General features: G+C 42.4%; 50 protein-coding genes, 1 tRNA gene and 1 pseudogene. 32 read left to right on the forward strand and 20 right to left on the reverse strand.

Annotation, left to right across the window (positions count from 1 at the left end; all coding sequences use genetic code 11):
• Positions 1–69 (reverse strand): annotated as a pseudogene (locus BP896_RS09910) (hypothetical protein); the annotation flags it as partial.
• 257 nt (positions 70–326) lie between these two features.
• Between BP896_RS09910 and BP896_RS04240 the strand changes: the two are divergent.
• The 10 genes from BP896_RS04240 to BP896_RS04285 all read left to right on the forward strand — a co-directional run bounded on the left by BP896_RS04240 (position 327) and on the right by BP896_RS04285 (position 13,080).
• Positions 327–539 (forward strand): DUF3311 domain-containing protein, encoded by a 213-nt coding sequence (locus BP896_RS04240; RefSeq protein WP_291766002.1) that lies wholly within the window; start codon positions 327–329, stop codon positions 537–539.
• A complete protein-coding gene (locus BP896_RS04245; protein WP_291766004.1) occupies positions 536–2,098 on the forward strand; it encodes a sodium:solute symporter family protein in 1,563 nt (520 codons plus the stop codon). Before BP896_RS04240 ends, BP896_RS04245 begins: the two co-directional genes overlap by 4 nt.
• Positions 2,099–2,325: 227 nt before the next feature.
• Positions 2,326–3,747 carry a Fe-S cluster assembly protein SufB gene (gene sufB / locus BP896_RS04250; protein WP_291766155.1) on the forward strand — a complete coding sequence of 474 codons (1,422 nt, stop codon included), beginning with the start codon at positions 2,326–2,328 and terminating at the stop codon, positions 3,745–3,747.
• A gap of 73 nt (positions 3,748–3,820) precedes the next feature.
• Positions 3,821–4,135, forward strand: coding sequence for a twin-arginine translocase TatA/TatE family subunit (gene tatA, locus BP896_RS04255; RefSeq protein WP_291766157.1), 315 nt, complete (start codon positions 3,821–3,823; stop codon positions 4,133–4,135).
• 149 nt (positions 4,136–4,284) lie between these two features.
• Positions 4,285–5,502 carry a metallophosphoesterase family protein gene (locus BP896_RS04260; protein WP_291766006.1) on the forward strand — a complete coding sequence of 406 codons (1,218 nt, stop codon included), beginning with the start codon at positions 4,285–4,287 and terminating at the stop codon, positions 5,500–5,502.
• Positions 5,484–7,898: an AAA family ATPase gene (locus BP896_RS04265; protein WP_291766007.1), complete on the forward strand. Its 2,415-nt coding sequence runs from the start codon at positions 5,484–5,486 to the stop codon at positions 7,896–7,898. The genes BP896_RS04260 and BP896_RS04265 overlap by 19 nt, the downstream gene beginning before the upstream one ends.
• Positions 7,899–8,104: 206 nt before the next feature.
• Entirely contained in the window at positions 8,105–9,949 is a 1,845-nt protein-coding gene (locus tag BP896_RS04270; protein ID WP_349681931.1) for an indolepyruvate ferredoxin oxidoreductase subunit alpha, read from the forward strand.
• Entirely contained in the window at positions 9,949–10,533 is a 585-nt protein-coding gene (locus tag BP896_RS04275) for an indolepyruvate oxidoreductase subunit beta (RefSeq protein WP_291766009.1), read from the forward strand. Before BP896_RS04270 ends, BP896_RS04275 begins: the two co-directional genes overlap by 1 nt.
• 77 nt (positions 10,534–10,610) lie before the next feature.
• Entirely contained in the window at positions 10,611–11,750 is a 1,140-nt protein-coding gene (locus BP896_RS04280; protein ID WP_291766011.1) for an AAA family ATPase, read from the forward strand.
• Positions 11,734–13,080, forward strand: a complete 1,347-nt coding sequence (locus BP896_RS04285; RefSeq protein ID WP_291766013.1) for a vWA domain-containing protein — start codon at positions 11,734–11,736, stop codon at positions 13,078–13,080. Before BP896_RS04280 ends, BP896_RS04285 begins: the two co-directional genes overlap by 17 nt.
• A 171-nt stretch (positions 13,081–13,251) precedes the next feature.
• Here BP896_RS04285 and BP896_RS04290 read toward each other — a convergent pair whose 3' ends face one another.
• Positions 13,252–14,451 carry a pyridoxal phosphate-dependent aminotransferase gene (locus BP896_RS04290; RefSeq protein WP_291766016.1) on the reverse strand — a complete coding sequence of 400 codons (1,200 nt, stop codon included), beginning with the start codon at positions 14,449–14,451 and terminating at the stop codon, positions 13,252–13,254.
• Positions 14,452–14,514: 63 nt separating this feature from the next.
• Here BP896_RS04290 and BP896_RS04295 point away from each other — a divergent pair, with 63 nt between their 5' ends.
• From BP896_RS04295 to BP896_RS04305, 3 genes are all read left to right on the forward strand, one after another.
• Positions 14,515–15,762 (forward strand): arginine deiminase family protein, encoded by a 1,248-nt coding sequence (locus BP896_RS04295; protein ID WP_291766018.1) that lies wholly within the window; start codon positions 14,515–14,517, stop codon positions 15,760–15,762.
• Positions 15,763–15,817: 55 nt separating this feature from the next.
• Positions 15,818–16,858, forward strand: a complete 1,041-nt coding sequence (locus BP896_RS04300) for a DUF354 domain-containing protein (RefSeq protein WP_291766021.1) — start codon at positions 15,818–15,820, stop codon at positions 16,856–16,858.
• 171 nt (positions 16,859–17,029) lie between these two features.
• Positions 17,030–19,642, forward strand: coding sequence for a DUF1854 domain-containing protein (locus BP896_RS04305; RefSeq protein WP_291766022.1), 2,613 nt, complete (start codon positions 17,030–17,032; stop codon positions 19,640–19,642).
• A gap of 40 nt (positions 19,643–19,682) precedes the next feature.
• Here the strand turns inward: BP896_RS04305 and BP896_RS04310 are convergent, their stop codons facing one another.
• Both BP896_RS04310 and BP896_RS04315 read right to left on the reverse strand, forming a co-directional pair.
• Positions 19,683–20,384, reverse strand: a complete 702-nt coding sequence (locus tag BP896_RS04310; RefSeq protein ID WP_291766024.1) for an acetate--CoA ligase family protein — start codon at positions 20,382–20,384, stop codon at positions 19,683–19,685.
• Between the two features lies 1 nt (position 20,385).
• A complete protein-coding gene (locus BP896_RS04315; protein ID WP_291766027.1) occupies positions 20,386–21,825 on the reverse strand; it encodes an acetate--CoA ligase family protein in 1,440 nt (479 codons plus the stop codon).
• 92 nt (positions 21,826–21,917) lie between these two features.
• Here BP896_RS04315 and BP896_RS04320 point away from each other — a divergent pair, with 92 nt between their 5' ends.
• On the forward strand, positions 21,918–23,045 hold the full coding sequence (locus tag BP896_RS04320; RefSeq protein WP_291766029.1) for a VIT1/CCC1 transporter family protein: 1,128 nt from the start codon (positions 21,918–21,920) through the stop codon (positions 23,043–23,045).
• Positions 23,046–23,066: 21 nt separating this feature from the next.
• On the opposite strand, the gene BP896_RS04325 is transcribed toward BP896_RS04320, so the two are convergent.
• The 3 genes from BP896_RS04325 to BP896_RS04335 form a co-directional block, all read right to left on the reverse strand.
• The gene (locus BP896_RS04325) at positions 23,067–24,329 is read right to left on the reverse strand and encodes a mandelate racemase/muconate lactonizing enzyme family protein (RefSeq protein WP_291766031.1); all 1,263 of its coding nucleotides are present in this window, start codon (positions 24,327–24,329) and stop codon (positions 23,067–23,069) included.
• 236 nt (positions 24,330–24,565) lie between these two features.
• Positions 24,566–25,495, reverse strand: a complete 930-nt coding sequence (locus tag BP896_RS04330) for an MBL fold metallo-hydrolase (protein ID WP_291766033.1) — start codon at positions 25,493–25,495, stop codon at positions 24,566–24,568.
• 287 nt (positions 25,496–25,782) lie between these two features.
• Positions 25,783–26,670, reverse strand: a complete 888-nt coding sequence (locus BP896_RS04335; RefSeq protein WP_291766036.1) for an NAD(P)-dependent oxidoreductase — start codon at positions 26,668–26,670, stop codon at positions 25,783–25,785.
• Positions 26,671–26,851: 181 nt separating this feature from the next.
• Between BP896_RS04335 and BP896_RS04340 the strand changes: the two genes are divergently transcribed.
• From BP896_RS04340 to BP896_RS04355, 4 genes are all read left to right on the forward strand, one after another.
• Positions 26,852–27,064 carry a hypothetical protein gene (locus BP896_RS04340; RefSeq protein WP_291766038.1) on the forward strand — a complete coding sequence of 71 codons (213 nt, stop codon included), beginning with the start codon at positions 26,852–26,854 and terminating at the stop codon, positions 27,062–27,064.
• Positions 27,065–27,148: 84 nt separating this feature from the next.
• Complete coding sequence (locus BP896_RS04345) at positions 27,149–27,334, forward strand: hypothetical protein (protein WP_291766039.1); 186 nt, start codon at positions 27,149–27,151, stop codon at positions 27,332–27,334.
• Positions 27,335–27,438: 104 nt separating this feature from the next.
• Entirely contained in the window at positions 27,439–28,932 is a 1,494-nt protein-coding gene (locus BP896_RS04350; RefSeq protein ID WP_291766042.1) for a radical SAM/SPASM domain-containing protein, read from the forward strand.
• 12 nt (positions 28,933–28,944) lie between these two features.
• Positions 28,945–30,357: a B12-binding domain-containing radical SAM protein gene (locus BP896_RS04355; protein WP_291766044.1), complete on the forward strand. Its 1,413-nt coding sequence runs from the start codon at positions 28,945–28,947 to the stop codon at positions 30,355–30,357.
• Between the two features lie 27 nt (positions 30,358–30,384).
• Here the strand turns inward: BP896_RS04355 and BP896_RS04360 are convergent, their stop codons facing one another.
• The 3 genes from BP896_RS04360 to BP896_RS04370 form a co-directional block, all read right to left on the reverse strand.
• The gene (locus BP896_RS04360; RefSeq protein ID WP_291766046.1) at positions 30,385–31,041 is read right to left on the reverse strand and encodes a hypothetical protein; all 657 of its coding nucleotides are present in this window, start codon (positions 31,039–31,041) and stop codon (positions 30,385–30,387) included.
• Between the two features lie 76 nt (positions 31,042–31,117).
• A complete protein-coding gene (locus BP896_RS04365) occupies positions 31,118–33,646 on the reverse strand; it encodes a hypothetical protein (RefSeq protein ID WP_291766049.1) in 2,529 nt (842 codons plus the stop codon).
• Between the two features lie 47 nt (positions 33,647–33,693).
• Positions 33,694–34,239, reverse strand: a complete 546-nt coding sequence (locus BP896_RS04370) for a 30S ribosomal protein S4 (RefSeq protein ID WP_291766052.1) — start codon at positions 34,237–34,239, stop codon at positions 33,694–33,696.
• 191 nt (positions 34,240–34,430) lie between these two features.
• Between BP896_RS04370 and BP896_RS04375 the strand changes: the two genes are divergently transcribed.
• Entirely contained in the window at positions 34,431–35,285 is an 855-nt protein-coding gene (locus tag BP896_RS04375; RefSeq protein ID WP_291766054.1) for a carbon-nitrogen hydrolase family protein, read from the forward strand.
• Positions 35,286–35,367: 82 nt separating this feature from the next.
• On the opposite strand, the gene BP896_RS04380 is transcribed toward BP896_RS04375, so the two are convergent.
• The 3 genes from BP896_RS04380 to BP896_RS04390 all read right to left on the reverse strand — a co-directional run bounded on the left by BP896_RS04380 (position 35,368) and on the right by BP896_RS04390 (position 37,202).
• Positions 35,368–35,574, reverse strand: coding sequence for a hypothetical protein (locus BP896_RS04380; protein WP_291766057.1), 207 nt, complete (start codon positions 35,572–35,574; stop codon positions 35,368–35,370).
• Between the two features lie 162 nt (positions 35,575–35,736).
• Positions 35,737–37,044, reverse strand: coding sequence for a hypothetical protein (locus BP896_RS04385; protein ID WP_291766059.1), 1,308 nt, complete (start codon positions 37,042–37,044; stop codon positions 35,737–35,739).
• A gap of 32 nt (positions 37,045–37,076) precedes the next feature.
• Positions 37,077–37,202, reverse strand: a complete 126-nt coding sequence (locus BP896_RS04390; protein WP_291766062.1) for a hypothetical protein — start codon at positions 37,200–37,202, stop codon at positions 37,077–37,079.
• A gap of 44 nt (positions 37,203–37,246) precedes the next feature.
• Between BP896_RS04390 and BP896_RS04395 the strand changes: the two genes are divergently transcribed.
• Both BP896_RS04395 and speE read left to right on the forward strand, forming a co-directional pair.
• A tRNA-Met gene (locus BP896_RS04395) sits at positions 37,247–37,320 on the forward strand.
• Between the two features lie 82 nt (positions 37,321–37,402).
• Positions 37,403–38,428: a polyamine aminopropyltransferase gene (speE, locus tag BP896_RS04400; protein WP_291766103.1), complete on the forward strand. Its 1,026-nt coding sequence runs from the start codon at positions 37,403–37,405 to the stop codon at positions 38,426–38,428.
• Positions 38,429–38,486: 58 nt separating this feature from the next.
• On the opposite strand, the gene BP896_RS04405 is transcribed toward speE, so the two are convergent.
• Positions 38,487–39,344: an NAD+ synthase gene (locus BP896_RS04405; protein WP_291766106.1), complete on the reverse strand. Its 858-nt coding sequence runs from the start codon at positions 39,342–39,344 to the stop codon at positions 38,487–38,489.
• 228 nt (positions 39,345–39,572) lie between these two features.
• On the opposite strand from BP896_RS04405, the gene BP896_RS04410 reads away from it, so the two are divergent.
• The gene (locus BP896_RS04410) at positions 39,573–40,565 is read left to right on the forward strand and encodes a phosphate signaling complex PhoU family protein (protein ID WP_291766109.1); all 993 of its coding nucleotides are present in this window, start codon (positions 39,573–39,575) and stop codon (positions 40,563–40,565) included.
• A gap of 23 nt (positions 40,566–40,588) precedes the next feature.
• Here BP896_RS04410 and BP896_RS04415 read toward each other — a convergent pair whose 3' ends face one another.
• Positions 40,589–41,050 carry a hypothetical protein gene (locus tag BP896_RS04415; protein ID WP_291766112.1) on the reverse strand — a complete coding sequence of 154 codons (462 nt, stop codon included), beginning with the start codon at positions 41,048–41,050 and terminating at the stop codon, positions 40,589–40,591.
• Positions 41,051–41,183: 133 nt separating this feature from the next.
• On the opposite strand from BP896_RS04415, the gene BP896_RS04420 reads away from it, so the two are divergent.
• Positions 41,184–41,375, forward strand: a complete 192-nt coding sequence (locus tag BP896_RS04420; RefSeq protein WP_291766114.1) for a DUF1922 domain-containing protein — start codon at positions 41,184–41,186, stop codon at positions 41,373–41,375.
• Here the strand turns inward: BP896_RS04420 and BP896_RS04425 are convergent.
• Positions 41,341–41,907 carry a metallophosphoesterase family protein gene (locus tag BP896_RS04425; RefSeq protein ID WP_291766116.1) on the reverse strand — a complete coding sequence of 189 codons (567 nt, stop codon included), beginning with the start codon at positions 41,905–41,907 and terminating at the stop codon, positions 41,341–41,343. The genes BP896_RS04420 and BP896_RS04425 overlap by 35 nt on opposite strands.
• 89 nt (positions 41,908–41,996) lie before the next feature.
• Here BP896_RS04425 and BP896_RS04430 point away from each other — a divergent pair, with 89 nt between their 5' ends.
• The gene (locus tag BP896_RS04430; RefSeq protein WP_291766118.1) at positions 41,997–42,428 is read left to right on the forward strand and encodes a hypothetical protein; all 432 of its coding nucleotides are present in this window, start codon (positions 41,997–41,999) and stop codon (positions 42,426–42,428) included.
• A complete protein-coding gene (locus tag BP896_RS04435; protein ID WP_291766121.1) occupies positions 42,406–43,059 on the forward strand; it encodes an HAD family hydrolase in 654 nt (217 codons plus the stop codon). Before BP896_RS04430 ends, BP896_RS04435 begins: the two co-directional genes overlap by 23 nt.
• 582 nt (positions 43,060–43,641) lie before the next feature.
• On the opposite strand, the gene BP896_RS04440 is transcribed toward BP896_RS04435, so the two are convergent.
• The gene (locus tag BP896_RS04440) at positions 43,642–44,445 is read right to left on the reverse strand and encodes a hypothetical protein (protein ID WP_291766124.1); all 804 of its coding nucleotides are present in this window, start codon (positions 44,443–44,445) and stop codon (positions 43,642–43,644) included.
• A gap of 85 nt (positions 44,446–44,530) precedes the next feature.
• Between BP896_RS04440 and BP896_RS04445 the strand changes: the two genes are divergently transcribed.
• The 5 genes from BP896_RS04445 (at position 44,531) to BP896_RS04465 (ending at position 48,562) form a co-directional block, all read left to right on the forward strand.
• Positions 44,531–45,391, forward strand: coding sequence for a hypothetical protein (locus BP896_RS04445; RefSeq protein WP_291766127.1), 861 nt, complete (start codon positions 44,531–44,533; stop codon positions 45,389–45,391).
• Positions 45,392–45,600: 209 nt separating this feature from the next.
• Complete coding sequence (gene thpR / locus BP896_RS04450) at positions 45,601–46,146, forward strand: RNA 2',3'-cyclic phosphodiesterase (protein WP_291766129.1); 546 nt, start codon at positions 45,601–45,603, stop codon at positions 46,144–46,146.
• 69 nt (positions 46,147–46,215) lie between these two features.
• A complete protein-coding gene (gene radA / locus BP896_RS04455; RefSeq protein WP_291766132.1) occupies positions 46,216–47,274 on the forward strand; it encodes a DNA repair and recombination protein RadA in 1,059 nt (352 codons plus the stop codon).
• A gap of 128 nt (positions 47,275–47,402) precedes the next feature.
• A complete protein-coding gene (locus tag BP896_RS04460) occupies positions 47,403–48,290 on the forward strand; it encodes a CBS domain-containing protein (RefSeq protein WP_291766135.1) in 888 nt (295 codons plus the stop codon).
• The gene (locus BP896_RS04465) at positions 48,290–48,562 is read left to right on the forward strand and encodes a hypothetical protein (protein WP_291766139.1); all 273 of its coding nucleotides are present in this window, start codon (positions 48,290–48,292) and stop codon (positions 48,560–48,562) included. Before BP896_RS04460 ends, BP896_RS04465 begins: the two co-directional genes overlap by 1 nt.
• Here BP896_RS04465 and hemC read toward each other — a convergent pair.
• A complete protein-coding gene (hemC, locus tag BP896_RS04470; protein ID WP_291766141.1) occupies positions 48,533–49,450 on the reverse strand; it encodes a hydroxymethylbilane synthase in 918 nt (305 codons plus the stop codon). The genes BP896_RS04465 and hemC overlap by 30 nt on opposite strands.
• Before the next feature lie 46 nt (positions 49,451–49,496).
• Positions 49,497–50,738 carry a glycosyltransferase family 4 protein gene (locus BP896_RS04475; protein ID WP_291766144.1) on the reverse strand — a complete coding sequence of 414 codons (1,242 nt, stop codon included), beginning with the start codon at positions 50,736–50,738 and terminating at the stop codon, positions 49,497–49,499.
• 118 nt (positions 50,739–50,856) lie between these two features.
• Between BP896_RS04475 and BP896_RS04480 the strand changes: the two genes are divergently transcribed.
• A complete protein-coding gene (locus tag BP896_RS04480) occupies positions 50,857–52,209 on the forward strand; it encodes an FAD-dependent oxidoreductase (protein WP_291766146.1) in 1,353 nt (450 codons plus the stop codon).
• A gap of 106 nt (positions 52,210–52,315) precedes the next feature.
• Here BP896_RS04480 and BP896_RS04485 read toward each other — a convergent pair whose 3' ends face one another.
• Entirely contained in the window at positions 52,316–54,127 is a 1,812-nt protein-coding gene (locus BP896_RS04485) for an ATP-dependent DNA ligase (protein ID WP_291766148.1), read from the reverse strand.
• 492 nt (positions 54,128–54,619) lie between these two features.
• On the opposite strand from BP896_RS04485, the gene BP896_RS04490 reads away from it, so the two are divergent.
• Positions 54,620–55,064, forward strand: a 445-nt coding sequence (locus BP896_RS04490; protein ID WP_291766150.1) for a hypothetical protein, incomplete at its 3' end; no start/stop codon positions are given.

Genomic DNA, 55,064 nt, shown 5'->3' on the forward strand with positions numbered 1-55,064 from the left:
ATCATCCTCATCCTGAACTAGCTTATGCTTCCCACTGCAGAATGGGTACTTATCACTTAACCCACACATGCATATGGCCACGGTTTCCCCACTGGGGAGCGTGTATACGTATGGTTTCTTAGCCGTATGTAATAACCAACCTAGCCATGATATGCTCAATTTACGGCACTTAAAAACTTTACATCCCTGCAAATTTAATACATTTGAGTGGGGTTAGATGCGAAGTTTAATTGTATTAGTTTAAGATATTTCACAATTTATGTTTACATCAATTCAAGTAGTTATGAGGATAATACTTATAAGGAATTTAGTAGAGAAACTCCTCTATGTCTAGTAATACTAGCTTAGGTAGAAAGGTTACTGCGGCGGTATTATTCATAGTGCCGTGGATCTTTTACCTAATACTACCGGCGTACAATAGGGTTAACCCTGAGGTTGATGGTGTACCATTCTTTTACTGGTTTCAGACCCTTTGGTTGATTGTTGCAGCCGTCTTAAGCCTAATGGGAGTTCTCTTGATTTATGGTGGTGAGTCATGATTGGGTTTACTGGTTGGGCATCATTCCTAGTACTCTTCGTGATTTTCGTGCTACTGGGCTTTTATGGGGCAAGGTGGCGTAGAGGTGATTTAAGTAGGCTTGATGAGTGGGCCTTAGCCGGCAGGAGGTTGGGTACATTCCTAGTATGGTTCCTAGTGGGTGCAGACTTATACACAGCATACACCTTTGTTGCTGTTCCTGCCGGCGTGTTCGCAAAGGGTGCATTATACTTCTTCGCAGTGCCTTATGTAGCCACAGTATTCGCATTAGCCACAGTGGTCATGCCTCCCCTCTGGGAGTGGTCTAGGAGGAGGGGCTACATTACGGCTGCTGACTTCGTTGAGGATAGGTTCAACAGTAAGTTATTAGCCGCATTAATTGCCTTAACCGGCATTGTGGCTGAGTTACCTTACATTGCACTTCAAATAGTGGGTATGAGTGCTGTATTAGCCGTTATGCTACTTAACGTTGTCCCTGGAGCCAGCCTAGAATTCGTAAGTGACTTGGCCTTAACTATAGCCTTCATAATATTGGCTGCCTTCACTTATACGAGTGGCTTAAGGGGAGCCACCTTAACTGCAGTGTTTAAGGATGCCTTAATTTTCCTAAGCATAATAGCCATATTAATTGCCGCACCCATAGCTATACCAGGCGCATTCCACACAGCCTTCAAGGCGGCTACAAGCCTAAACAGCGGTAAGGGCCTACTCACAGGCGTCAGTAGCCTTAACCCAGCCTTCACCTCGGCCTACCTATCACTTTGGGTTGGTAGCTCACTGGCGCTTTACCTATACCCACATTCAGTTAATGGAGCTCTCAGCGCCGAGGATAAGCGTAAACTAGCATTAAGCACAGCCCTACTGCCAATATACGGCATTGGGCTTGCATTACTGGCTCTTTACGGAATACTGGTTTACGCTGATTCAAAGGCGCTTAACATTATAAGGAGCTTCCCATCAACAGGCTACGCAGCCGTGATTAAGGGTAACTTACCAATACCGGCATTGGCAGCCACAATACTGCCCGGTTGGTTAGCTGGAGTGGCGTTGCTGGGTATTTTCATTGGAGGCATGGTGCCGGCTGCAATCATGGCCATGGCTCAGGCTAATTTACTGACTAGGAATGTGGCTAGGTACGTGGTTAAGTTAACACCTCAGGGTGAGGCTAGGTTGGCTAAGTGGGCTTCAGTATTCTTTAAGTTCCTGGCCCTTGTTTTTGCCTTAATACCGGCATTGGCCTCAGTTTCAATAAACCTACAGTTACTTGGTGGAATAATAATAACGCAAACATTACCCCCAATATTCCTCGGCCTAGTAACTAATAGGTTCAATAAGTATGCGCTCATGGCCGGTTGGGCTTCAGGAATATTAACGGGAGTATACATGTTCATTACTAGGTATATTGCAACAAGGGGTGCCTCACCAACACTATACCCGATTGCAGGCCACCTATACTACATTGCTGTACTAGCATTGGCGGTAAACATACTAGTTACCCTAGTGGGCACTGCAATAGCTGAGTTAACTAAGAGGAGTGCGGTTAGTAAGGTTAAGGCATAATGCGATTCCACTTAATTTTTATTACTCTTAAAATCAATATAACTACCCCTCCGTGTTAAGTTCATGGGCATAATTTATAAGGATGTTTAATTTAGGGAATTTAGTGATGAGGATTATTAAGTTGTGACCAGTGATCGGGAACCCACGTACTGATTTCACTCGCCTTCATTAGCGTAATTTATACTTAAGTAAGGTTTATAATCTAATTAAAGTTAATGAAATATGTGATGGGGGTGAGTGACGTTAAACTGGATTTCATTAAGACTGAGGATGTTTCAAATATGCTTGGTTCAGCTAAACCGATTAAATGGGATGTGGTAATAACAGGTAGGATAAGTAGGGATGCTGTTGAGGAGTTGAGTAGGATTAGGGGTGAGCCTGATTGGATGAGGAGGCTTAGGTTAAGGGCCCTTGAAATGTTTGAGAAGCAGCCTTGGCCAAATTGGCTCCCCCTTGAGGGCAATATTAATCTTGAATCCCTAGTTCTATACGCTAAGCCAAGTGTTGAGAGGGCTAGATCATGGGATGAGTTACCGAGGGAGTTAAGGGAGTATTATGAGGCCCTTCAAATACCTGAAGTTGAATCCAGGCTATTAGCTGGGGTAATTAGCCAGGTTGACTCTGGAGTTGTTTACGAGAATGTGAGGAAGAGCCTTGAGGAGGCGGGGGTAGTGGCTATGAGTATGGATGAAGCGGTTAAGAAATACCCTGACCTAGTGGCCAAGTACTTCGGTAAGGTTTTCCCACCTGAGTATAAGTTTGCGTCACTTAACATTGCATTATGGAGTGGTGGAATCTTCGTCTATGTACCGCCTAACACCCATGTTAAAATGCCCATAGAGCTTGTTATACTCATTAGCAGCGCTAACGTTGGCCAATTCGAGCATTCATTAATTGTAGTTGGTGAGAATTCCCAAGTTGAGTTAATAGTGGCCTGTGCAGCCCCAGTCTTCAGTGGCCTTAGCCTACATGATGGTGTAACTGAGGTTTACGTGCATAAGGGGGCTAGGGTTAAGCTTATTGATATGAAGAATTGGAGCAAGGGGGTCGTATACTTCGGCAACAATAGGGCGATAGCCGAGTCCAATACTAATGTTGAGTGGCTTAGTGGTTCACTGGGTGGTAAGGTAACCATGGTTTACCCAATGACAGTCCTCAAGGGTGAGTACGCTAAAACAACAGTCACATCAGTGGCCTTAGCCAATGGGTTAACCTGGAAGGAGGAGGGTGCTAAGGTCTTCCATGACGCGCCCCACACGTCAAGTAAGGTAATCAGTAAGGGGGTTAGCATAAATGGTGGCACCACTGTGTATAGGGGCCTTGTCTACGTTAGGAAGGGCGCCAGGTTCGCTAAGTCATCAGTATCATGTGATTCACTGGTACTTGATGATAAGTCTAAGGCTTACACTATCCCTCATGAGCAGGTGTTTGAGGATACGGCCGTAGTAACCCATGAAGCCTACACAGGTAGGATAAGTGAGGATAAGTTATTCTACCTAAGGAGCCGCGGACTAAGCGAAGAGGAGGCCAGGAGCCTAATAGTGCTTGGCTACTTCCATGACGTAATGGTTAACTTACCTGTGGAATACATGTCAATATTCAATAAGGCCATTGAATTAGAGTTAAGTAGAATGCGTAAGATTGGGTAATTTACTTGTTCTAATCTCTGTGATGGAGCGAAGGGTTTATTAAATGCATTAGTGTTTAACAATATTGGTGGGTATGATTGGTAGTGTTTGGGATTGGGTCATTGTGATTGCGGTTATTTTAATATTGTTTGGCGGCTATAATAAGGTTCCTGAGTTATTTAGAGCCTTAGGTAGGGCTGTGGGTGAGTTTAGGAAGGGGCAGGTGGAGGTTGAGAGGGAGCTTAGGCAATTAACCAATGAACCCCAGTCAAACCAAGCCAATGCTAATAAGCAGGATAATACAGGGAAGGCTAAGGATGAGGAGAATGAGGAATTAAGGAGGCAAATAGAGGAGTTAAGAAGGAAGATTGAGGAATTAGAGAAGCAGAGGGGAAAGGAGCCGCAGTAACCATCCACCTTGACTAGGCTTAAATTAGTTACTCACTTATGCTTAAGGGTTAAGGTAATTGGGTCTTCTTAAGGATCACTTAACCTTAGAGTTGCTGAAAAGTATTAATTAATGCACTAGCTTTTTAACCTAAACATAGGTTCAGTATTGTGCTCATTGCTCACATATCTGATGTACACTTAGGTAGGAGGCAGTATGGGCTTGAGGCCAGGGCTAGGGATTATGAGTTAGCATTCCTTAATGCAGTTAATGAGATCATTAAACTACGCGAGGAGAGGGGGGTTGATGTTGTTCTTGTTACTGGTGACCTCTTCGATAACCCAAGGCCATCCCCATCAACCTACTTAACCGCAATTAAGGGCTTCAGTAGGCTTAGGGATTCAGGCCTTGAAGTTATTGTTACCAGGGGTAATCATGATGCCTCCGTTATTAATCCTGTGGATAATCCAATAAGTGTACTATCATCCTCAGGCCTAGTTAAGTACCTTGACTTGGATTACGTTGACTACGGTAAGTTAAGGGTAATTGGCTTAGGCTGCGTGCCCAGCAGTGATCATGGTAAGCTCACCAGGGGTTTAAGGGAATTAATGGGGAGTGGCTTAAACATAATTATGATGCATCAGTACATTGAAGGTACACCGTATAGGTACCCTATGCCTAACATAGACTACTACACCATACCCGCCAGTGAACTTCCAGTGGACGCCTACTACGCGGTTGGCCATATTCATGAACATGCTTTGAGGCATCCATCATTAAATGCGGTTTACCCTGGTTCCCTTGAGATTTGGGATTCCCAGGAGTTTGAAACATATATGCTTAATGATGGTAAATTAAGTAAGGTTAAGGAACAAGACCCCAAGGGTTTCCTACTTCTGAATGTTGATGAAGGTGGCGGTAGGGTTAAGGTTGAGCCTATTAAGCTTCGTGGGGGGCGTAGGATGATTAAGATTCTAGTTAACGTTAATGGTGAATCACCGTCAGTTTTCAGGGAGCATTTAAGTGGGTTAAGTAGCCTTAATTATAGGGATGCCTACGTTGAGGTTAATGTAACCGGTGTGTTGGGTGATGGTTTCAGTATTAGGGATTATGGATTTAATACTATTAAGGGTTTAATAAGGGATGCGCTTAAGGTTAACGTTAAGTTAACAGTTACGAGGCGTAGTAGTGTTAAGGGGCAGGTTGTGTATGGCTTAATGGAGCTGATTCAATCAGTACTAGGTAAGAACCTTGGTAATGGAAGCATTGTTAATGCGGTCCTTAGGGCCCTTGACATGGTGAGTGATGGTAAGGTTAATGAAGCTAGGGTTACCTTAGAGAAGGCCCTTGAGATAGGGGATGATGTTGAATGGCTTCAGTGGAGTTGATTGAGATTGAGAACATTAGGTCAATAAGAAAGGCCACGGTGAGGTTAAGTAACGGTGTTAATTTCATATATGGCTTAAACGGTGCAGGTAAGACAACTATACTGGATTCAATAGCCTTAGCGCTCTATGGGACTGATTGGCTTAAGAGAAGGAGGATTAGGTTATCGGAGTTAGTAACCATAGGCGCCTCCACGGGTGCGGTTAGGCTTGTGGTGAATATTGAGGGGCATCGGTACATTATTCAACGTGCCTTCACTAGGGAGAAGGTTATTGAATCCCAGACATACGTCATGAGTGAGAATAATAGTAGGGTTGCCGGTAGGGATAAGGAGGTGACTAGGTGGGTTACTGAGAATCTAGGTATTGATGTTGAGCTCTTCAGCCTACTTTACGTTAGGCAGGGTGAATTGAGGGATATACTTGAGGTTAATAGGAGGGAGGAGTTTAAGTTCGATAAGTTACTTAAAATAGACTCAATGGATAAGCTTCAAACGGACGTATTAAGGGGTATTGAGAAGAGGCTTGAGGGTGAGGAGAAGGCTCTTGAGGCGGCCATTAGGGAGAATAATGATGAGAAGGATAGGGTTGAGGGGAGGTTAAGTGAGGCTAGGGTTAAGGTTAAGGAAATTGAAAGTGAAATCAATAAGCTTGAAGTAGAGTTAAGCGTTAAGGAGGATGAACTAAGTAAGCTTAAGGAGGAGGAGAGGAGGTTAATTGGAATTAGGGAAAGGTTCAATGCACTTAATGATGAGTTAATGAGGCTTAAGGGTGAGTTAGGTAGGATTAATGAAAGCATTAAGGGTGTTGAAGATAAGATTAAAGAAAGGGATAGTATTAGGGCTAGGATTAAGGAGATTGAGGAGGCGCTTAAAGGGGTGAAGGAGTTAAGGGATGAGGTTAATAAACTTGAGGAGGAGGAAAGAGATTTACGGGATAAGGTAATAACCCTTGAATCCAAGGAATCGGCAATAAAGGGACTTGAAAGGCAGCGGGCAGAGTTAAGTAACCAGTTGAGGGAGATTGAGGCTGAGTTAGAGGAGTTAAGGGGGAAGGCGGCTGAAAGGAGTGAGTTAGAGGAGAGGCTTAAGGAAATCTTAACTAGGCTTAATGAGCTTGATGAGTTGAAGTCAAGGAAACTATCACTTAAGAGTGAGATAAGCCACATTGAGGAGGAGTTGAACGTATTGAAGTCATCCAAGGAACCAGTATGCCCAGTATGCAAGAGGCCGCTGGAGCCAGGGGATAGGGAAAGGTTGATTAGGGAGAATAATGAGAGATTAAGGTTAATTAGGGAGGAGATTAGGGAAATTGACTCAAGGCTAAGGGATTACAGTGACCTAAAGGATACTGAGGAGGAACTTAGGAATAGGCTTACCCAAGCCAAAATAGCTACGGAGAGGATTCCCACCCTTGAATCAAAGTTAAGGGAATTAAGAAGCAGGATTAGTGAACTTGATGAGGAATTAAAGGTTGCCAAGGAGGAGGTTAAGGAATTGGATGACGTGAGGATGAAGCATAAGGGCGTTAATGCAAGGCTTAGTGAATTAAGAAGGAAGCTAACTGAGGCTGAGAGGCTTCAGGAGGAGTACGTTAGGCTTAATGCTGAGTTAGCCAAGAGCCCTGAGGCTGATTTAAGGCATTTAATGGAGAATAAGGCTAATGTTGAGGCAAGGATCAGGGAGTTGGAGGGGGAGGTTGAGGCATTGGGGAAAGAGTTAGCTAGGCTTAATGAGATTGAGAATAAGGTTAAGGAGGTTGAGGAGGAGGTTAAGAGCCTGAGGACTAGACTTGATAAAAGCAACGGTATTTTGAGTCAATTAAAAGCCAGTATAAGTGAATTGGAGAGTGAGGCTAAGCGTTTAAGGGATTTAATTAATAAGAGGAGTGAAAGGCTTAGGTTCATTAGGAGTAAGATTCAGGAGGTTGTGGATTTAATTAACGCCATAGATAACGCTAAGCCAGCGTTAAGGAAGGCATTACTGAATGCTATAAATGATGAATTAAAGGACGCCTTCAAGATGCTTAGGCATAAGGAATCTTTAATTGACATTTACGTCACGGAGGATTATGAAGTCATGGTTAAGAGGAGTGATGGTAAGGAGCTACCGGTAAGCATGCTTTCAATGGGTGAAAGAAACCTAGTAGCCCTGGTACTTAGGTTCGCTTTATCTAAGGCCATACTGGGCGACATACCAATAATGCTACTGGATGAACCAACCGAACACTTGGATTCTGAGCATAGGAGGAGGGTTTCAAACTGGCTACGTGACTTATCTAACGTCGTAGATACACTAGTGGTTACGTCACATGTTGATGCATTCGAGAACACTGCTGATAATGTTATTAGGGTTGAGGTCATTAATCCAAGGGGTGAGTCAGTGGCGTATAATGCATGAGTAGCATATAGAATTCACTTAAGAAATGAATTTAGTAAACTTTAAGTTCATTACCTGATTTCATTAAGGGTAATGAATAATCATTCGCTTAAACGTAATGCCTAGTAAAGTGGGGTTTAGGCGCCTTATGAACTATACTTAATGTACTAAAATATAAACTATATTTATAGCAATAGTTTTAAAAACAGTAAATTACCTATGTAATGATGGTTAATTGCTCAGTGAGGCTCATGTTAGGTAATCATGCGGTTGCACATGCAGCATTAGAAGCGGGTTTAGCCGTTGCGGCAGGTTACCCCGGCACACCGAGTAGTGAAATAATTGAGTATATTATTGACCACTCCAGGGAGGTGGGGGTTTACGTTGAATGGTCAAGCAACGAGAAGGTAGCCTACGAGGTGGCTTACGGTGCAGCGTTAGCTGGTGCTAAGGCATTAGTTAGCATGAAGCATGTCGGCTTAAATGTAGCCATGGATCCACTCATGTCAAGTGCATACACTGGTGTTAGGAATAGCCTACTGGTTATTACTGCTGATGACCCTGGAATGTGGTCAAGCCAGAATGAGCAAGACAACAGGTGGGTTGGCTTACACGCCTATATTCCAGTAATCGAACCATATAGCCCACAGAATGCAGCTGACCTTGTTAAGTTATCAATGGTTATGAGCCAGCGCCTCAATCACCCAATATTAATGAGGCTCGTTACTAGGGTTTCCCACGTTAGGGAACCTGTTAAGGCCTGTGAATTCAGTAAACCTGATTATGCTCAGAATTATGTTAAGGACCCAATGCATCATGCTTTAGTGCCATCAAATGCCAGGCAACTTAAGGAGGAGTTGATTAAACGTTGGGAGAATATTCAGTATGCTGTTGAGGATTTGCCTCATGAGTATGTTAATGATGGTAGGGTATTAGTTATTACAAGTGGTGTAGCGTATAAGTATGTTAAGGAGGCTTTAAGGGATCTTGAAATACACGTTAGTACACTCAATGTAATCACCCCAGTACCCTTACCTAGGAAACTCATAGCCAATGCAGCGGCTAATTCTGATAAGGTAGTGGTTATTGAGGAGGGTGATCCGGTGGTTGAGCTTCAGGTTAAGGGGGTGCTTTATGATGAGGGTATTAGGGTTCCAGTTTATGGTAAGGCCGAAGGCCTCTTCACTAGGGTTGGTGAATTAACGCTACTGAATGTTGAGGAGGGTTTGGCTAAGGTACTTGGGGTTGAATTTAGGAGAATACAAAATAATACTCAACATGTTGATGCACCACCAAGGCCACCGGTCTTCTGCCCAGGTTGCCCTCATGCAGCATCATTCTACGAATTAAAGATAACCACAGCTAAGGCCAGGGTTAAGCCAATCTTCAGCGGCGATATAGGCTGCTACTCCCTCGGTATAAATCCACCCTTTAATGAGCAGGACGTATTAACGAACATGGGTAGTTCAATAGGCTTAGGCATGGGCATACTTAGAGGCACTGGTGGTAGGCAATTCATCATAGCCATCATAGGTGACTCCACATTCTTCCACGCCGGCTTACCAGCCTTAGTTGATGCAGTTTACAATAAGGCGCCAATGCTCATCATCGTTATGGATAATAGGTTCACAGCAATGACAGGCGGCCAGCCAAGCCCAGCACAGGCCATTGACATTGCTGCGGTTGCTAAGGCAATTGGAGTTAAATACGTGTACACCATTGACCCCTTCAATGTAAAGGAGGCTGAGGCTACATTGAGTGATGCATTGAGGAAGGTTAAGGATGGGGAATTAGCCCTAGTAGTTATGAAGAGGGCATGCGCCCTAGAGGCGTCAAGGGGGCGTGGTTCACTTATCGTTAAATACACTATTGATCCCAATGCTTGTAAAGCATGTGGAATATGCTATAACTTGATAACTTGCCCAGCAATAATTAGGCTTAATGATGGTAAGGCATCAATAGACCCAGCCTCATGCATGGGTTGTTCAGTTTGCGCCCAAGTTTGCCCATATGGTGCAATAAGGCCCCTTGGTAATGCTGAGGAGTGGTTAAGTAAGTGGGGTGAAGTTTAATGAAGCTCAACATATACTTAACAGGCGTAGGCGGCCAGGGCTTGATCACATTTGCCTCAGTACTTGGCCAGGCTGCAGTGGATTCTGGACTCAAGGTGCTGGTGGCTGAGACGCATGGCTTAAGTCAGAGGGGTGGGGCGGTTGATGTACACGTTAGGTTGGGGGATGTGGACTCACCACTAATACCTAAGGGTGGGGCTGACATTATTGTTGCATTTGAGCTAATTGAGGCGCTTAGGGCACTACCCTTCGCTAATAAGGCTACTTTACTAATCATCAATAGGAGGCTCATACCACCTCCAGGGCTTAAGGGTTCATTACCTAGGCCTGAATCAATAGAGGCTGAGGTTAAGGGGAATGCTGCTAAGGTATACTTGGTGGATGCTTATGATTATGCGGTTAAGATTGGGAATCCTGTGTTTGAAAACATGGTGATGTTAGGTGCATTGCATGCGTTAAGTAGGATTAATGAGGTGATTAGTGTTGAGGCTGTTGAGGAGGCGATAGTTAAGGTCATTGGTAAGGCTGTTTCAGAGAATATTAAAGCCTTTAGGCTTGGGCGTGCTGTAGTTTCCTCAAGCTAATAAGAGTTAATTTTAGTATTATTTTATTGAGTGAAAACAACACAAACCATTATAAATGGGTCAGCTTCTATACAATTATGGAGCCTGCGGGTAGTAAGGGCATTGAAGACATTAGGAACCTGTACCTTAAGCTTAACAGCATGTTTTACAAGTACAGTAATGAGGTTACCGGCATATTAATGTCAACGCTGGCTAGGGAGAATTACTTACTCATAGGTCCCCCTGGCACAGCTAAGACGACGCTGGTTTACGTATTATCTAAGCTACTTAACGCCAAGTGGTTTTACAGGCAGTTAACCAAGTTCACTGACCTTGAGGAAATACTCGGCCCCATTGATGTTGCTAAACTACTGGAGGGTAAAGTTGAGAGGATTTACGTTAATTCAATAGTTGAGAGCGACTTCGCCCTACTTGACGAAATATTTAACGCATCAAGTGCAATACTTAACACACTCCTCTCTCTCCTAAACGAGAGGGTGGTTTACGATGGTGATAAGGTTATTCCAGTTAAGACCTGGACCGTCTTCGGTAGTAGTAATAGGATTCCTGAGGAGGAGGAGCTTCAAGCACTCTATGATAGGTTCCCATTAAGGATATTCACTGAATATGCCGCACCTGAGGATACTGAGGCATTGCTCACTAAGGGCTGGTACTTACGTAGGGAGACTGAGAATTTAAGCCCTGTGGCAACCATGGAGTTGATCCGCGGCACTTATAATGAGTTAATTAGGCACCTCTACGTTAACATTAATGACGTGGCTAAGGTTACTTCACCAATAATAGCTGACTTCGTTGAGCACGTCCCCATAAGTAATAGGACTAGGATAAAGGTTCCATTATACGCGTTAGCCTACTTAATGATTCAAGGTTTCCCATTGAGTCAAGTTAATGCAACAGTGCTTAAGGTCGCGGTCATGAAGGTTTCCCGCTACTTGGTTCACGATAAGGAGCAGTTGAGTGAGTATGATGCATTCTTAACAGCACACCTACCTGATGAGTTACTTAAGGTCAGTGACCTGGTTAGTGAGGCTAAGGCATTATTAAACAATAATATGGTTAATGAGGCAGCCCAGAAGATTAAGGAGGCTGAGGAGGCTTTGAATAGGCTTAAAGCTAGGTGGGATAAATCCCTCCTAAGCCTATACATTAGTGAAATAGAGGAGGCGGAGTACCTAATCCAGAGGTTAAGGGGTGCTATATATGGGTCAGAGCAGTGAGGAGGATTATGGTATACTGCTTAATGTTGATTATAATGAGGAGTTAACGCGTTATAGGCTTAGGGAGGTTTACTTATTGGCTAAGCGCCACATGATACCGAACCTGGATAAGTTAAGGAACTATATACTTGCCGATTCATTCTACATACATTATAGGCAACCAATACTTAGGAGTGGTAGTGATAGTAATAATTATAGGGCATTATGGAGGATGATAGTTAGTAACTACATTAATAGTGAGCAGTATGCGGAGGTCTCTAGGTTAACTAAACTGAATGGTAGATTATCAAGGATAATGGCCGTTAAGTTACTTAGAATATACATTAACATGCTTAATAGGATTGAACGGAACGAGAGGCTTGCCAATGCATTGAAGGATGCGTCAAATAAGTCATCACAATCATCAAGGGAGAGTAGGAGTATGCTTGATAGGGAGATTAGGTCATTAATTTCATTCTACATGGGCAACATGAAGAAGGTTAATGATACGATCAATAAGGCTCGTTCAGTTCTAGGGCCAGCAATAGGGCATGAGGTTGCTGAATTAATACTGGACACTGACATAGACCCATATAGGGCTAGGTTAGTTAACATGCTTAACTCACTACTTAGGCTTGTAACGGAGTCAAGCCGCATGTATGATGAGGGTATACTTAATGAAATGCTTGATAAGGGAGTTATGACTGGTATTAAGAGGATGGATAAGGTTAATGAGGTTAAGGACCTAACCCCAACTAGTAGGGCATTGGCTAAGTTCGCTAAGCCAATATACGCCTACAAGTTAGCCACTGGGAGCTTAACGGTTAAGGAGAGGAAAATGATGAGGAAGCCTAAGATATACCTAGTCATAGATAAGAGCGGAAGCATGTTCTATACTGTTATGAACAACATATTCGAGTACAGTAGCGTGAGTAAAATAACCTGGGCAGCAGCATTAGCCATAGTAATGGTTATGAAGGGCCACGAGGTTGTGGCGAGATTCTTCGACCAGCAAATATACCAATTAATGACTAATAAGAAGGACATAATAAAGACCCTCCTATCCTTAGTACCATTAGGTGGAACAAACATAACCTCAGCCATTAGGGTAGCCTACGATGATGTCCGCAGGAACCCAGCCTTAAGAAATTATAAACTAGTGTTAATAACTGATGGTGAAGATGACGAACTTGACTTAGCGTTAATTAAACAGGGCCTATCAGGCTTCAGCGACTATAGGATAATACTCATAGGTAATGAGCACTCAGCCCTTGAAATGCTTGGGCCAAAAGTAACTAAGATACATAACCTTAATGCCAGATCATTAATAAGCGTGCTAAGGAAAATGTGAGCTACTCCCTCCTTGGGGAGGGGGCTTCCTGCTTCATTGCCCCACTCCNNGCTTTAGGATATTAATGGAGGCATTAAAGTTTAACTAAGGTTATCAACATGATGGAACGAACGGTAAACTTCACCCTTCCGGGTGGGGAGGAGGTCAGGTTTCAAAAAAGTAAATTAATACTCATAGCGCTGATAATTCCCTTAATAACTCAGCGATTTTCTCCACGCCCTCACGAAGCCTATCAGTTGATTCCCTAGTGAAGTTAATCCTAATGTGTAATGCACCCCCATCGCCAAATGCTGAGCCTGGCACAACACCAACATGCTTCTCCCTCAGTAATCTTAGTGAGAAGTCTAGGTCACTCATCTTAATCCTACTTAAGTAACTTGATAGGTCAGGAAATATGAATAATCCGGCACTCGGCTTAAGAACTTTGGCGTCAGGTAGCATGGACTTAATACTACTGTAGACTACATCCCTCCTCTCCCTAAATAACGGTATAATCTCCTTAATGAAGTTCTCTTTATACTTACGTAGGTATAGGAGGCCAATGTATTGTGCTGGAGTTGGTGGATTAATGTTAACGTATTGCTTAACCCTATTGAAGACGTTAAGGATGCTCTCATCAGTAACCACGAATCCAAGCCTCCAACCTGGTAATGCTGGGTCCTTTGAGAAGGTGTTTAATGCAATAACATTACTCATATTATACCTCAACGCATACACGTGCTCACCCTCATAGTAGAGGTGCCTATAGGCCTCATCATAGATTAGTAATGAATCATTATCCACGGCTAAGTCCACTGCAGTCTTAACAACCTCATCTCTAAGGGTTGAGCCAGTTGGGTTATCTGGATTAACAAGCACTATTAATTTAGTGTCCTTATCAATAACCTCTTTCAATTCCTCAGGGTCAGGATTAAAGTTATTACTAATACTCACCTTAACCTCAGTGACCTTAGCATTAAAGTACTGCATAATTGGCTTATATAGCAGGTAGGTTGGGTTAAGTACAACAACCTTATCGCCTGGGTTTAGGAAAGCCATGGCTAATGTTATTATAGCCTCAGAGGAGCCTGTGGTTACTGAGATATTTGATGGAGAAACCTTAACACCCGAGTACTTGTGATAATCATCAGCAATAGCCTCCCTTAACTCAAGTATTCCAGGTGTTGAGGAGTAGGCGCTTAACTCAAAGGGCTTCTCCTTAAGCAGATTTGTGAAATCACTTATTAACCTACTTGAGGGTGGTACCCCAGGTTGGCCAATGTGCATTTTAATTACATCTATCCCGCTGCCCTCAAGTTCATCAACCAGTGTATTAACCTCCCTGATCATCGACCCCCTCAAGTACTCCGATCCCTTAGCAGGCTTAGGCACTTAATTCACCTTAACTTTAGGCTTAGGTATAATCTATTTAAGCTATGCCTAGTCAAACAACTAGTGTTGGTTAGAAGTGAATGGGATAAGTTAAGTGAGGTTATGGTTCATAGGCCTGGCGTGGAAATGTTCTACGGGTTACTTTACCCTAAGGCCTTCCTATACGAGGGAGTGTTTAGTATGGATGAGGCGCTTTATGAGCATCAAAACATGGAACACGTAATGATGAGTGAGGGGGTTACTGTACACAGGCTTAAAAGCATAATAATACAGAGGATGAGGCATAGCAGTGAGTTCAGGGAGGCTGTTGTGTCTATTGTTAAGTCATCAATAGTGTATAAGGGGGATTTAAGTGATGACGCCTACACCGACTTCCTAAGGAGCCTAGCATCATATGATCCTGAAGCATTATTCAACATACTCATACTGAGGCCGGCGATCATTATTAGGAGAACTAAGACGAATTTAATGGCAAGAATAATTAATAGGAACCCAATGGCTAACCTATACTACACTAGGGATCAACAGTTAGTTGTTAAGGCAGGCGTTGTAATGGGTAGGATGCGAATGCTTCAAAGGAGGCTTGAACCAATGGTTACTGAACTCTTCTTTAAGGCTATAAACGCACCAATAGTATATAAGTTAATTAAGCCGGGTTTCCTGGAGGGAGGCGACTTCATGCCCATGGGTGACTTCGCAATAATTGGGTATGGGTGGAGGAGTAGTATTAATGGGGTTAAGCAGATAATGGGTCTACTGGACTTCGATGAATTAGTTATTGCTAAGATACCTAAACACCCATGGGGGGATAACATGCTTGTAATGCACCTTGACACATACTTTAACGTTGCCGGCGACGGCTTAGTGATAGGGAATGAGGAATTAATGAAGAATACTCAAGTCACCGTTTACGCAAGGGCTCAAGACGGGTTGGAGAAGGTGAGTGAAGCCACATTACTTGATTATATTAGGCAGAGGGGCTTCAACGTAATTAACTTATCCATTGTTGAGCAGGCAGCCTTCGCCTCAAACTTCCTGACCCTTAAGGATAGGAGAATACTGGTGCCTAACATTGAGATGAATATTAAGAAGATGATTAGGAGGCTGCGAAGCAGTGATGACCCAGTTAGGCAAGCTACATTACAATACGTGGAGTCAGGTTACGATAAGATGAAGAGTGAGGGGCGTATTTTCCCATATAGGCCGGATGTGCTTAATGAGGGTGTGGACTTCATAACAATAGACGTCAGTGAACTGGTTGGCGGCTATGGTGGTGTTCACTGCGCCACAGCCACTATACGAAGAACCTGATTCACTTAAATGCTTGTAAAGCTAAGCTTAATAATTACAGCCCATTAACCTATTAATGCTAATATGGTTCGATGCATTAACGGCTAAGCAGGCTAGAATAGCCTCAGTGCTGGCGTTGGAGGGTATGGGGAGGGGTTATGGGTTCATAATCACGTGTAGGAGCTACGACTACGTTATTAATGTGTTAAAGATGTATGGCATAAATGGGTACTGTGAGGGTGAGCATGGTGATGATGTTAAAAGTAAGCTGATTAATGGGCTCAGTAGGAGCCTTAAATTAATTGATGTAGTTAATGGTTTTAATGTTCACGTATCATTAACATCACCTGACGCCTTTCGAGTAGCCTTCGGTTTAGGTAAGCCATCAATAGCCTTAACAGATACAGTCCACGCCTTTCATGTTAATAAACTAACCTTACCACTGGCTAATAGTGTTATTGCACCTATAGCTATACCCAAGAGGAGGCTAATGGCTTATATTCCACACGGTGAGGAGGGTAAGGTTAAGTTCTTTAACGGCGTCTTTGAGGTAATGTGGGTCTATAGGTTTAAGCCTAATTGGGGTGAGGTTGAGCAGTTGGGTTTAAGGAATGGCGACCAATACGTGATTTTCAGGTTTGAGGAGAGTAAGGCAGCCTACTATAATTACGGTGAGCAATCTAGAATCGCTGTTAAGGCGATTAAATTCCTATTGAAGGAGGGCTTTAAGGTGGTTGTGTTCCCTAGATATGATGACCAGAGGGAGTTAGTGATTAGCAAGTTCTCCAGTGAATTAAGGAACGGTAGAGTGGTAATGCCGAGTAAACCAATTGATGGCCTTCAATTAGCCTACTATTCAAATCTAGTCATAACTGGTGGATCAACCTTTGCTGTGGAGGCTGCACTACTAGGTGTCCCATCAATATCCTACTTCCCATCAACCTACTATACTGATAGGTATGTGATTAAGGCTGGTGCACCATTAATTAGGGTTAAACCAAGTAGGCTGGTTTCCAGTATACGTAAGGCTATGGGAATGGGTAAGGTAGGTTTAATAAAGGGTCTTGAGGATCCCACCGAGTTAATACTTAATGAGGCTAACATGCTGGCTAACTAAAATAGGGGATGATACTTACTCTTAACTATTTAATTATTATATAAAACAACAACTCATTATGATACATATACATTGTTTATATTCATCACTAAGCATTATAAAGATTTTACTAAGACTTAATGGGAAAAGGTTTATTAATATGGTAGGTTAAAGGCGGCCTAAGAACCATTTATGGATTGCGTCTTTAAGGTGGATTCCGACTTAGATAAAGATCTCAGATTCAGGAATAGTGAAGTATGTTTAACAAAAGATGATAGAATAATAGTGAGTTATGATGGTAAACAGGAGTCTTACCAATTAAGCGACATACAGAGGGTTTACATTGAGGATGGGATTGGTATAGGTAAGCTTATCCTAGTTATGAAGAATGGTGAGGAGATTGAGGCGGCTTACTTCACTAAGAAACCTATTGAGGAGTTTAGGAGGTTCTCGATATTCGTTAATGGGCGTATAAACGGTAATGGGCATTACGAGGGTGTTACATTAAGTAGGGAGAATAGGAAGCCGAATGTTAAGAGTACATTGCTTTGGCTACTTAACTTCATGAGGCCTTACTGGCATAAGATGCTTATAGGTATTATATTATCCATAAGCATAGCAATGCTTAACTTAGTTCCACCTTACCTGCTTAAGATACTGATCGATAACGTCTTCTTAACCAAGACGCATTCAATGAAGCTCTTCATTAATTTAACATTAACGTTAATAGGATCATATGTGGGGGTTACGGCCTTATCCATAGCCCAGAATTACATACTTAACACTGTTGGGCAGAGGGTTGTGAATGACATTAGGTCTAAGGTTTTTGAGCATGTTATGAAGCTTTCAGCCTCATTCATAGATAGGATGTCGACAGGTAGGATACTTTCAAGGTTAACTAATGATGCAGGCAACACCCAGTGGTTAATGGTCTGGGGCTTACCGACGCTTATAGTTAATGTACTAACCCTAATAGGTATAGGTGTAATATTGTTTACCATGGATGTTAAATTAGCTTTATTCGTACTACTGCCAACCCCAGTAATAGCCTACATGATATATAGGTACCGTAAGAAGTCTCATAGGGTTTACCACAGGAATTGGAGAAGGAGCGCTGATGTAACCAGCGCCTTATCGGATACTATACCTAATTACATGGTTATAAAGTCCTTCGCCAAGGAGGATTATGAGTCTAATAGGTTAAATGACCTCCTTAATAGGCTTTATGAGTCTCAGGTTAAGGTAACTAAGATGAATGTCAGCTACTGGCCATTCCTAGGCTTACTGACATCATTATCAACAGTAATGATGTGGTGGTTTGGTGGCGAACAGGTTATTGCAGGTACTATTCAATTAGGTACCTTGACCGCATTCGTATCCTACATGGCTCAATTCTACGGGCCTATAAATAACCTAAGCAACATAATACCATTCATACAGCAGGCAGTGACCTCAGGGGATAGGCTTAGGGAGATAATGGAGGCTGAGCCTGACGTTAAGCAGCCTGAGAAGCCTAAGAAGCCTGACTTAAAGGGCGACATATTATTCAGTAATGTTTGGTTCAGCTACGATAAGTACACGCCAGTCTTAAAGAACATAAACATGAAAATAAGGGTCGGCGAGAAGGTTGCCGTGGTTGGTAAGAGTGGTTCAGGGAAGAGTACATTATCTAAGCTACTGCTCAGGATGTATGATGTTGACTCAGGGGAGATAAGGATTAATGGAGTTAATATTAAGGAAATTGACCTACAGTACCTTAGGGATAGGGTAGCCTACGTGCCGCAGGAGGTAGCCTTATTCGATAGTACAGTGGCCTTCAATGTGGCTTACGGTAGTGGGAGGAATGTTGAGCCTTGGGAGATCATTGCTGCCTGCAAGGCTGCTAGGATACATGATGAGATAATGCAGTTACCCCTAGCCTATGACACTAACCTAGGTGAGAGGGGCTCATCATTATCTGGTGGCCAGAGGCAGAGGATTTCAATTGCGAGGGCAATTATTAAGCAGCCGGATATTGTAATACTTGATGAAGCAACGTCAAACCTTGACGTTATTAATGAGGCTGAGGTCTACAGGGCCATTATGAATCTGGCTAAGGGTAGGACTGCAATATTCGTTACGCATAGTTTCGTCGAAGTCATGAGCGCGGATAGGGTTATAGTTATGGCGAATGGGGAAATTGTGGAGGAGGGTAAGCCAAGTGAATTATTGGCTAAGAGGGGGTACTTCTACAACATGTTTAAGGATCAGCTTGAATTATTCACCGGTGAGTTAAAGCTTCTTAAGAACGGTGATGATGATGGAAATGCCTTGACCCTTAGGGATTACGTTGAGGGCATTATGATTGAGCCAAGTAAAGTTAAGGTTAAGCCAGGGAGCAGGAAGAGCCTAATCACATTAATTGTTAAGGGGGAGGTTTATAGGGATCTTAAGCCAAAGTTACCGTTCCCAATATCCCAGCCTGAGTACGTAATATTCTATGATAAGGATGGTAAGGAGCGCTTCATTTTAAGCAACTATAAGGCACTTGATGCTGAGTCAGTTAAGCTACTTGAAACTGCAATAGCATTGAATAACTTTAAACCTGTGACAGTGAAAGTTAAGAGTATTAACGTTAAGGGTGATGAATTAGAGTGGCATCTTGTTACTAATTATGGTGAGGTGGTGGTTAACACTAGGGGTAGGAGGAATGTAATGCTTATGGATAGTAAATTAACCTTAGTTGATATTCACGATAATATATATGAAATCGACTTAAAGAGACTTGATAAAGATAGCCTTAAGCTAATAGCCGATACAGTGTAATTTCATATAAGGGTTTTCAATCAATATAGTGGGTTTTAATTTAGGTGGGCTTTATTATGAACCTGGCATCCACTGCATATGAACCCTTCCCGCTCTCAAGCATTATAACTGGGTTTAAGTCAGCCTCAGAGATCTGTGGGTTCTCGGTCATTAGCCTAGAGAATTTGACGATTATATCCACTAGTGAATAAATGTCCCTCCTCGGCATGCTTCTATAGCCTATCATTAATTGGTAGGCCTTAGTCTCCTTAATCATGCTTAACGCATCATCCTCAGTGATTGGGGCTATTCTCATTGAAGTATCCTTATACAGTTCAGTCAGTATTCCCCCAATTCCGAATAGGATCACTGTACCGAATATCCTATCCCTTAAACCACCTATAATTACCTCAAGCCCCCCTTGAACCATGTGTTGAACTAGGAAGCCGAATACCCTGGCGTATGGTGCTAGGTGCTTAATATTATTATTTATTTCACCACAAGCCCTCTTAACGTCATCATCATTATTAATATTAAGTACTACGCCCCCAACATCAGTCTTATGCATTATGTCAGGGGAAACCACCTTTATTGCCACTGGGTAACCAACCTCATTGGCTGCCTTAATGGCCTCCTCGTAATTCGAAACAACCCTATACCCAGGTGTTGGTATGCCGTATGCCTCAAGTAACTCATAGGCCTCATGATCAAGCAACTTAAACCTACCCTCAGAGAGGGCTCTAATAATTATATCGTGAACCATGCTACTCCACCCCTTCCCTAAGCATCTTCTTAATCATACTGTACTGCACCAGAGCCCATAATGCCCTAGCACCCCTATCTGGCGTTGCGTAAACCGGTATTCCACTATCCTCCAGGGACTCATTGAACTTCTCCATCATTGTACTGCCACCAAAGGAGACCACAACCATGGGTTTCCCATATCTTTTAGCATCAATAATGTAGTTAACTAGGTTTGGGGTTAAGCCGGGTATTTGCATTAACGCTATTATGATTGCCATGTCAACGTAGCTGGTGGGTAGGATTGAGTCAAGCACTATCTTATAGTACTCATCAGTTGCACTACCCGTTACGTCAACTGGGTTTCTAACTATAGCTAGGGGTGGTAGGAATTTCCTAAGCATTGATTGTATTGTTTCAGGTAATTCAGGGACCTCAAGGCCCAGTGTTGATAAGGTATCAACAGCCTGAATCCCCATTCCCCCACTATCAGTAAGCACAAGTACTCTCCTACCCCTTGGTAAGGGTTGTGTAGCTAGGGCCTTGGCTAGATCGAACATTTCCCTAACACTGTTAGCCTCAATTAAGCCAGCCTGCCTAAAGGCACCCCTGTATATTTCGTAATCACCAGCTAATGCAGCCGTGTGGCTTGCCACAGCACCTGCCGATGCCTTAGTCCTACCTGCCTTATAAACTATAACGGGCTTCATCTGTGTAACCTTCTTTGCTGTTTCAAGGAATCTTAAGCCTTCGCCAGGGTACTTTAAGCCCTCCATATATATTGTAATCACCTTAACATTACTATTATTAGCCAGGTACTCCAGCAGCTCTGATTCATTAACGTCAAGCTTATTACCGTAGTTCACGGCTAAACCTATGCCTAGCCTTCTCCTTGATGCCCAGTCAAGTATTGCCGCTGCAACAGCCCCTGATTGACTTATTAAGGCTATTGGACCCTTAGGTGGCCTACCCATCCTATCCTCAGGTAGGAAGAAGGTGTCAAGGCCATTATCGGCATTATAAACCCCTATGCAGTTTGGGCCAAGAACCCTAACTTGAGTATTCTTCACTATTTCCCTAACCTCATCCTCAAGCCTCCTCCCCTCATCCCCAACCTCGCTGAATCCACCACTAATTATTATCAATGCCTTAACACCCTTCTTAACAGCATCAGCAGTAACCTGGGGAACCACTGGAGCTGGTACCGCTACCACTGCTAAGTCAACCTCATCATTAACCTCAGTAATGCTCTTATAGCATTTTACGCCGTTTATTGAATCGTACCTTGGGTTAACTAGAATAACCTTCCCCTTAAACTTACTAAGCAGGTTGCTCATTATAACGTAGCCGACGTGACCTGGTTTAGGTGTTGCCCCAATTACTGCCACTGATGATGGGTAAAATAAAACCTCAATACCCCTTCCCCCTACGCTAATCGCCTCACTGGTTTGTTCAATAGCCATATAGTACTAAATAGTTGCTAGTGGTTTAAATATATTCCCATTCACTTAACCCATGGCACCTCCCTGCGAAGGGTTTATTTAAAGGGGTGAGTATGATGGCTGTAATGAGCCAGCATAGTGAAGTAGTGGATAATGTTGATTACGTTGAATTCTATAAAGATGAGTTAACGGATTACTACGTTTACAGTGCCCTTGCTAGAGTCGAGAGGAATAGGGATAGGAGGAGGGCATTGGAGGAGATTGCCTCAACGGAGCTTAAGCATGCGAGATATTGGGAATCAAGGGCTAGGGAATTGGGTTTAAGTATTGGGGAATTTAAGATTCCGTGGCTTAAAATCATCTTCTACCTAACCCTAAGGCTACTCTTCGGCCTTGCAGTTGTCATTAGGCTTAGGGAGAGGGAGGAGGATGAGGCTATAATAAGGTACGTTAATGCTAGGGATATTGTTAAGGATCCGGCGCTTAATGAAATAATTAGGGATGAAGTAATACACGAGGATTACTTCATAGAGGAAGCCACTAAGATGAGTGAACGCTTCAGTAACATTAGGGACTTCATATATGGTATGAGTGATGGCTTAGTTGAGGTAATGGCAGCCTTAGCTGGATTAGTACCTGTTGTAGCTAACCCAATGTTAATAGCAATGGCTGGCTTAATAGTGGGTGTTGCCGGCACAATATCAATGAGTATAGGGGCATACATGTCTGTTAAGGCTCAGTCTGAATTAATGAACTATAGGGTGAGTAAGGTTAAGACAGCCCTCAGGGTAATGCCAATTAGTGCTGTTAGTGATAAGGTGCTTGATATTCTAAGGAATAGTGGTGTACCTGAGGAGAAGGCTAAGAGTATTGCAAAGGAGTTAAGTGGATATAAGGATGCAGTATCTGATATAGTTATAATGAGGGAATTAGGCTACGTGGAGTCCACTGAGAATGCGGCTAAATCAGCAATTAGCACTGGTGTATCCTACATAATCGGCGCCACCTTAGTTATACTACCATTCCCAACCATTGGATTAGTGAGCAGGTACGCAGCATTATTTACATCAATAGTACTAATGATTATAGCCACGTCAGTGGCCGGTGTATTTACTGCAGTTTCAAGTAACGCTAGAATGCGTAACGTTATTGCAAGGAATGTTGGGTTAAGCCTACTTGCATTGGCAGTAACATACCTAGTGGGTTCACTAGCCCATGCCCTAGGCGCCACTGTTACATAAAGTAAATAATTACTCTAGGGTTCATAATTCAACATTAGGCCAGTACCTTCTTAAGGCATCTAAGTCTAGGTCAACACCTAATCCAGGCTCATCAGTGAGCTTAATGTAGCCTCCCTCAATAATCCTCCTCCTGGGTTTAACCACCTCACCCCAGAATGGCACATCGTGGCCATGGAATTCAAGAACCCCAAAAGTGTTTACTGCTGAAGCAACGTGAGCGTGGGCCATTGTACCTATTGGTGATGATATATTGTGGGGTGAGTACTCTATATCATACATTGAGGCTAACTCCCCTATCCTAACCCCCTCACTAATACCACCTGCCTTAGTAATGTCGGGTGCCCAAACCCTAACCCCAGTGCCTATTAGATCCTTAAATTGATAGGCAGTATACATGTTTTCACCGGTTTCAATTGGTACACTGCAGTTTTGCGTGATCAACTTAAATTCATCAAGGTTACTCACCGTTATTTGTGCTGGGGTTGGGTCCTCAATCCACCTAGGCCTATACTGCTCAATCGCCTTACAAATCCTCACCGCAGTATTAACGCTATATCTCCAATGTAGGTCAAACATTATGTCTATTCCATCACCAACAGCATCCCTAACAGCCTTAACTATTGAGGCCAAGTAGTCAATATCCTTAAGTGTTAATTCACCACTCATTATGAGCTTAGGGTCAGTGTATGGTGTTGGTACATCAAGGTCGAACTTAATTGCCGTATAGCCCTCAGCCACCATTCTCTTAGCCCTATCAGCGTACGCCTCTGGGCTGTAGTCATTATTCCACTTCTCAATGGATAGCCTACCATGTATTGGATTATTACTCGTAACTAACCTACCAGCCTCCACCTCAGCCTCGGTGAGCCATGGTAACTGCTCAGGAAGTAGGAGTGAGTTCATTGCCTCAAGCCCCTTACCACCATGGGCGTCAACGTAAACCCTCACCTCATCCCTATAACCACCCAGTAACCGCCAAATAGGCATGTTTAGGTACTTCCCAATTAAGTCGTAGAGGGCTATGTTTATTGCAGAGGCTAAGTGATAAGTACTCGTACCTGCATATAATGTAGCCCACCTAATCTTCTGCTCAATACGCCTAACCTTAAGCGCATCCTCACCAATGAGGAGCCTCCTGAAGTGCTGCTCCATACCCTTAAGCCCAGGGGCTGGGCCAGCCTCACCGGTACCATAAAGGTCACCTGCATAAACCCTCACAAAGGTCCATTCAAAATTAGCCTGAAGAGTCACTACCTTAAGGTCCGTAATCCTTAATTCACGCATAGTGATTTAACTAGGGAAGTATTAATAACATTAACTACCAATTAAATCATTATTTAATTTCATGATTTCCAAGTTCAGCAGCTAAAAGTGGCTTAATTCCATTAGCACCTTAATTAGGTGTGCCGGCGAATTATTAATGTGGGGAAGGTGAAGTATTACTATAATTAAGTATAATATGGTAAGCCACCGCATGATAGGTAGTGTATTAGGATCCTAACATAAGGAGGCAGGAGGGTTTACTTGATTGAGTAAAGTTCCACATCACCCTCCTTAATAATCTTAAGTAACCTCCTCCTCTTATAGAATCTTATTATGGCGTTAGCCGTTATTAAAGCCTGTGGATACAGACTCCTCTTAACCCCATACTCATGTATTAGATTATCTGCAAACTCGCAGATGGTTAATGCCCTCTCACTGAGGAGCGCCTTAGCTATCCCCAGCAGCCTATTAATTGCTTCAATTGATGCTTCAATGAATCCCTCAATTTCATTACCCTCAAGAACCCTCTTGGCGAATGGTAAATAATTATGCCCTGGTACAAGCATCTTAACCTTAATACTCTTAAGCGTATTAAGCGTCTGCAAATAGTCATCAATTGATGAAACCTGTGGTATTGAATCAGTTGTACTCAACCCCCTTATACCTAAGCCCTGTACTGCATCTGATGTAAACATTACGTTATCCACAATACACACCACAGTACCTGAAGTGTGGCCGAAGGCTTCAATGCACTTAACGCCATTTAAATCAAGCATACCCCTAAAGGACTCGTGAACCACAGGTGAACCAACTTTACTCCTAAAGTCCCTTATGAAGGATTCAGTGAATTCAGGGGTGAAGCATGACCTATATTTAAGTGGGAAGAAGGAATCCACATTAATTACATTATTGTATAAGAATCCCCTGGCAGCTTCATGCGCAATAACCTTAACACCCCTACTGGCTAAGTAGCCGCTTCCACCTGCATGATCCTCATGAGGATGCGTTATTATAGCAACCTTAGGTAACCCAATTACCTTAATAACTTCCTCAATTATACTTGATGTTGATGTATCAAGCAGTACCCCACTATCCTTAACGTAAACCATATTTAACTCAACGTCACCATAATACGTACCCACGAGGCTAACCCTACTGGTTAACTCTTGAACAGTAACCTCAACCATACCCTAAGCTTTAAGCCTAATATTTAAAGTATTGCACCATTAAACCTTAACTAAATAAACATTAATAATTTAAATCTACACTCCATGAGCCACCTCTTAGCCTACTCATTTATTTCCTCATTATGCTATTGATTATATACCTTTATATAGGAGCCAGCCTCTATTTGCTAAACCTATAATAGTATATAAATTACAGTGATGCGGCATTCAAGGGATTATGAATAAGATTTAAAGGAAGCTTAATGCTAAAGCAGTGTTGAAGGCATTTAAGGCTTCAAGGTGCATTACTAGTGTTGAGTTAAGTTGCGCTTCTTAAGTATTTTAATTATGGCCGAGAAGTCTTCATCACTTAATCCACTTGCCTCACTCATCCTATATAGTTGAAGTGATAATGCGGCCATTGGCACTGGTACACCTAGTCTACTTGCCTCCTTATTAACTAAGTCAAGGTCTTTCCTCATGTGTTTAGTGGCGAATTGAGTGGTGAAGTCATTATTAATCATCTTAGGTACCTTAAGCTCAGAGGTTGGTGACCTAGCGCTTGATAATTTAGTTAAAACATCCATTATTACGCTACTGCTTAACCCCATGGCTTCACCTAAATTAACCACCTCAGCTAATGCTGCTACGTAGGAGCCAAGTAAGGCATTATTGATTAATTTTGCGTAAAGCCCATACCCATTTGGCCCAACGTGAATTATATGATGGGCGAAGTGTTTAACCACTTCGTAAGCCCTCTCATAAGCCTCCTCCTCACCACCAATTAGCACTACAGCCTCCCGTTTCTCAATGAGCACTGAAGTACCTATGACTGGTGCATCAACCATTAACCCACCCCTCTCCTTAACTTTACCAGCTAACTCAATTGATGTAAAAGGTGATATTGTTGACATTTCAATCACTAGGGAACCCTGCCTAATCCCATTAATTACACCATTCTCACCCAGTATAATGGATTTAACAGCATCATCATCGGACACTATCGACACCACCACATCAACATTTCTAGCTAATTCAGCAGGACTATTAAATACATTAACTTTAAACTCCTCGGCAAACTTAATTGCCTTACTCATTGTCCTATTAAATACACCCACTAGTAATCCATCATCCCTGAGGTTCTTAGCAATCCTCCAACCCATTGTTCCTAAGCCTATTAAACCCACCTTAACCATAAGCCCACTTACCCTAATTAGAGTTAAACTTATCGCCCACGTTAACCTCCATCCAGGAATAGGGCTATGGCCACCAATTATTAAACCCAAGCCTAAAAGCAAGTTAACCAAGGTAATGCTAAGGTTTTAAACGCATAGTGAAGTAGNNTAAAAAACTTTTCATTAAAGAACTTTGTGAAAAATGCCTTTACCTGAATGGAGACTTAGGTTACTGAGGCAACTGGATGCAGTGCTTATATTATTTGAATTGATTCTAAGTATAATATTTATCTCATTATCCTACATAAGGGGAAGCATGTACTTTAGGGGAGTTGGGGTTGGATTATTGATCGCCTGGGTAACTGGTGCAATAGCGTACTTATTTAAATCTAAGGCCTTAATCACCTCTAAGTAGTGATTTGAGGCATTGCATTCATTAATGAGAATTATGAATTAAGGTTAAGCTAAACTATATTTACCACTCTAATGTAGATTAATTATGGAGCTGGATCCAAGTGTGGCGCGCCTAGCCTACATGCTGTCTATAATATTTCTAGTGCTGGCTCTCTTCGCATTACCCTTTGATATTCACATTGAGGCTACCTTAATAATTAACCTAGTGGTAATAGGAATGCTCATCGCCTTTCTAGCATTCATAATAGTTAACGTTAGGAGGAATTCATGAGCGGTCCTACCTTAATATGGAAGCATCATTGCGTAGAATATTGGTTTAATGGGTAAACAGGCTAATATTCAGTAAACGCATTATAAAGAATTATGTCTTCAGCCATGGATAATATTACTAATAAGGTCTCTGAGAGGAGTGGCACGGGTGCGTTAATAGCGGCTATTAGGATGCTTAATAGGGGTGCTGTGCGCCATGCATTATCAGCCTTAATGAAGGAGGTTGAGTTTAATGGTGAGAGGAAACCTCTGCTTGAGTGGATTATGGCTGCCTACGCAGGTAATGAACCCTGCCCAACCATTGCGCATTTAGCATCGCCATTCTTTAAGGCTATGGTTAAATTAAGCATGAGTTACTTCCATGCTAATGAGGATGATGTTAAGCAGTTACTGAGTGATCCAGCCATTAGGAGGGGTATTGTGACCACACTTAAGGGTATTGCGTTATTTGGTGTAACCACACCGCAGAAGCTTCCAGCCCCATTCTTCATAGTTTGGAACTTCACTAACCTATGTAACCTTAAGTGCATTCACTGCTACCAGAACGCTGGTAAACCATTACCAAATGAATTAACAGTGGAGGAGAAGCTTAGGGTTGTTAAGGAGCTTGATGAGGCCGGTGTACCGGCAATAGCCTTATCAGGTGGTGAACCAACAATACACCCGGACTTCTGGGCTGTGTTAAGTGAAATGAATAGGAGGGGTTTCTACTCAGCGGTGGCCACTAATGGATTAATGTTCGCTAACATGGAGTTTGCTGAAAAGGCTAAGAAGGCTGGGTTAAGGTACGTGGAGATTAGTATTGATGCCGCTGATCCAGCTGTACACGATAAGTTTAGGGGTGTTGAGGGTGCTTGGGATAAGGCAGTTAGGGGGCTTATTAATGCCGTTAAGTTGGGCTTCAGTGTGGCCTTAGCCTTCACTGTTACTAAGACTAATATTGACCAGGTTGATAAGATACTTGACTTAGCCCAGGAAATAGGCGTAAGGAGGGTTGTATTCTTCAACTTTGTCCCAGTGGGTAGGGGTCGTGAGAACCTGGATATTGACCTATCCCCCGAGGAGAGGGAGGGCTTCATGAGGCACATTTACATGGAGATGAAGAGGAGGAACATGGAGATAGTTACCACCGCACCATACTACGGTAGGGTTGTTAACCAGTTAAGTAACAATAAGGATACAGCTCCAACTCACTTCGTGGTTGCCAGTGACCCAATAACAAGGGAGTTAACCGAATTCATTGGTGGCTGTGGGGCCGGTAGAATATATGCGGCCATTGAGCCGGAGGGCACGCTCACCCCATGCGTCTTCCTACCTTACCCAGTCGGCAACCTTAGGACTAAGTCATTCTGGAGTATTTGGATGGATCCATTCATGGAGAATTTCAGGGATAGGGGTAGGCTTAAGGGCTTCTGTGGCCAATGCCCATATAAGATGATTTGCGGCGGCTGCAGGGCTAGGGCATATGGTTACTTTGGTGATGTCCTAGCCCCAGATCCAGGCTGCATATATAATTCCAGGGAGTGGAGGAGGCTTAAGGAGGAGGCTGAGCAGTGGGCTAAGATTAAGGTCACGGTCTCTAAGCTAGGGTTTAAGTGAGGTGATTACTTAATGAGGGTGCTGTTAGCTGTTCCACCGAATATTGATAAAATGGAGATATATAAGGTTCTTGGACTCAGGGCACCACCACTTGGGTTAGCTTGGATTGCGGCAGTCCTTGAGAAGGCTGGGCATGAGGTTAAGATAATTGACTCACCCACTGAGGGTATTGACTTAGGAACCTTCATTAATGAGGTTAAGGCATGGGGTCCTGATATTGTTGGTTTAACGGCATTAACCCCAACAATATACAAGGCCTATGATGCTGTTAAGGCGATTAAGGAGTATGATAAGGACCTACCTGTAATGATGGGTGGGCCGCATGTATCATTCATGTATGAGGAGGCCTTAAATAATGGAGTTGATGTAGTGGTTAGGGGTGAGGGTGAGTACACTACCCTGGATCTCGTTAACACTATTGAGAAGATTGGGGTGAGTAAGGACGCGCTTAAGGAGGTTAATGGCATAGCCTTCAAGAGTGGTGGTGAGATTATTAAGACACGTGATAGGCCACCCATAAGGAACCTAGATGAGTTACCATTCCCGGCACGCCACTTATTACCAATGGATAAGTACACAATATTTGGTAAGCCAATTAAAATAATTCACATAATGGCTAGCCGCGGCTGCCCATACGGCTGCTCCTTCTGCTCAACATCATACTACTGGGGTAGGTTAATTAGGTATAGGTCGGCTAAGAATGTTGCCGATGAGATTGAGGATGCCGTGAATAAGTATGGTGCAAACACCATAGTCTTCACTGATGATGAATTCACACTGAGCAAGAGATTTGTTTACGAATTCCTAAGGGAATTAGAGGAGAGGAAACTGGATATAAACTTCTCCTGTGGCTCAAGGGTTGATACCATTGATAAGAAGATGATGAATGACTTATTGAATCATGGCTGCACAGCCCTTTACTTTGGTGTTGAGTCAGCAAGCCAAGACACCATAAATAGGATTGGTAAGAAGATAACCATTGAGCAGGCGATTAAAGTCTTTGAATGGGTTCATGAGCTTAAGGTTAATGCAGTGGCGTCATTCGTCATAGGCTTCCCGTGGGAAACCATAGATGACATGAAGAGGACGGCTAAATTCGCTGCTAAGCTTGACCCATCGTATGCTCAATTCACCGTGGCCACACCATACCCAGGCACACCCCTATACTACCAGGCGGTTAACGAGAATCTCATTGAGGATTGGAATTGGGAGCATTACACTACATTGAGGGCTGTCATGAGGGGCTACAGGTTCACTAGGCAGCAGGCTGATAAGATGCTTCAATACGCCTACAGGGTCTTCTACCTAAGGGCTGGGTTCCTAGCGAAGGAACTGTTGAATGGTAGGTTAAGCATGGTTATTACAGCCATTAAGAATTCAATTGTACCATGGTTCATTGATAGGTTAATGAGGCGGGGCGAGTAGTTGCTTACATTAAGGAATTGATTTAAATTAGGTGCTTCTTATCATCCGTAGAATCCTCCTTGCTGGCAGCAGCGCATTCTCAAACTGCTCCTTACTTATCCTTAACCCCATTAAGCTAAGCATGCTTAATAAGGAATTAACCCCACTGGAGAGTTCACCCCTCTCCATGTAGTCATGAATTAGATCCAGTATTGATATAGCAGTCTCCTTACCGAAAACCCTGGCAATCCATATTAATGCGTCGGGAACATTAATAAGCACCATGTTTCTGCCGGAAAGCCGTATAAGTAAGTAAATGTAGAGTAGGGTCACGTTATTCACTGTTACACATTTATTTAACTTACTGCAGTCACGGCTATTCATCATGTAACCATCGTAAATGCGAATACTGCCTTTAGTCTTAGAAATCCTTAAGTAAACCTTAATATCACCTAACTCAAGTAACTTAATGTTCTTACCTAGTTTATTCCTTGCCCTAAGCAGCCTCCTAAATAATTTATATACGGAATCCCTATCGCAATTCCTCATGGTTAACACTGATGTTGAAACCACGGGTAACCCCATGCAGTCTAAACCTAATGATAAACATAGGTTTACCCTATGGTAAAGTATGCGTAAGATGATGTGGGTGGTGTCTAGGTATGAGATTGGGCAAGTATTATCTGGAATTGATTTATAATCCACAGGTAACTAAAGTAAGTAGCCTATTTATTAAGCATTCTGTATGATAAACCATGAAGGGGTGCAGTATTATTAATGGTTAACTATGGCGCATGAGTAGTGATATTATGAGGCCCATTATAATGGCTAATGCATATATTGTGAAAATATACCATGGGATTCCGAATATTCCTGGGACAACGTAAATAATAATAGGGCCTATGTAAGCATTATTAAGCCACTCATTACCAAGGTACTTAACGTAAATAACCCATGGCCCAGCCTTATCAGTAATTATCCTTAATACAGTTTCATTACTTACTATAGTATTAATACTTCTTACTCTTCCACTTGAATTAACTAGAATTGATGCATTAGCGCTTGTTGGTAAGCTGTTATTAACCTTAATTAATATGAGCATAATTATTGAGTTACCTGAGGCTATTGTACCATTATTAAGCACCCTAATTAATACCCTTGGATTAGCCTTAATTACCTTCACTAATTCATTGAAGCCACATGATAAGTAATTATTATTACCAGGCCAGTACACGGTAATATTGTATAATCCTGGGTAGAATGGCCTATATGATTCCTGAAACCTACCGTTAGTTACGTGGACCATTATTAATGACTTATTCACGTAGATTGGTATTTGACTAATTGGTGCAGTTACGTTACCGCTTATTAAGAGTTCATCCCCCACTATGAATGACCCATTAATCCTCATATTAATTGTGCAGGGAGCCTTAAGAACCATTAGTGATGCCTCAGCCACTGATGGTAAGTAATTACGGGAGCCTGGGTAATATAGGGTTAAGTTGAAGTAACCTGCCTCATTAGGCTTCACGTAAGTGTAGCCTGTACCGTTGGCTGTATTAATGTAGCCTACGAATGATTTATTTAAGTACAGGTAAATTGAGGCTGTTATCCTCGGGTTTAGGTTAACCATTACTGTTAATGAATCCCCATATACAATTGTTGAGTTAACTAAGTAACTTATATTGACCTTAGCTGGTTCAACAATTACCTTAGCTTGGCTGGTTATTGAGAATGATTGTGATGGGGAGTATGTTACGTATATTACGTAAACACCAGTATTATTAGGCTTAAATGATAATAAGGCGTAGCCGCTTGAATTCGTTATTATTGAGCCTAATGCAATGTTAATCCCGTTTAGGGTAACTTGGTATTGAAGGGTTTGATTAACTATACCGTATCCCTCAGCTGTTAAGTTAACTATCATAGTGGCTGATTCCCCATACGTTATGTTAAGTAATCCAGGTGTAATGCTCATTATTGGCTTAAGTACGTTAAGTAGAATTATGGTGCTAAAGTAGTATGAGTACCCCCCGTAATCAACCATGGTTAAGGATACGTTTAAAGGCATTGGACCAGGTTGAAATGCCAGTAAATTCACTGCGAATTCCCCATTACCGCTCAGGACCACAGAACTACCACTAATGCTTACTGGGAACTGGGGTGATAATGGGGAGACGTAAACGTCCTCCTTAATGATTGGGGTTGGTACATTAACATTAATAATCACTTTAGAATCAACACCAAGTGGTACCGTTGAATTAGGTGATGTAATAAAGGGTGCCGGCTGATACGCATTTATGTTAAATCTAATTAATCCAACTACACAGCTACCGTACATGAATAATACTTGGGCATTATAAGATCCAGGGTTAACTATGAGGAAGCTATTACCTGTAACTTGATTATTAACAATAATCTCCATGGTTAAGTTTCTTAAGTATGAACTATGGAGGTCCACGCCATGGCCAGTTATTACAGGAATGCTTGAACCATTAGCCACACTTAAGGATGCTGAACCATAGGTAATGTTGACGGAGTACCATGGCCTTATTGAGTTAACTTGAAACGTATACATGGAGTAAGTCTGTCCATTGAATGTTAGTTGCGTTGAAACCGTACCATTTATGAATATTAATGGTTCCTGGAACACGTACTCACCATTAATGGTAACATTATAGGATGAGTAAACGCCACCCATATTACTAACCAGTTTTAAATTAACAGGTTCAGCTGAGTAAAGCACAAGATTCAATACTGGTGATGAATAGGGTATAATTACCCCAGAATTATTACTAGGTGATGTAGTTAAGCCGCATTGAGCCAGGTATGCACTAATTATTGCTGGCTTATACATTATTAGGCTATATAATCTGCTTATTGTGAAGTTCATGATGCTTAAGGTGATGTTAATGGAGTAATTACCATATGGCAGCGAGTAAACCGGCACATTAACTAATTGATAGGAACCCGCGGTGAGGTTAAGTGAGGTTGAGTATGAGTATACGTTGCCAATCCTGACACTTAACGTTGTGCTCTCATTAATGGGCTTAGTGGAGTTAATTATTGATGCATTAATTAGTAGAGTGAAGTAATTTAGGGGGGTTGATACTACATTATTGACTGGGTGCTTAACCCAACCCTCGTATGTCAAGCTGATTAAATTAACATTGAGAGTAATGTTAAGTATAGGCTTAGTGTAGTTGGTTACGTGGGTTGCATTAATTAAGCCACCTGGGTTAATCTGTGGATTAACTACAATAGCCAGTGAAGCCACTGCAATCATTAATACTAGCAATAGCCCCCTCATATTCAGTAAATTGGATTAAGGGTAACCTTATTAAGCATTATTCAAACCTATTGATTAGCTGCCTGTTCCCCTTGATTAGCCTGTTGAGCTGCCTTAGCCTTAATTATGCGTGATGTTGGTGCAAAGCCTATGCCGTCCTCAAGGTTCCTTGGGACAAGGTAACCAGGTGACCTAACCCTAACACCATTTATTGATACATGGCCATGCACTATTAATTGCCTAGCCTCATGAATTGACCTAGCCATACCCTTCCTATACACTAGCGTTTGAAGCCTGCGTTCAAGTATGGCGGTTACATCCAGCGCCAACACTGAATCCAATGGCATATTAATGTCGCTTATTAACCCCATTCTAAATAACCTATCCTTAAGCCTCTTCTCAGCCTCCTCTCTAACCTCCATTGGAGCTGAAAGTATCTCCCTAGCTCTATGCTTAATGCTCCTTAACAATGCCCTAGCCAACCAAAGCTCCCTCTTATTTCTCAAACCATACTCACCAACAAGCCTAAGCTCACTCATCAATAAGTCGCTATTCCATAGCCTCTTTGGTTTCCCCTCAACGTGCTTCTTCTTCGGTCTCTTGGGATCACCCATTACGCTCAACGTGAGCATATGGTATATAAATATTTCCCAGCATTAATCCACAGGAGTTAATAATATGCATTTAAGGTACACCTTACCTAAATTAGCATGCACTTGATTTAAGAATACTACATAGATTCAGCTTCAGGTAAGTTTTACCCCATGGTGAAAATTAATTAACCTAAGAATTAAGTGCATACATTATGAGTGGTGAAGTAGCAGTTTGCATGAGCCAGATTAAGGTTGATTTCAGTGATGTTGAGGGTAATTTAAGTAGGGCTATTGAAGCCATTAAGCGTTCCGCATCAATGGGTTGTAGTATTGTTGTCTTACCTGAAACACTGGATGTTGGATGGCTTAACCCTGATGCCCTTGAATTAGCTAAGCCAATACCTGGCCCATATAGTGACACCTTAGTGAACGCAGCTAAGTTGTACGGTGTATATGTTATTGCGGGCTTAACAGAGCATGATAATGGTAAAGTGTATGATTCAGCCATTGTAGCATCCCCAAGGGGTGAATTACTGTGGAAGTACAGGAAGATTAACTTACTCCCTGAGGAGCAGGAAATATATGAAGTTGGTGATAGGGTTGGTGTCGTGGGTACTGAGTACGGTAGGATTGGTGTAGACATATGTATAGATAATGCACCCAGTAACCTAGCTCTGGCCCACTCAATGGCTAGGATGGGGGCTGTTATGATACTTTCACCATCAGGTTGGGCAGTGCCACCCACATATGATTTGGGTAGAGAAAGTTACTTAAATGGGCCATATGGGAGGCATTGGGTTGTTTCATACATTACAATGTCTAGATTATATGATATAGCTATGATTGGTGTGAGCAGTGTTGGTGAAATGAGTAAGGGGCCTTGGAGGGGTTGGAGGCTAATAGGCTCATCTTTAGCCGTGGGGCCTGGGGGAGTAATATTAGTCAAAGGTAAGGAGGGCCCTGATGCTGAGGATTTAATAAGAGTTAACGTTAAAATACCTCCAAGGCAGGTTAAGGGTACTAAGTATGCTGAGCTCCTATGGAGCAGAGGCTATTTCATGCCGTAGCCGCTTCATTAAACACACTTACAACCATAAAATGCTTAAGCATTAACGTAGGCTAGCTTCAGTGTGATCCTAATTAACGTGATTAGTTAGCCTTATATGTTCTTAAGGCAGTATCATATGTAAATGCAGTGAATGCTAAACCACCGTAAATTACGAATACCTCATTGTTAGGCCTCCTATCATCTTGCTCATAGCCTATATAGGTGCTGTTGGCCTTAATGTTAGTAATTCTATTCCTCATGTTCCCTTTAGTTAAACCTAATGTGGAATTTATTCTTGGGACGTTCATTTTACTCACCTCGAGTTACTCTTCCACTCTAGGTTTTATAAAGCTTTCTCCTTTCAGAAAACTTAATTCATATTCAATATAGGGAATTCGGCAATCAATATAGGTAGTTAATTCCTTAGTAATGATGATCTTTAAGCTTAAGTGAATTACCCTAAGTATTAATCACATATCCTCCTCAATAACTCTTAATCCAAGCAACCTAGCCATTACCTTTAAGTCCTCCCTCCAGTCACCGTAGAACACTACCCTATGCCATCCAGCCCTCCAAACCCAATTCCTTGCTAACGCTTCAACATTAGCCTTAGCTACTAGTTTTGTGGCGCATGCCCTTAAATGATACTCATTATCAATCGCCTTAGCCGTATGCATAGCTAATACCCTCTCCTCAGGGCTTAAGCCAATCACGGTCACGGTTTCACCCACAGGTAGCTTAACATGTATTGAAAGCTTCTTACCACCTCCATGTGCTGGTGTTATTATGTATGGGCTTAAGTTCATTGAATCAAAACCCCTGGCGTTTACCGGTGCGTAACAGTGGAAGTAAACAATCTCCCCCTTACCCATGTCTGGTGCTGGGTCATTTATGAAGCCTGGGGCATTAGCGTAGAACTTCATCAATAGCATTAATGTTCCTGAAATCAAGTCCCCTTCACACACTGATACAACCTTATCCCTAAGCGTAAGCTCCATGAATGGTAGGCATGGCCAAGTATCAAGGAAGCCACTATTATAAAGCACTATATCATCAATGGTTACTGCATCAGCCTTATAATCCTCAATAAGCCTCCTAAGAGCCAGGTAAAGCCTAGCGGGTTTAACTAAGTCATCGATAGTGTGTTCAACAACCTTCTCAGCATTCTTAAACCACCTCTCAGCAATGGGTTTAGCTTCATCATCAGTAACCCTACTGTAGTACTTCTCACTGAAGTCCCTAATGTTAACTAAATCCACCTTAACACCGAATATCGATTGAAGATAAGCTGGTAAACTATAGAGGTCTACACTCAATGGATACTCTAAGCGCATTAAATTTAATTCATCAGGCCCAACCACTGCAACGATCCTAGAATCCCTTAACTTACCTATGGCCTCAAGCATCCTCACGTACTTATTCAGTGAATTTAAGTTAGATAAGTCCCTTAAGACAACACCAAATACAGGTAGGTTTGCCTTAAGCGCCCTAGAGTACTCCATTAGGAACTCACCTGAACCACCATAGGTATCGGAGAATAGTATTGTTGGGATACCCCTTGATAATATTGGCCTAACAATACTTGGAATACTCCAGAAATTAAAGACTAACAAACCAGTGGTGCCACTTGGTAACCTAGATACTGTGCTTGATGCCTCATTAATGCTTGATATTGTGAAGAAGTCGAATTCAATACCAGAGAAGGCCTTCTGCAGGTATTGTTTAGTATTGTCTATGAAATCCTTAGAGGCCCCTATGAAGAATACGGAAAGCCTCATGAATTCAAATATGTTTCCTTGAAATATAAGTTTTACTGTGGAATTATGAATAATCCTAGGTCATTTAATTCACCCAAGATATTTAACTCCAGTATTGGTAAGTCAATTAAATTATTGTTAAGGAGTATTTTATTCATAGCTACTAGGTAAACCAGCATTGAGTGGGGAAACCCTTATAAACACTCTATTTTTCAAGAACTTCAGCGGCGTAGGGAAGCCTGGTATCCTGCGGGGCTCATAACCCCGAGGTCGGTGGTTCGAATCCACCCGCCGCTACTTCCCATGCAGTGCATGGCTCAGCTTAAATGAGTAAGTTACGTGATTATGGTAATGTAGCATATTAGTTAATGTTTAATTCATGAAAAATGCAAAGCCTCAGGAGCTTCATTGCGTACTTGAGTTAATGCTTAATAAGGGAACTAGGCTTTACTCATGGCGATTGGGCGTAATGAGTAGTGTAATGGATCAAGTTAGTAGAATGGGTACGTATTTCATAGAGTTTGAGACCCCATTCAGTTGGCATTTAAGGGCTGTTAATAGGGTCCTATACTCTGGTGAATCAAAGTACCAGAGGATAGCCGTGGTTGAGTTTAAGGATTTAGGTAAGGCACTTGTGCTTGATGGTAAGGTTCAGAGTTCATTATTCGATGAGTTCGTTTACCATGAATCCTTGGTTCACCCAGCAATGGTGCTTAATGGGAATCCAGAGAGGGTACTTATAATTGGTGGAGGGGAGGGTGCCACCGCTAGGGAGGTGCTTAAGTGGGATACTGTTAAGGAAGTAGTGATGGTTGATATTGATGAGGAGGTGGTTAGAGTTTCCAAGGAGTATCTACCTGAAATGCACGGTGGGTCGTTCTATGATAATAGGTTTAAACTAATTATAGGTGATGGGAGGAGGTTCCTCGAGGAATCCAATGAGAAATTCGATGTAATAATAGTTGATGCAACAGACCCATTGGAAGGCGGCCCCTCATACCTACTATACACTGTTGAGTTCTATAAGCTTGCTAAGAGTAGGCTTACACCCAATGGAGTCTTAGCCACTCAGGCAACTAACATGGCTTACGCCTTAAGGGTTCTATCAGTGATATACAGGACTATTGGGACTATTTTCAGTAAGGTGAGGCCATATCAATCATACATGCACTCCTACGATGCCCCCTGGGGATTCATAGTGGCCAGTGATACTGCTGATGCACTGCAATTATCTCAAGCAGATATTGATAATGCCTTAATGAGGCACATTAATGGTAACACTAAGTATTACGATGGGTTAACTCATGTCCACATGTTCACTTTACCAAAACATATAAGAGCTGCACTTGAAGATAAGGAGGTTAAGCCAGCTACAGACTCAAACCCAACCTTCATGCCCATGTAACCCAGTAATGCCTCATAGCCTTAAAATTAAGGTTAAGCGCTATTTTATGAATGCGGTTTTAGTAAGCACTATAGTGTACTGGCATACGCCAGTCGAGTCCAATAGTCCTTAACCCAATCCTAGGCACCACTGGTGTTCTACGCTTATGTTCAGTTGAAATAACCCTCCTCCACACCTGCTCAATAAGGTTAAGGGGCTTTCCAGTGGCTTCCTGAGCCTTCTGGGGACTCATCCTTAAGTCAACTAAGGCATGGAGGATGACGTCAATGTCAGCGTAACTAATGCCTAATTCACCCTCAGCAGTCTGGCCCTCCCATAGGCGTGGGCTTGATGGTTTAGTTACTATTGAGTCAGGTAAGCCTAAACGCCTTCCAAGCATCCTAACTTGACTCTTATACACATCGCCTATTGGCAGTATATCGACACCGCCATCACCATACTTAGTGAAGTAGCCTATCAATAACTCGCTCTTATCCCCAGTGCCGGCAACAATCATGTTATTGAGGTTAGCGTAATAGTAAAGTATCGTCATCCTGATTCTAGCCAGTATGTTACCGTTGGCGACTATCTCATCCTCCTTGAAGGCACTTATTGTATTTGAGAATGATGCTCTAATGGGGTCTATACTCACTATATCATATTTTATGCCCAGCATTTGGGCTAATTGAACAGCATCCCTAACATCCTCAGGTGGTGTTGACTTATACGGCATTATTAAGGCTAAGACCCTATCCTTACCTAAAGCCTTAACTAGTAGTGATGCGGTTACGCTTGAGTCAATGCCACCACTAAGCCCTATAACAGCACCCTTAGCTCCTGTACTGCTTATGTATGTTTTTATGAAGTTCACTATTCTCCTCTCAATGTAATCGTAGTCAACGTTCAGTATTCTATCAAGGGTAATCCAAGGTTGCATATTAGGCTACACCACTTAACCTAATTAATGCTTTCGCCTTAAGGTTAATGATGTTAATAACCATGCATTATGCTTAAACTTAAGTATTATTAGGTGTATTTAACAGGAGTAGTTTTTAATCAATCATTAATCTTATTGCATAATACTGAGAAATTAATACGAATTAATATGAGTGTTTAGGAGTGTTCTAGAGTAAAGATTTTTAACTGGTGAATAGATTAGGAGCCCATGTCAATGTACCGTAGGGTTATTAGAATTGGGGAGAAGAGCATAGGGGTAACGTTACCTAAACAGTGGCTTGATTCACTGAATATTGGGCTTGGGGACTTAATAGAGGTTAAGGCAGTGGAGGATATGTTAATAATAAAGCCTGTTGTCTCTGAACATGGTTCAAGCAACACTGCAGTATTATCATCAGGTGATAGTTCCGATGAAGCCATGAGGATAATAATAGCTGGGTACATAGAGGGTTTTGACGACATAATGGTTAAGGGCCCTAGGGAAAGCATTAGGCGAGCCTACCAGATTATTGAATCCAAGCTACCTGGTTCCCTAATACTTGAGGGTGAGGAGGGTATTATGGTTAAGGTTGCTACATCGGAAACCAACATTGACCTTAAAATGGTTATAAACAGCACCTCAACAATACTTAATGCCATGTTTGATAAAATATCAACATACCTAGAATCCAGCGACTCCTCATTACTTGATGAAGCAGTAAGCATGGATGATCAAGTTGATAAGCTTTACTTCCTAGCCTTAAGGACAATTAAGAAGTTATCCTTCAGGGATCCTAAGGAATCAATAGATGATACAATAATAGTGAAGAATATGGAGCATGTTGCTGATGCCTTAGATAGGACGGCGGGAACCCTTAAGAGAATGCAGAAGATTGAGCCTGAATGCATTAAGGAGCTTAACAATAGGATTAAGGATGTTTGGTCATACACGCTTAGGGCAATAAATTCCTATCAATCCGGCTCCAAGGAACAGGCCCTGAAGGTAATAATGAGTAGGGAGGAGTTATTAAATAGAATGTTTAATCTGGTGAGGAAACCATGCGGTGAGGAGATGGCTGGGATAATGCATGAACTACAGTTGATAATAGCCCTATCAGTGGATATAGCTGAGGCAACATTCTCAAATTACGTTAGATCAGTCACCAAGAGGCAACCCAGTAAGGAGATTAATGAAGATAATAGTCAGCTTAATGAATCGTGAAGTAGCATGATATTGTGAATTAATTAAAGTATTATGCTTGATGCTTCCCAAAGCATCTTTGATGCGATTGACCTATCTCCAAGGTAGTATCGCTCATGGGCTGCGTCTGAAAGGGCAATTGAGGCTAGTGCCCTAAGGGGCATGTTAACGTAGGTATGCGTAATCTCCTTAATCTTAAGCCTTAGGTCACTTATCTTCATTATTAGCGCTGACCCAATAATTACCATTGAGTCGCCTAACTCCTTAATTAAACTATTAATCCTAGATACACCCCCCTCAGTAATAGCTACCATGGTAATCCCCTTATCCCCACTATACCTATTAACTAAACCATTATTAATTAACTTTCTTAACTCACCCCAAACGTCACTTGAGTACCATGGTGGATACTCATAACTTACCCCAAGGTGATTCCTTAGTAGGTACAGTATCATGAATAGCCTTAAAGCCTCCATCTTAGATTCATTCAATATAAGTAAGATCACATCGCTGAGCTCCACCCTTCTAAAGCCCGGGAGATTAATGAGATTACTGGAATTAGCCATTAATGAGCCGGCTAATGCATATTTATTAAGCATTCGTGGAAAGGTTTATTATCCTACCCCTTAATTCAACACCATGGAGTACTTAATTGTCAGATGCCCTAAGTGTAGTATGCCCTCAGCAGTGAGGCTTGGTTCAGTAAGCCACATGTGCCCCTACTGCGGTAGTAGGTTTAGGATAAGTGAAGGCACTATAATTACTAGGGCTAGGAATGGTAGGGAGGCCAGTGAGCTCATAAGGAGGATCCTGGCTCAACCCCATCATTAGGCTTAGTGAGTTCATCAGCCCTCGTTATTAACCTACCGAACTCATACTCATTAAACCACCCACACCCCTGAATCCTCACCTTAATTAGGCCTGAATCCAAGCTAACAATGGCCATGGTTCCATCTTCACCATTAGGGCCTATGAGTGAGCCAGGGTTAATTACTATTAATTCACCTAGGTTCTCAACCATTGCCCTATGAGTATGGCCAGTTAACACTAATCTAGCGTTAAAGTAATGGGCTAGCCTCCTTAAATGTAACCTAGCCTCCTTTTGGTGGCCATGAATAATAAGGAGCCTTAAACCCTCAAGGTCAAGTAACTCCTTATCCGGCAATGGTACTGCGTCGCTTTCACCAGCAACCGCAATTAATTCACCTAACCTCCTTAAATCATTTAAAACCTGTTCATTAGATAAATCACCAGTATGGATTATTATGTTGAAGTGCCCATTCATAATGAACTTCACTAGGCAATTATCAGGTAATCCGCCATTAACTATGTGAGTATCACCTATTACAGCTAACCTAATCATGCAGTTACTGGTGGGCTTCCAGTTATTAAAACCATACCCTATTAATGGCTCTGGGAATCTTTATAATTTAAGCCCTCTGAATATTAAGCATGAGTTGCAATTGCCAGTGTGAGGAATTGAAGGAGCTCTTGGAGGTGATGAGGAGGATTGAGGATAAGCTTGATAAGGCAGGCTTATCAGTGTTAGCTGACGTTGACTTATCATCCACGTTAACATCATTCATTAGATTACTAACTGAACCTAAGGTAATTGACTTAGTTGATAAGTTAACGAAGATACTGAACATGCTAAGCCTAATAAACCCATCAGCGCTCGTAACCTTAACCTACTCCCTAAACTGCATGAGTAAGAGCCTAAATAACGCTGAGATACTTAACGCACCTGAGGTTTCATTTAATGACTTATTGAAGGAATTATCTAAGCCTGAGTACAGTAAAGCATTGGGTGTTGTACTAATAATGCTTAGGAATATAGCCAATTGCATTGGGGAGGATATACATGCTAAAGGGGGTAGTGTTTGACCTGGATGGAACCCTAGCGGACACTGCAGTAATTCATGGCGAGGCATGGAGAATGGCCCTGAGGGATTTAGGTATACAGGCACGTATTAATGTTGAGCAGTTATTAGGTAAGAGGGCTCCTGAAATAGCCCTGGAGTTAACTGAGGGTAATAGTGAGCTGGCTCAGAGGCTATTGGAGAGGAAGAACAGCCATTTCAAGAGCCTCGTGGGTTTAGCTAAACCCAAGGCATGTGCAATTGAATTGCTCAAGGGCCTTAAGGATGCGGGAATTAAGCTAAGTGTCGTTACTTCATCAAACAGGGTTTCAGCATACTCAGTGCTTGAGGCAGTTAACATGATTAACCTAGTGGATTACATTATAACAGGTGATGATGTGGATAAGGGTAAGCCTAATCCAGAACCCGTAATTAAAGCGCTTAGGTTAATGAATAATGAACCAAGAGATGTTGTAGGTGTAGGAGACACTATACATGACTATGAGGCTTACTTAAGGGCAAACTTAAGGGCAATAGTAATAGTGGTTAACCCACTGATGATTAATTACATTACTCAATTCAAGGATGCATTAATCGTTGATAACCTATGCGTACTACTTAATGCTCTTAACGTAATAATAGGGCTTAATGCCTAAGAAGCTAATAACCTAGCCGGCATTCACATTCTTCTTACGAATTCTAATACATCATCAACATTGGCACTTAATGCTAAGATTCTAAAGCCCTCCTCAACCTTCTGTAAGGGCAATTACTATTACCTCCTCATCTTTTTCATAAAGTTCCTTTGCCTTTTCAAAGAACTCTTTTCAGCATGTAAAAATATACTTACCTCCCCATGACTAGATACCTTACCCCTGAAGACGAATTCCACCCCATATTTACTACTTATTACTCGCAAATATGCACTACCCAATGCTGACGGCGGGTGCTGAGCAGTAATGCCAATCCCATGAAGGGCTCCAGAGAGATGATGTAAGCCCCTAAAGCCAAGAAGAGCCGTCAGCAATAACGTTACTTTAAGGGGAGTACAACTGCCCATTAAGGCACGCTATGATTAATAGCCCGTTAAGTTTCCACTCCTTTAGTTTTTAACTTAATTTAAATCATTACCGCATTTATGTTAATGGACTTACTGATTATTCAATCCATTAATTAGTGAAATGGTATAATAGTTAAGGGTTAAGTACTATAGCCTGTGAGATGAATTAGTTAGGGAGTTAGAGGTTCATTATTGTTAAATACACTATGCTTGAGGGTATGTATAGTATGGCTAAGTATATTATAGCAGCGTGTTCAAATGGAACACCGGTGTCTAATGCAGTTAAGGTGGCTAGTATGGTTAGTGACATTATTGGTGTTAGGTAACTAATAATGTAGAATGGTATTAGGACTTGTTCCGTCACATGAGCAGTGAAGTAGTAGAGTAGGCTTATTAGGCTTACCGACACAGATATAGGGACTAGTGAAACCATTACATTGGCTAATTCCCTAAGGTGAATAATAATCGGCTTCAACCTATATGAAATAACATAATCCATCATCACATAAATGAGTAGGGAAATTAAAGTAACGTACCATGGTAGCATTGGGCCAACATAGGGGAATAAGAGGATTAACTTAACACTAGTAATCCATGACATTAACACACTAAGCAGAACCAGTGGTGTTGATATTGCCAATAGTATTAATGGATTAATGTAGTATAAGTAAACCCAGGCTGACCTTAATGAAATTAAGTTAAGCACCTTATAAAATGTTGATAATCCACGCAGCATATTATTGAATTCACTTGGAACCTTACTAAGTAATTCAGAGCCCTTATCGGTTATGAAATATTTACCATTCCTCTTAACCACAATACCCCTAGCCCTCATCTGCTCAAGATCATACACTATTATGGATAATGGCATGTGCGGAACAAGCCTAGTAATCTCCTGAACACTCTTAGGTCCATCCTCAAGTAGTGCAAGTAGTGAAATCCTCCTAGGCGTTGAAACTAAGCTAGCTAAATCCTCAGCCACATGTAGCTAGGCTGAGTTAACTTTAAACAATTACCGTTTAAGTAAGCTTTATTAAGTGCATTGCTGCTAATAGTAGGGTTAGGGAATGGAGGATTTGGATAACGTTAAAAGAACAATACTTGCATACATTCAGAGGAAGCGTAGCGTTAAGTTAAGTGAATTAAGGCAATGGGCCCTAGAGAACAACATAGGCTTACTCACACTCTACTTATCCCTAAGTAGGCTTATTCAAGAGAGGCAAAGGGACTTAACACTAGGTCCTCTTGAACCACTGATTAATGTTAACATTGAGTTTATGGGTAAGTCACTTGACCTCAAACTGCCCAGTGAAATAATTATACAGGGTAAAACTAAGAGGAAGGAAGGTGTTAAGGTTAATCAACGTAAACGCATAAGGGGGCAGAAGACGCTCTTGGATGTTCTTGGCAGTGAGGAGCCTGTTGAGAGGGAAGAGGAGGTAATTAATGAAGTTAAGGAAGCCACTAATGTACAGATTCAAGGCGTTGAAACTGAGGTTAAGGGTCAGGGGAATCAAAGTGAGGCCACACCTATTAGGCAAATTGAGCAGGTAACGCAAGGTAGTGTTACAGTTAATCAGCCTGCCGTTGAGGAGCAGGTTCAGGGTACTGGCAATGAGGCTATTGATCCATCTCAATTAACTCTTAGCCAATTATCACAATTAGTTGCGTCAGAGTTAAGGATAAGTGTTGAGGAAGCCACTAGGCTGGTTTCATCAATTGGACAGTACTTGAATAGGTATTGGAGCGTTGGGTTACTTAGGTTAATTGAGGACACGGCTAGGGGTACTAACCCTGACTTAATTCAGAGGTTGCTTAAGGTTCTTGAGAGATTAGGCTTCATTGAATTAACCAATCCAGGCATAGTTAATAGGAGGAGGAACATTAAGTTCCCTGTTTCAGACGCGAAAATAAGTGACTTAGTTTAACAATAAGTGAGGTATTGAGTATTGGCCGCTTAATGAGTGTAGCTTAATGTTACTACACATGATATATGATGCAATTATTTAGTCTTATGGTTAATGCAAATGCGAATTCACTTAAATTTACGCCATTACTTACACTCAAGTTAAAAAGTATGATGTTTCAAGCTAATGATGCAATACTTTTTAATTGCTCCCTGGGGTGATAAATTAACATGGTTAGGTTATTCGTAGCCGTGGACTTATCAAGTGAGGTGAAGGGTAAGGTAATTGCCTTTAGGGATGCAGTGTCCAGTAGTGGTGCCGATGTTAAGCCGGTTGAGGATGAGAACCTGCACATAACCCTACGCTTCCTAGGTGAGGTTAAGGATAATTTACTCCCTGAAATTATACATAATTTAAGCGCATTAAGCTTCAGCAGCTTCAGGATTCATGTAAAGGGTACTGGGGCATTCCCATCAATATCATCACCAAGGGTTATTTGGGTTGGTGTTGAGGAAGGCAGGGATCAACTTGAGGCGCTTCATAATGCCGTTGAGGAATTAGTGGGTAAATATGGGGTTAGTGATGAAAGGGAGTTCACACCCCACATAACTGTGGCTAGGGTTAGGGGTAGGGCTAGCGTGTTGGGTAAGTTAATTAATCAATGGAGGGAATTCGACTTTGGGTGGCAAAATGTGGATTCAGTAATACTTAAGAAGAGTACGTTAACCCCAAGGGGGCCAATATACGAGAACCTACTGGTCACTAAGCTTAAGTGAGGGTTAAGGAGGGTGCAATCATTAGAGTTAGGTTTTTAAGCATTACCATCATCTTCAGTTTGAGTAAGTATGCCACAGGTGAAGAGGAGGGAGAAGGCTAGTGAGGAGGTGGAGGAGCCTATTGGTAATGAGGAGGGCATCGAGCCGTCAGCGGCGCCAGTGACCACTGTTACCCAGCCTCAGTCCTATGATGTTGAAGAAATAGAGGGTGTTGGTAGGGTTACGGCCCAGAAGTTGAGGGAATCAGGCTATAATACGGCCTTAGATGTAGCCTACGCTGGTGTTAAGGAGCTTGAGGAGATACTTGGTAGTGAGGATAGGGCTAGGCAAATCATTGCAGCCGCCCAGAGGCTGGTTGGCTTAAATAACTTTGTCACCGCCCTTGAGGTCTATGAGCGTAAGAGGAATGTTCAATACATTACAACAGGCGTTAAGGCACTTGATGAACTACTTGGTGGTGGTATTGAGACCAGGGCCATAACTGAGCTTGCTGGTGAATTCGGGTCAGGTAAGACTAACTTCTGCCATCAATTATCAGTAATGGTTCAGCTACCTGAGGATAAGGGTGGGTTGAAGGGTAGGGCATTATTTATTGATACTGAGAATACGTTTAGGCCTGAACGCATTGTTCAAATAGCTAAGTATAGGGGTCTTGACCCTAAGGAGGCCTTAAAGAACATTTTCTATGCAAGAGCCTACAACAGTGACCACCAGATGCTTATAATTGATGAGGCTAAGAAGATAATTCCCAAGGAGAACATTAGGCTAATAGTCGTTGACTCATTAGTAGCCCACTTCAGGTCAGAGTACCCTGGTAGGGAGAACCTTGCTGAGAGGCAGCAGAAGCTTAACCACCACATTGCTCAATTACTTAAATTAGCTGACATATATAATGCAGCCGTGGTAGTCACTAACCAGGTAATTGCGCAGCCGGACATGTTCTTCGGTAACCCATTGAAGCCGGCGGGAGGTAATGTTATAGCTCATGGAGCCACGTATAGGATTTGGCTAAGGAAGGGTAAGGAGAACATTAGGGTTGCCAGAATCCTTGACTCACCAATGCATCCTGAGAGTGAGGCGACGTTTAAAATAACTGAGGAGGGGCTTATTGATGGTGAGCCGCAGTAGTCTAATTAACGTGGTGATTCATTAACATTACCGATACCTTAACTGCAGTAAACAGTTTAGGCGAGTTATTCTACTGTTATGTTAATAGTCAGATAATTTTATAAACCAGATATTGACTATTGGTATGAATGAGCTTCCCACCAACATACATGAGGGTAGTGGAGGCGTTGCTGGAGCTATACAACATGCATAAGAGGCCGATTAAGAGTAAGGAGATTGCCGATAAGCTAGGGATGAATGAGGGTACTATAAGGAACATTATGGTTGCCTTAAAGGCAATGAACCTCGTCGATAGTAAAACTGGGCCATATGGCGGATTCATACCATCCCAGAAGGCTGTTGAATTCGTTAAATCACCAATGGTTATTAACCCAGTTAACGATATCGCTCAAATATTCGTAAACGGTAAGCCTATTAACGTTTACGCCACGGGTATTGAATTAGTGAATGTGTTTAATCCCTATATGAGTAAGGCTGTAATAAAGATCCTTGGTAATGTTAAGGCAATTCACCCAGGCGATAATGTTAGGATTGGTCCAACGATAAACGCTAGGATTATTGTTGAAGGCATTGTACTTGAGGATAATTCATTATCTAAGGAATTAGTGATAGTGATTAAGAAGCTCCTAGCAATACCGAAGATAAAGGTGCTTGACGTTATGACTAAGGAGCTAGCGGTGGTTAGGTATGATGAACCCCTAACAAGTGTAGCTAAGATAATAGCTGATAGGAAGATTAGGGCATTACCTGTTGTTAATGATAATGGTGAGTTAATAGGCCTAATAACAAGCTCAGACTTAGCTAAGGCATTCAGTGATGGTGCCTTTACAGCATTGGTTAAGGATTACATGAGGCATGAAGTCCCCATAATAAGTTGGGATAGGGACATTTACGATACCATGAGGCTAATGATGAGCTACAACATTGGTAGGTTAATAGTGGTTAACCAGGAGCAGAAGCCAGTGGGCATAGTGACTAGGACAGACATATTAAGGTACCTGGCACCCTTAGGATAATGAAGTGTGAAATATGCCTAATTAATGAAGCGTCCAGAGTCTGCAGAATATGTGGTAGGCATGTTTGCCTCGAGGACTATGATGAAGGCAAGGGCGTTTGCTCAATATGCAGTAGCACACTATGCTACATGTGTGGTGAAAGGCTTGCCGTATCATTATGCGCAAAATGCGGTAAGCCAATCTGCAGGGTACATAGTGTTAGGGTCGGGTTAATTAGGTACTGCCTTAACTGCGCTAAGGAATTAGGCATACTTAAGCAACTTAGCCACTAACCCATGGGCATTCCTCAGTAAATCCTCGGCGGCAGCATTACCAGCCTCCTCAGGATCCCTGGCGTTAATTCTAATTGAGTTAATGAACTTCTCAACACCATTAGGATCCACTATACCATATGTAAAGTCAATGTAATCACCATTCAGTGACGCCAAGCCTCCTAAGGGTACGTGGCAACCAGCCCCTATCCTGCTTAGGAAAGCACGCTCAGCTATAGCTTCCTTGAATGTCTCCTCATCATTACTACGCCTCAGCACATTAATTAAATCATCCCTATCCCTCCTGGCAACAACACCAATTATACCCTGCCCAGGAGCTGGGGGCATTAATTCAGGGCTTATTTCACTCACATGTGCATTAATGTTAAGCCTCTCCAAGCCCGCGGCAGCCATAATTAAGGCGTCGTATTCACCATTATTAAGCTTCCTAATCCTAGTATCAACATTACCCCTAATAGGCTTCACTTCAACATCACGCCTCAGGGAAAGTAGGAATCCCCTCCTCCTAAGGCTTGATGTACCCACGATGGAATTGGGGGGTAATGTATCCACAGTATACTGCTTTACAGATACTAAGGCGTCCCTTGGATCATCCCTTGGAGGCGTCATTACTAGCGTTAAATTATCACTTATTTGAGCCGGCACATCCTTTAGGCTATGTACAGCTACATCAGCCTCCCCCCTTAACACTGCTTGATTAACCTCCTTCTCGAAAATACCCTTAACCCCTATTTCATAAAGTGGCTTAGCTAAGTTAATGTCACCAGTAGTCTTAACTATAATGAGTTTAAACTCAACATCCTTATTAAACTCAAGTATCCTATCCATAACTATCTTAGCTTGCTTAAGGGATAACGCTGAACCCCTTGTGGCAATCCTAATAATCATTAGTAATGTTAATCATGGCCCACTGATAAACCTTTGCTTCATAAACTTAAATGATGCGGATTGAACCAGCCACCTTAGGTACCTTAACGCCGGCCTCCTCAGCCTTCTCGCATGCTATTCTACCTAGCGCCTCCCATTCATTAATGGCAACGTTAGTCCAGTCGAACTTCCTAATGAACATTAAGCCCTCATTAGCTAACCGCTCCCTATACTCCTCATCTGTAATTAGTTTAGCAGCAGCGAGTGCCATGGAGTTAATGTCCCTAAATGGGACCCTTAAAACAGCCCTAGTACTGTAGTTAAACCTAATTGCAGGTATATCGTAAGTAATCACTGGTACACTGTGGGCTAAAGCCTCAATAATAACTAACCCTATTGAATCCAGCCTAGTTGGGTACACGAACACTCTAGCCCTAGCTAAGTAGCTTAGTAATTCCCGCCTAGTTAAATTAACCCTAACCTCAGTGAATTCACTTAACCCCAGCTTCCTTAACCTAGCCTTCACAATCATTGGTGTATCATCATCCGCGGCACCCATTATAACTACCTTAGGTTTAAGCCCCATTTTCCTACGCATAATGTTTAGGACATTAATGAAGTCGAAGACCCCCTTCTCTCTCTTTAATCTACCGAAGAATACTAAGTCAATATCCTTATCACCACACCTCCAGCATGATTCATCAATACCCACACCTGGGTCAAGCACCTTAACTCTAGCTCTTAAACCCATGAGTCTCATTTCATAGGGTATTGACTTAGACACAGATAGTACTGTTTCCCCAGATAACACTGCCTTAGCTATTAGGTATTCAAATAATTTATCACCAATGTAACCCATACCGTTCAACTTCAGGTTAAGGGACATTAACCTTATTGGGTTCATGGGTAAGTCAACATCAATCGCACCAATCACTGGTGTTAATTGAAGTAACGCGGTCCACTTAACCCCAATACTCTTAAGGAGCATCATCATACCCACATGCTCATGTGGGACATAGAATAAATCAAAGTAATTCAAATCCCTCCTAATGTTATTCATCGCATCGTAAATATACTTTGGGTAAGCGTAGAAGCGCGTTATCTCCATTGGTGGTAACTCCACAGTATTATTAACCACGAAGTCCCTGAACCTCCCCTCGAAGTAAGTATCAAGCATATTGAGGAGCTTAACGTAGTAATTCCTAGGTATTAAGAAAGTAGGCCTCCTAGGGTACCTGGAGGAAGCCTCCAGTATCCTCACATGCCCTCCAGTTAATGAGGATAATATTGTGAATAATGCTACCTGCATCTCCTGAATCGCTACAGGACCTATTTTATTAATATTTCCGTGGGAGGTGAAATCAGCTTAATTCATAGTGCCTCCCAGGTGAATAATGCATATATAGGTAAAGCAGCCTGCATCCCCTATGGTTAGGAAAGTAGTCATAATAGGTGCCGGCGCTGCAGGTGCATCTGCGGCAGCTAGGGCTAGGAGGCTTGAACCTGAGGCTGAGGTTACCCTCATTGATAAGGGGCCATTAATCAGCCATGCGCCCTGTGGGATACCATACTACATAGGTGGTGTAGTTAAGGATGCCAGTGAATTAGCGGTATATAGCCCAGAGGAGTTCGCTAAGGAGAGGAGGATTAATGTTAGGGTTAATGCTGAAGCCATTGATGTGGATTCAAGTAACCGCATGGTGCTTGTTAAGGAGGGTAATAATGTGGTTAAGTATGAGTGGGATGCATTAATATTAGCCACTGGGGCTAAGCCAATAGTACCACCCATTGAGGGAAGCGACTTAAGGGGTGTATTAACTCTTAGGCTCCCCCATGAGGCAATTAGGCTTAGGGAGGAGGCTTTAAGGGCTGATAAAATAGCCGTAATTGGAGGTGGTTACATAGGTCTTGAGCTAGCTGAGGCGTTAAGGGCTTTAGGTAAGAGGGTGATGTTATTCGAAATGATGCCCCATGTCTTACCCTCAACCTTTGATGAGGATTTAGCTAAGCTAATACATGATGAGTTAATTAAAAATAATGTGGAATTACACCTAGGCGAGAAGGTTATGGGGTTTCATGGAGTTAATGGGGAAGTTAAGAGCGTCATAACTGATAAGGGTGAGTATAATGTTGATAAAGTATTCATGGGGGTGGGGGTTAAGCCAGATGTGGACCTGGCCTTAAAGGCCGGTGTTAAGCTTGGTGAAACTGGCGCAGTCTACGTTAATGAATACATGGAAACCAGCGTACCTGGTATTTACGCTGCAGGTGATGTAGCTGAGACGTGGAGTATGATAACGGGGAGGAGGATGTATGTTGCCCTTGCCCCACCAGCCAATAAAATGGGTCAAGTGGCTGGCGCCAATGCCGTTAAGGGTAGGTTCCTAAGGTTCCCAGGGGTACTTGGTACAGCAATAACTAAGGTGTTTAACCTATACGTAGCTAGGACAGGCTTAACTGAGAGGCAGGCTAGAGAATGGGGGTTTAAGCCATATTCAGCCACTGTTAAGGTTAAGACAACAGCACACTATTACCCTGAGGGCGGTTTCGCAGCAATAAGGCTTACCGCTGATGAGGGTACTGGTAGGGTTATTGGTGCACAGGTTATTGGTAATGATAGGCTTGTTGCAGGTTACATTGATACTGCAGCAGCCTTAATAGGTAAGGGGGCAACTATTGATGACTTCTTCTTCGCCGACTTATCCTACTCACCGCCAACCGCACCTGTGTGGCATGGCTTAATAGTGGCCGCTAGGGTTCTATCAAGGGGTAAGTATTAGGTTCATAATGATTAAGGGGGTGTCAGGTGGGTAGCCGCCTTAAGTGACCCACCCTCATACGCCCCACTTTAAACCTTGTGAATTGGGTTTTAATAACTAACTCAAATTAAGGCACTTGGTCAGTTAACTTAACCTTCTTCTGGCTACCATACATTTCAAAAATCTCCTTAACCGTTGTAGCATCCTCCGGCCTCTTATCAGACCTATACCTACCCGTGAACCTTGGGAACCTTATCGCTAACCCCACGTCACCCTTAAGCATCGTGGAGCAGCATGTGTGGAGTGGGGACATGGTTATCTCGGCGCCGGTTATTTCCAGTACTAGGCCTGGTGTGAACCATACGTCAGGTTCCATTTTTGAAACAACCCTGGGATGCCTATGCGGTATCTTGTACGGTTCAAGCATTTGAGGAAGCTTCTTAAGGTCCTCATCAGTGAAGCCGCTTCCAACCTTACATACCGTGTAAAATTGGTCTGAGTCAGGGTCATATGCCGCCAGTAGGAGTGCACCGTAGGTTCCAGCCCTCTTACCACGCCCCCAGAATGCCCCAACAACCACTAGGTCCATTGTGTCTGATAGTTCACTCTTATAATCCCTCTTATACTTAATCCACAACCAACCCCTAGCCCCCATCTCGTAGACTGAACCTAACTTAACCGACTTACACATAACACCCTCGCAGCCTGATGATATTGCATCCAGGAAGAACTTCTCAAGTGAATCAGCATCATCAGTTATTATCCAGTCAGCGTGGTGAACATGCTCATGAGGCTTAATTATTGAGAACAATACCTTCTTCCTATCAGGTAAGGGCAGGTCCGTTAGGTCCTGGCCATTAATGTACATTACGTCAAATAGGTATAGGTTAATGGGATACTCCTCAATGGCCTCCTTAATATTATGCTTCCTCTTCCTATGCATTAATTCCTGAAATGGCTTAAACTCACCTGTATCCGGGTCAACTGCAACACCCTCACCCTCAACTATGAATTCCTCAGCGTCAATTGCCTCCCGGGCGTACTCAGCCACATCAGGGTACTGGTTAGTTATATCCTCCATCCTCCTACTGAATATTTTAACAGTCCCATCCTTAAGCTTATGTATCTGCATCCTCTCCCCATCGTACTTAAACTCACATATGGCGACTCCACCAAGCTTGTTCAAAATCTCCTTAGGGCTACTTAACCTCTCAGCAAGCATAGGCTGTATTGGCACACCGGGCGTAACCTTAATCGCCTTAACAGCTTCCTCACCCCCCTCAGCCAGCGTCTTGGCTATCTTACCGAGGTCAGGGTAAACGTGGTAGGCCTTCTCCAGTAAATCCCTATTAACATCAAAGGCATCTGATAAGGCGTCTAGGATAGTCATGTCGGCAACACCCAACCTCAGCCTCCCTATTACGAACCTGGTAATGTACTTAGCCTCATCTGGTTCAGCATCAGTTAATAGGCTTGACAATAGCTTAACCTTAGTGTCCTGGGCCCCTTCCCCTGATGCTTTAGCTATGGCCATTAATGTGTCGTAAACCTTACTAATCGTTAGCCTCCTCTTAGATTCAGCACCAATGAAGTCGAATATAGTTCCACCGCCTCCCTTACTCCTCTTAATCTCCACAGCCCTCTTAGCAACCTCACCTGCATCACCAAGCTTCTTATACAATTCCTCAACTTGCCTAATCGATAAACCCGTGGCCATGGATATTGCCCTAAGTGTTAACCTCTCTGCTAAACCAAGCTCCACCCCCTCCCAATCAGGCCTAAGGCTACCCAGTAGGAAGTATATAACCTTATCGATGACCTGCGGCGGCGTCTTTACAAGTAGGCTTGAGAGAGCCTTAGCCATAACCGTCCTCTGCGTCGTAGCCTCCACCAGCTTAAATACTGATACAATATTAGAGAACTCTAAGTCAGATTCCACGCTTCTCTAAGCAGCCTAGATATTAATTAACCTTACGTTAAGTTCACCGGGCCATCATACTATTATGTATTAAGACTTATGGTGATTTTACCCCTCGCTATGGTATTCATGTGCGCCTCCCTCAAGACCTCAAGGTTCGGGAAGCCAGCGTCTGTAGCATTTCTATGTGGCTTTTAATTGTTTTTAATTGCTTTTATTATGTATTCATAAGGCTTATGAATTTTACTTACAGGAAGCTAGTTGGAGGGTGCCTATTGTGAACTCTATGAGTAGTTGCGAGGGAGAGGAAGACATGCTCCCTAACCTAGGCGCGAGGAGGAAGAAGAAGTAATGAGGCTAAGTAACTAATGGCCATTAAAAGCGGCTATTAGTTACAATGAAAGCCGAACTCTTTCATAACATTTACGACTTTCGGTTCTTCCTTATTTTAACTAAGCACCACCAAAATTGATTGCACAAAGTTTATAAACAATATAATGAATAATTATATTAATGCTACTATATTACACGAACGAGAAAAAATTAGCGGATAGGTATGGAAATCTTTTCACAGAACAAATAGCTGGATACGACGAGTTTAATAATATCATGCGCAATTATAGTCTTAGAAATAGCAGTAATGTTTTGATTAAATCACAAAGTAGTGGAATTACCGGCCTTGTCTGTGCCTTTCCTGACGATTCTTTTATTAATGCCGAGCAAATACCACCTGCAGGCCCAGAAAATATTCTTTTTGTGGTCAAATTCTTTGGTGGCCGCGTGAATTCACTTAAATCTAAGTTTATCAAGCCCACTAATCCAAATTCTAGGTACGTTATGTTAGGTTTAAGGTTTGATGGTATGCTAATAACTTCCCCTGATGAGCATGCTTCCTTTGTTATTCCACCTATACAACAGGGGACTCATTACGACTACCTTCCTATATTAAATGGCAATA

Source organism: Caldivirga sp. UBA161 (assembly GCF_002506515.1).
Lineage (GTDB): Archaea > Thermoproteota > Thermoprotei > Thermoproteales > Thermocladiaceae > Caldivirga.

Coding starts and splice junctions, on each gene's coding strand:
- BP896_RS04240 (WP_291766002.1), top strand. CDS start 327: ATGTCTAGTAATACTAGCTTAGGTAGAAAGGTTACTGCGGCGGTATTA.
- BP896_RS04245 (WP_291766004.1), top strand. CDS start 536: ATGATTGGGTTTACTGGTTGGGCATCATTCCTAGTACTCTTCGTGATT.
- sufB (WP_291766155.1), top strand. CDS start 2,326: ATGGGGGTGAGTGACGTTAAACTGGATTTCATTAAGACTGAGGATGTT.
- tatA (WP_291766157.1), top strand. CDS start 3,821: ATGATTGGTAGTGTTTGGGATTGGGTCATTGTGATTGCGGTTATTTTA.
- BP896_RS04265 (WP_291766007.1), top strand. CDS start 5,484: ATGGCTTCAGTGGAGTTGATTGAGATTGAGAACATTAGGTCAATAAGA.
- BP896_RS04270 (WP_349681931.1), top strand. CDS start 8,105: ATGGTTAATTGCTCAGTGAGGCTCATGTTAGGTAATCATGCGGTTGCA.
- BP896_RS04275 (WP_291766009.1), top strand. CDS start 9,949: ATGAAGCTCAACATATACTTAACAGGCGTAGGCGGCCAGGGCTTGATC.
- BP896_RS04280 (WP_291766011.1), top strand. CDS start 10,611: ATGGAGCCTGCGGGTAGTAAGGGCATTGAAGACATTAGGAACCTGTAC.
- BP896_RS04285 (WP_291766013.1), top strand. CDS start 11,734: ATGGGTCAGAGCAGTGAGGAGGATTATGGTATACTGCTTAATGTTGAT.
- BP896_RS04300 (WP_291766021.1), top strand. CDS start 15,818: ATGCTAATATGGTTCGATGCATTAACGGCTAAGCAGGCTAGAATAGCC.
- BP896_RS04305 (WP_291766022.1), top strand. CDS start 17,030: ATGGATTGCGTCTTTAAGGTGGATTCCGACTTAGATAAAGATCTCAGA.
- BP896_RS04310 (WP_291766024.1), bottom strand. CDS start 20,384: ATGGTTCACGATATAATTATTAGAGCCCTCTCTGAGGGTAGGTTTAAG.
- BP896_RS04315 (WP_291766027.1), bottom strand. CDS start 21,825: ATGGCTATTGAACAAACCAGTGAGGCGATTAGCGTAGGGGGAAGGGGT.
- BP896_RS04320 (WP_291766029.1), top strand. CDS start 21,918: ATGATGGCTGTAATGAGCCAGCATAGTGAAGTAGTGGATAATGTTGAT.
- BP896_RS04325 (WP_291766031.1), bottom strand. CDS start 24,329: ATGCGTGAATTAAGGATTACGGACCTTAAGGTAGTGACTCTTCAGGCT.
- BP896_RS04330 (WP_291766033.1), bottom strand. CDS start 25,495: ATGGTTGAGGTTACTGTTCAAGAGTTAACCAGTAGGGTTAGCCTCGTG.
- BP896_RS04335 (WP_291766036.1), bottom strand. CDS start 26,670: ATGGTTAAGGTGGGTTTAATAGGCTTAGGAACAATGGGTTGGAGGATT.
- BP896_RS04340 (WP_291766038.1), top strand. CDS start 26,852: ATGCCTTTACCTGAATGGAGACTTAGGTTACTGAGGCAACTGGATGCA.
- BP896_RS04345 (WP_291766039.1), top strand. CDS start 27,149: ATGGAGCTGGATCCAAGTGTGGCGCGCCTAGCCTACATGCTGTCTATA.
- BP896_RS04350 (WP_291766042.1), top strand. CDS start 27,439: ATGGATAATATTACTAATAAGGTCTCTGAGAGGAGTGGCACGGGTGCG.
- BP896_RS04355 (WP_291766044.1), top strand. CDS start 28,945: ATGAGGGTGCTGTTAGCTGTTCCACCGAATATTGATAAAATGGAGATA.
- BP896_RS04365 (WP_291766049.1), bottom strand. CDS start 33,646: ATGAGGGGGCTATTGCTAGTATTAATGATTGCAGTGGCTTCACTGGCT.
- BP896_RS04370 (WP_291766052.1), bottom strand. CDS start 34,239: ATGGGTGATCCCAAGAGACCGAAGAAGAAGCACGTTGAGGGGAAACCA.
- BP896_RS04375 (WP_291766054.1), top strand. CDS start 34,431: ATGAGTGGTGAAGTAGCAGTTTGCATGAGCCAGATTAAGGTTGATTTC.
- BP896_RS04380 (WP_291766057.1), bottom strand. CDS start 35,574: ATGAACGTCCCAAGAATAAATTCCACATTAGGTTTAACTAAAGGGAAC.
- BP896_RS04385 (WP_291766059.1), bottom strand. CDS start 37,044: ATGAGGCTTTCCGTATTCTTCATAGGGGCCTCTAAGGATTTCATAGAC.
- BP896_RS04390 (WP_291766062.1), bottom strand. CDS start 37,202: ATGCTGGTTTACCTAGTAGCTATGAATAAAATACTCCTTAACAATAAT.
- speE (WP_291766103.1), top strand. CDS start 37,403: ATGAAAAATGCAAAGCCTCAGGAGCTTCATTGCGTACTTGAGTTAATG.
- BP896_RS04405 (WP_291766106.1), bottom strand. CDS start 39,344: ATGCAACCTTGGATTACCCTTGATAGAATACTGAACGTTGACTACGAT.
- BP896_RS04410 (WP_291766109.1), top strand. CDS start 39,573: ATGTCAATGTACCGTAGGGTTATTAGAATTGGGGAGAAGAGCATAGGG.
- BP896_RS04420 (WP_291766114.1), top strand. CDS start 41,184: ATGGAGTACTTAATTGTCAGATGCCCTAAGTGTAGTATGCCCTCAGCA.
- BP896_RS04425 (WP_291766116.1), bottom strand. CDS start 41,907: ATGATTAGGTTAGCTGTAATAGGTGATACTCACATAGTTAATGGCGGA.
- BP896_RS04430 (WP_291766118.1), top strand. CDS start 41,997: ATGAGTTGCAATTGCCAGTGTGAGGAATTGAAGGAGCTCTTGGAGGTG.
- BP896_RS04435 (WP_291766121.1), top strand. CDS start 42,406: ATGCTAAAGGGGGTAGTGTTTGACCTGGATGGAACCCTAGCGGACACT.
- BP896_RS04445 (WP_291766127.1), top strand. CDS start 44,531: ATGGAGGATTTGGATAACGTTAAAAGAACAATACTTGCATACATTCAG.
- thpR (WP_291766129.1), top strand. CDS start 45,601: ATGGTTAGGTTATTCGTAGCCGTGGACTTATCAAGTGAGGTGAAGGGT.
- radA (WP_291766132.1), top strand. CDS start 46,216: ATGCCACAGGTGAAGAGGAGGGAGAAGGCTAGTGAGGAGGTGGAGGAG.
- BP896_RS04460 (WP_291766135.1), top strand. CDS start 47,403: ATGAGCTTCCCACCAACATACATGAGGGTAGTGGAGGCGTTGCTGGAG.
- BP896_RS04465 (WP_291766139.1), top strand. CDS start 48,290: ATGAAGTGTGAAATATGCCTAATTAATGAAGCGTCCAGAGTCTGCAGA.
- hemC (WP_291766141.1), bottom strand. CDS start 49,450: ATGATTATTAGGATTGCCACAAGGGGTTCAGCGTTATCCCTTAAGCAA.
- BP896_RS04475 (WP_291766144.1), bottom strand. CDS start 50,738: ATGCAGGTAGCATTATTCACAATATTATCCTCATTAACTGGAGGGCAT.
- BP896_RS04480 (WP_291766146.1), top strand. CDS start 50,857: ATGGTTAGGAAAGTAGTCATAATAGGTGCCGGCGCTGCAGGTGCATCT.